The organism is Microbacterium wangchenii, from assembly GCF_004564355.1.
Taxonomy (GTDB): Bacteria; Actinomycetota; Actinomycetes; order Actinomycetales; family Microbacteriaceae; genus Microbacterium; species Microbacterium wangchenii.
This window is the reverse complement of sequence record NZ_CP038266.1, coordinates 2030193-2086733: the sequence shown is the minus strand read 5'-3', so window position 1 is coordinate 2086733 and position 56541 is coordinate 2030193. Positions and strand designations below refer to the sequence as shown.

The 56541-nt window shown below is 70.9% G+C and carries 53 protein-coding genes and 2 tRNA genes (2 of these 55 running past the window's edge); 40 read left to right on the top strand and 15 right to left on the bottom strand.

Annotated features, from left to right (window positions below; genetic code table 11):
* Window positions 1-62: the 5' portion of a membrane protein YczE gene (gene yczE, locus E4K62_RS10000; protein WP_240742654.1), read on the bottom strand. It extends 580 nt beyond the left edge of the window; only the first 62 of its 642 coding nucleotides appear in the window; its start codon is at window positions 60-62; its stop codon lies off the left edge, out of view.
* A gap of 62 nt (window positions 63-124) precedes the next feature.
* On the opposite strand from yczE, the gene yczR reads away from it, so the two are divergent.
* The gene (gene yczR, locus E4K62_RS09995; protein WP_135066965.1) at window positions 125-1543 is read left to right on the top strand and encodes a MocR-like transcription factor YczR; all 1419 of its coding nucleotides are present in this window, start codon (window positions 125-127) and stop codon (window positions 1541-1543) included.
* 1 nt (window position 1544) lies between these two features.
* Here the strand turns inward: yczR and E4K62_RS09990 are convergent, their stop codons facing one another.
* Window positions 1545-1790: a hypothetical protein gene (locus E4K62_RS09990; protein WP_135066962.1), complete on the bottom strand. Its 246-nt coding sequence runs from the start codon at window positions 1788-1790 to the stop codon at window positions 1545-1547.
* 98 nt (window positions 1791-1888) lie between these two features.
* Here E4K62_RS09990 and msrA point away from each other — a divergent pair, with 98 nt between their 5' ends.
* The 5 genes from msrA to E4K62_RS09965 all read left to right on the top strand — a co-directional run bounded on the left by msrA (window position 1889) and on the right by E4K62_RS09965 (window position 5814).
* The gene (msrA, locus tag E4K62_RS09985; protein ID WP_135066959.1) at window positions 1889-2416 is read left to right on the top strand and encodes a peptide-methionine (S)-S-oxide reductase MsrA; all 528 of its coding nucleotides are present in this window, start codon (window positions 1889-1891) and stop codon (window positions 2414-2416) included.
* Between the two features lie 147 nt (window positions 2417-2563).
* The gene (locus tag E4K62_RS09980; RefSeq protein WP_135066956.1) at window positions 2564-3085 is read left to right on the top strand and encodes a single-stranded DNA-binding protein; all 522 of its coding nucleotides are present in this window, start codon (window positions 2564-2566) and stop codon (window positions 3083-3085) included.
* A gap of 19 nt (window positions 3086-3104) precedes the next feature.
* A complete protein-coding gene (locus E4K62_RS18890; RefSeq protein WP_240742653.1) occupies window positions 3105-3605 on the top strand; it encodes a DUF6993 domain-containing protein in 501 nt (166 codons plus the stop codon).
* 39 nt (window positions 3606-3644) lie between these two features.
* Window positions 3645-5324 carry an energy-dependent translational throttle protein EttA gene (ettA, locus tag E4K62_RS09970; RefSeq protein ID WP_135066953.1) on the top strand — a complete coding sequence of 560 codons (1680 nt, stop codon included), beginning with the start codon at window positions 3645-3647 and terminating at the stop codon, window positions 5322-5324.
* Complete coding sequence (locus E4K62_RS09965; protein ID WP_135066950.1) at window positions 5317-5814, top strand: acyl-CoA thioesterase; 498 nt, start codon at window positions 5317-5319, stop codon at window positions 5812-5814. Before ettA ends, E4K62_RS09965 begins: the two co-directional genes overlap by 8 nt.
* Here E4K62_RS09965 and E4K62_RS09960 read toward each other — a convergent pair.
* Complete coding sequence (locus E4K62_RS09960) at window positions 5805-6677, bottom strand: acyl-CoA thioesterase (protein WP_240742652.1); 873 nt, start codon at window positions 6675-6677, stop codon at window positions 5805-5807. The two genes, E4K62_RS09965 and E4K62_RS09960, sit on opposite strands and share 10 nt — an antisense overlap.
* A 49-nt stretch (window positions 6678-6726) precedes the next feature.
* Here E4K62_RS09960 and E4K62_RS09955 point away from each other — a divergent pair, with 49 nt between their 5' ends.
* Entirely contained in the window at window positions 6727-7398 is a 672-nt protein-coding gene (locus tag E4K62_RS09955; protein ID WP_135066947.1) for a DUF8185 domain-containing protein, read from the top strand.
* Between the two features lie 13 nt (window positions 7399-7411).
* Here E4K62_RS09955 and E4K62_RS09950 read toward each other — a convergent pair whose 3' ends face one another.
* The 4 genes from E4K62_RS09950 to pepN all read right to left on the bottom strand — a co-directional run bounded on the left by E4K62_RS09950 (window position 7412) and on the right by pepN (window position 13335).
* Window positions 7412-9076, bottom strand: coding sequence for an FAD-binding dehydrogenase (locus E4K62_RS09950; RefSeq protein WP_135066944.1), 1665 nt, complete (start codon window positions 9074-9076; stop codon window positions 7412-7414).
* Window positions 9077-9101: 25 nt separating this feature from the next.
* Window positions 9102-9542 (bottom strand): globin, encoded by a 441-nt coding sequence (locus tag E4K62_RS09945; protein ID WP_135066941.1) that lies wholly within the window; start codon window positions 9540-9542, stop codon window positions 9102-9104.
* Window positions 9539-10723, bottom strand: coding sequence for a mechanosensitive ion channel family protein (locus E4K62_RS09940; RefSeq protein WP_187270377.1), 1185 nt, complete (start codon window positions 10721-10723; stop codon window positions 9539-9541). Before E4K62_RS09940 ends, E4K62_RS09945 begins: the two co-directional genes overlap by 4 nt.
* Window positions 10724-10791: 68 nt before the next feature.
* Complete coding sequence (gene pepN / locus E4K62_RS09935; RefSeq protein ID WP_135066935.1) at window positions 10792-13335, bottom strand: aminopeptidase N; 2544 nt, start codon at window positions 13333-13335, stop codon at window positions 10792-10794.
* Window positions 13336-13464: 129 nt separating this feature from the next.
* Between pepN and E4K62_RS09930 the strand changes: the two genes are divergently transcribed.
* From E4K62_RS09930 to E4K62_RS09905, 6 genes are all read left to right on the top strand, one after another.
* Entirely contained in the window at window positions 13465-14655 is a 1191-nt protein-coding gene (locus E4K62_RS09930) for a ferrochelatase (RefSeq protein ID WP_135066932.1), read from the top strand.
* A 10-nt stretch (window positions 14656-14665) separates the two neighbouring features.
* Window positions 14666-15208, top strand: coding sequence for a ribose-5-phosphate isomerase (locus E4K62_RS09925; RefSeq protein WP_135066929.1), 543 nt, complete (start codon window positions 14666-14668; stop codon window positions 15206-15208).
* Window positions 15208-16206, top strand: coding sequence for an Fpg/Nei family DNA glycosylase (locus E4K62_RS09920; RefSeq protein ID WP_135066926.1), 999 nt, complete (start codon window positions 15208-15210; stop codon window positions 16204-16206). The genes E4K62_RS09925 and E4K62_RS09920 overlap by 1 nt, the downstream gene beginning before the upstream one ends.
* A 79-nt stretch (window positions 16207-16285) precedes the next feature.
* On the top strand, window positions 16286-17161 hold the full coding sequence (locus tag E4K62_RS09915) for a hypothetical protein (RefSeq protein ID WP_135066923.1): 876 nt from the start codon (window positions 16286-16288) through the stop codon (window positions 17159-17161).
* Between the two features lie 42 nt (window positions 17162-17203).
* On the top strand, window positions 17204-17839 hold the full coding sequence (locus E4K62_RS09910) for an FMN-binding negative transcriptional regulator (RefSeq protein ID WP_135066920.1): 636 nt from the start codon (window positions 17204-17206) through the stop codon (window positions 17837-17839).
* A complete protein-coding gene (locus E4K62_RS09905) occupies window positions 17836-19323 on the top strand; it encodes an amidohydrolase family protein (protein WP_135066917.1) in 1488 nt (495 codons plus the stop codon). Before E4K62_RS09910 ends, E4K62_RS09905 begins: the two co-directional genes overlap by 4 nt.
* 45 nt (window positions 19324-19368) lie before the next feature.
* Here E4K62_RS09905 and E4K62_RS09900 read toward each other — a convergent pair whose 3' ends face one another.
* Window positions 19369-19851: a Dps family protein gene (locus E4K62_RS09900; protein WP_135066914.1), complete on the bottom strand. Its 483-nt coding sequence runs from the start codon at window positions 19849-19851 to the stop codon at window positions 19369-19371.
* A 150-nt stretch (window positions 19852-20001) separates the two neighbouring features.
* On the opposite strand from E4K62_RS09900, the gene E4K62_RS09895 reads away from it, so the two are divergent.
* Both E4K62_RS09895 and E4K62_RS09890 read left to right on the top strand, forming a co-directional pair.
* A complete protein-coding gene (locus E4K62_RS09895) occupies window positions 20002-22143 on the top strand; it encodes an acyltransferase family protein (RefSeq protein ID WP_135066911.1) in 2142 nt (713 codons plus the stop codon).
* A 9-nt stretch (window positions 22144-22152) separates the two neighbouring features.
* Entirely contained in the window at window positions 22153-22683 is a 531-nt protein-coding gene (locus E4K62_RS09890; RefSeq protein WP_135066908.1) for a gamma carbonic anhydrase family protein, read from the top strand.
* 537 nt (window positions 22684-23220) lie between these two features.
* Here E4K62_RS09890 and E4K62_RS09885 read toward each other — a convergent pair.
* Window positions 23221-23294 (bottom strand) — tRNA-Gly (locus E4K62_RS09885).
* A 248-nt stretch (window positions 23295-23542) separates the two neighbouring features.
* On the opposite strand from E4K62_RS09885, the gene E4K62_RS09880 reads away from it, so the two are divergent.
* From E4K62_RS09880 to E4K62_RS09850, 7 genes are all read left to right on the top strand, one after another.
* Window positions 23543-23616, top strand: a tRNA-Pro gene (locus E4K62_RS09880).
* A 74-nt stretch (window positions 23617-23690) separates the two neighbouring features.
* Window positions 23691-25283 carry a trigger factor gene (gene tig, locus E4K62_RS09875; protein WP_135066905.1) on the top strand — a complete coding sequence of 531 codons (1593 nt, stop codon included), beginning with the start codon at window positions 23691-23693 and terminating at the stop codon, window positions 25281-25283.
* A gap of 65 nt (window positions 25284-25348) precedes the next feature.
* Window positions 25349-25840, top strand: a complete 492-nt coding sequence (locus E4K62_RS09870) for a tetratricopeptide repeat protein (RefSeq protein ID WP_135066902.1) — start codon at window positions 25349-25351, stop codon at window positions 25838-25840.
* A gap of 81 nt (window positions 25841-25921) precedes the next feature.
* Window positions 25922-26521 (top strand): ATP-dependent Clp protease proteolytic subunit, encoded by a 600-nt coding sequence (locus E4K62_RS09865; RefSeq protein ID WP_135066899.1) that lies wholly within the window; start codon window positions 25922-25924, stop codon window positions 26519-26521.
* A gap of 32 nt (window positions 26522-26553) precedes the next feature.
* Entirely contained in the window at window positions 26554-27228 is a 675-nt protein-coding gene (locus tag E4K62_RS09860; protein WP_135066896.1) for an ATP-dependent Clp protease proteolytic subunit, read from the top strand.
* A gap of 153 nt (window positions 27229-27381) precedes the next feature.
* Window positions 27382-28650 carry an ATP-dependent Clp protease ATP-binding subunit ClpX gene (gene clpX / locus E4K62_RS09855; RefSeq protein WP_135066893.1) on the top strand — a complete coding sequence of 423 codons (1269 nt, stop codon included), beginning with the start codon at window positions 27382-27384 and terminating at the stop codon, window positions 28648-28650.
* A gap of 37 nt (window positions 28651-28687) precedes the next feature.
* Window positions 28688-29803 (top strand): epoxide hydrolase family protein, encoded by a 1116-nt coding sequence (locus tag E4K62_RS09850; protein WP_135066890.1) that lies wholly within the window; start codon window positions 28688-28690, stop codon window positions 29801-29803.
* A gap of 7 nt (window positions 29804-29810) precedes the next feature.
* Here the strand turns inward: E4K62_RS09850 and E4K62_RS09845 are convergent, their stop codons facing one another.
* On the bottom strand, window positions 29811-31862 hold the full coding sequence (locus tag E4K62_RS09845) for a M3 family metallopeptidase (protein WP_135066887.1): 2052 nt from the start codon (window positions 31860-31862) through the stop codon (window positions 29811-29813).
* A gap of 90 nt (window positions 31863-31952) precedes the next feature.
* Between E4K62_RS09845 and E4K62_RS09840 the strand changes: the two genes are divergently transcribed.
* The 3 genes from E4K62_RS09840 to E4K62_RS09830 are packed head-to-tail and all read left to right on the top strand — an operon-like array spanning window position 31953 to window position 34051.
* Complete coding sequence (locus E4K62_RS09840) at window positions 31953-32561, top strand: winged helix-turn-helix domain-containing protein (RefSeq protein ID WP_135066884.1); 609 nt, start codon at window positions 31953-31955, stop codon at window positions 32559-32561.
* A 1-nt stretch (window position 32562) separates the two neighbouring features.
* Window positions 32563-32778 carry a hypothetical protein gene (locus E4K62_RS09835; RefSeq protein ID WP_135066881.1) on the top strand — a complete coding sequence of 72 codons (216 nt, stop codon included), beginning with the start codon at window positions 32563-32565 and terminating at the stop codon, window positions 32776-32778.
* 4 nt (window positions 32779-32782) lie between these two features.
* Window positions 32783-34051, top strand: a complete 1269-nt coding sequence (locus E4K62_RS09830) for an MFS transporter (protein WP_135066878.1) — start codon at window positions 32783-32785, stop codon at window positions 34049-34051.
* Here the strand turns inward: E4K62_RS09830 and E4K62_RS09825 are convergent.
* Together E4K62_RS09825 and valS are read right to left on the bottom strand one after the other, a co-directional pair.
* Entirely contained in the window at window positions 34048-34299 is a 252-nt protein-coding gene (locus E4K62_RS09825; RefSeq protein ID WP_135066875.1) for a hypothetical protein, read from the bottom strand. The two genes, E4K62_RS09830 and E4K62_RS09825, sit on opposite strands and share 4 nt — an antisense overlap.
* A complete protein-coding gene (gene valS / locus E4K62_RS09820) occupies window positions 34299-36869 on the bottom strand; it encodes a valine--tRNA ligase (RefSeq protein WP_135066872.1) in 2571 nt (856 codons plus the stop codon). The genes E4K62_RS09825 and valS overlap by 1 nt, the downstream gene beginning before the upstream one ends.
* 185 nt (window positions 36870-37054) lie before the next feature.
* On the opposite strand from valS, the gene E4K62_RS09815 reads away from it, so the two are divergent.
* From E4K62_RS09815 to ndk, 8 genes are all read left to right on the top strand, one after another.
* Window positions 37055-38665, top strand: a complete 1611-nt coding sequence (locus E4K62_RS09815) for an ABC transporter substrate-binding protein (protein ID WP_135066870.1) — start codon at window positions 37055-37057, stop codon at window positions 38663-38665.
* Window positions 38666-38707: 42 nt separating this feature from the next.
* Window positions 38708-39682, top strand: coding sequence for an ABC transporter permease (locus E4K62_RS09810; RefSeq protein WP_135066867.1), 975 nt, complete (start codon window positions 38708-38710; stop codon window positions 39680-39682).
* The gene (locus E4K62_RS09805; RefSeq protein WP_135066864.1) at window positions 39679-40491 is read left to right on the top strand and encodes an ABC transporter permease; all 813 of its coding nucleotides are present in this window, start codon (window positions 39679-39681) and stop codon (window positions 40489-40491) included. Before E4K62_RS09810 ends, E4K62_RS09805 begins: the two co-directional genes overlap by 4 nt.
* Entirely contained in the window at window positions 40488-42008 is a 1521-nt protein-coding gene (locus tag E4K62_RS09800; RefSeq protein WP_135066861.1) for a dipeptide ABC transporter ATP-binding protein, read from the top strand. Before E4K62_RS09805 ends, E4K62_RS09800 begins: the two co-directional genes overlap by 4 nt.
* 226 nt (window positions 42009-42234) lie before the next feature.
* Entirely contained in the window at window positions 42235-45666 is a 3432-nt protein-coding gene (gene ileS, locus E4K62_RS09795; RefSeq protein ID WP_135066859.1) for an isoleucine--tRNA ligase, read from the top strand.
* On the top strand, window positions 45663-47015 hold the full coding sequence (locus E4K62_RS09790; RefSeq protein WP_135066857.1) for a bifunctional folylpolyglutamate synthase/dihydrofolate synthase: 1353 nt from the start codon (window positions 45663-45665) through the stop codon (window positions 47013-47015). Before ileS ends, E4K62_RS09790 begins: the two co-directional genes overlap by 4 nt.
* Complete coding sequence (locus E4K62_RS09785) at window positions 47012-47398, top strand: DUF4233 domain-containing protein (RefSeq protein WP_205805744.1); 387 nt, start codon at window positions 47012-47014, stop codon at window positions 47396-47398. Before E4K62_RS09790 ends, E4K62_RS09785 begins: the two co-directional genes overlap by 4 nt.
* Window positions 47399-47400: 2 nt before the next feature.
* Window positions 47401-47817, top strand: a complete 417-nt coding sequence (gene ndk, locus E4K62_RS09780) for a nucleoside-diphosphate kinase (protein ID WP_135066853.1) — start codon at window positions 47401-47403, stop codon at window positions 47815-47817.
* A 13-nt stretch (window positions 47818-47830) separates the two neighbouring features.
* Here the strand turns inward: ndk and E4K62_RS09775 are convergent, their stop codons facing one another.
* Both E4K62_RS09775 and E4K62_RS09770 read right to left on the bottom strand, forming a co-directional pair.
* Window positions 47831-48247, bottom strand: a complete 417-nt coding sequence (locus tag E4K62_RS09775; protein WP_205805742.1) for a hypothetical protein — start codon at window positions 48245-48247, stop codon at window positions 47831-47833.
* Window positions 48244-48843, bottom strand: coding sequence for a vitamin K epoxide reductase family protein (locus E4K62_RS09770; RefSeq protein ID WP_135066849.1), 600 nt, complete (start codon window positions 48841-48843; stop codon window positions 48244-48246). The genes E4K62_RS09775 and E4K62_RS09770 overlap by 4 nt, the downstream gene beginning before the upstream one ends.
* Window positions 48844-49128: 285 nt before the next feature.
* On the opposite strand from E4K62_RS09770, the gene E4K62_RS09765 reads away from it, so the two are divergent.
* Window positions 49129-51624: an Rne/Rng family ribonuclease gene (locus tag E4K62_RS09765; RefSeq protein WP_135066847.1), complete on the top strand. Its 2496-nt coding sequence runs from the start codon at window positions 49129-49131 to the stop codon at window positions 51622-51624.
* 4 nt (window positions 51625-51628) lie between these two features.
* Here the strand turns inward: E4K62_RS09765 and E4K62_RS09760 are convergent, their stop codons facing one another.
* Window positions 51629-51904: a DUF4031 domain-containing protein gene (locus tag E4K62_RS09760; protein WP_135066845.1), complete on the bottom strand. Its 276-nt coding sequence runs from the start codon at window positions 51902-51904 to the stop codon at window positions 51629-51631.
* Between the two features lie 228 nt (window positions 51905-52132).
* On the opposite strand from E4K62_RS09760, the gene rplU reads away from it, so the two are divergent.
* The 6 genes from rplU to E4K62_RS09730 all read left to right on the top strand — a co-directional run.
* A complete protein-coding gene (gene rplU, locus E4K62_RS09755; RefSeq protein WP_135066842.1) occupies window positions 52133-52441 on the top strand; it encodes a 50S ribosomal protein L21 in 309 nt (102 codons plus the stop codon).
* A gap of 17 nt (window positions 52442-52458) precedes the next feature.
* Window positions 52459-52716 (top strand): 50S ribosomal protein L27, encoded by a 258-nt coding sequence (gene rpmA, locus E4K62_RS09750; RefSeq protein WP_135066839.1) that lies wholly within the window; start codon window positions 52459-52461, stop codon window positions 52714-52716.
* A 118-nt stretch (window positions 52717-52834) separates the two neighbouring features.
* A complete protein-coding gene (obgE, locus tag E4K62_RS09745) occupies window positions 52835-54334 on the top strand; it encodes a GTPase ObgE (RefSeq protein ID WP_135066836.1) in 1500 nt (499 codons plus the stop codon).
* Window positions 54331-55167 carry a glutamate 5-kinase gene (gene proB / locus E4K62_RS09740; RefSeq protein ID WP_135066833.1) on the top strand — a complete coding sequence of 279 codons (837 nt, stop codon included), beginning with the start codon at window positions 54331-54333 and terminating at the stop codon, window positions 55165-55167. Before obgE ends, proB begins: the two co-directional genes overlap by 4 nt.
* A gap of 9 nt (window positions 55168-55176) precedes the next feature.
* Window positions 55177-56436 carry a glutamate-5-semialdehyde dehydrogenase gene (locus tag E4K62_RS09735; protein ID WP_135066830.1) on the top strand — a complete coding sequence of 420 codons (1260 nt, stop codon included), beginning with the start codon at window positions 55177-55179 and terminating at the stop codon, window positions 56434-56436.
* 49 nt (window positions 56437-56485) lie between these two features.
* Window positions 56486-56541: the 5' end (the start) of a hypothetical protein gene (locus tag E4K62_RS09730; protein WP_135066827.1), read on the top strand. Its footprint extends 166 nt past the window's final position; only the first 56 of its 222 coding nucleotides appear in the window; it begins with the start codon at window positions 56486-56488; its stop codon lies beyond the right edge, outside the window.

Sequence of the window (56541 nt, the reverse complement as noted above, 5' to 3'; positions counted from 1 at the left end):
AAGGCGCAGCCGAACCCGTACAGCGCGAGACCGATGAGCAGTTGAAGGATCCGGCGAGGCACGGAACCATCCCATCACCGGATTGGCCCTCGACGTACGGTCCAATACGGCTACGGTGGCATGCATGGATTCGCGGATCTCCGCTCGGGCGCTGGCCACCGGTCTCGGCGGGTGGCGCAGCAGTGATCCGGCCTACGAGGCGCTGGCCGATGCCGTGCGCCTGCTGTGCCTGGACAACCGCCTCGCGGCGCACACGGCGCTGCCCGCCGAGCGGGAGCTCGCGTCGGCACTCGGTGTGAGCCGGACCACGGTGGCCGCCGCATACCGCAGCCTCCGTGACTCCGGCCATATCCGGAGCCTCCGCGGATCGGGGAGCGTGACCCTCCCGCTCGTCCGCACCGACCCCGGCGTCCGCCCGGGCGTGTCCGACGCGCTCGATCTGCAGCAGGCCTCGCCTTCGGCGTGGCCCGGACTCGCGGGCGTGATCGCCGAGGTCGCCACGGGGGCGACGACGCTCGTGGCGCGCTCGGGGTACGACGTCGTGGGGCACCCGGTCCTGCGGGAGCAGATCGCCCGGCGCTACCGCGACCGGGGCATCCCCACGGGGGCGGACGAGGTGCTGGTCACCTCCGGTGCGCAGAGCGCCATCCATCTCATCGCCGCCGTACTGCTCGGCCGTGCCGACCGGGTCCTCATCGAGACGCCGACCTACCCGCATGCCGCCGATGCCTTCCGCCGGGCGGGGGCGCGGATGGTCGCGGTGCCGGTGACCACGGGGGAGGGATGGGATCTGGACCGCGCCGAGCAGGCCTTCGCGCGCACCCTGCCGGTGCTGGCCTACCTGATGCCCTCCTTCCAGAACCCGACGGGCCGCACGATGACGCCCGGCGAGGTCGGCTCGCTGTCTGCGGCGGCCGACAGGGTCGGGACTCTCCTCGTCGTCGACGAGACGATCGCCGACCTCGCCATCGACGACGACGGCGGACCCGAGCCGTTCGCCGGCGACACCCGCGTGGTCCGGATCGGCTCGCTCGGCAAGACGGTGTGGGGCGGTCTGCGGGTCGGGTGGGTGCGGGCATCGGCCGACATCATCCGTCGTCTCGCAGCGGCGCGGCCGGTGCACGACCTCGGCACCCCCGAGTTCGAGCAGGCCGTCGCCGCCGCGCTGCTGCCCCGCATGGCCGAGATCATCACCCAGCGCTCCGCGGGTCTGCGCGCTGGTCGTGACGCGCTGAGCGCGGCGCTGGCCGCGCTGCTGCCGGAATGGGAGGTGCCGCAGGTGCGGGGCGGGGTGTCGCTGTGGGTCGAGCTGGATGCCCCGCTGAGCTCGCCCCTCGTGATCGCGGCACGGTCGCGCGGGCTGTACCTGTCGGCCGGCGCGCGGTTCGCCGTCGAGGGCGGTCACGACCGGCACCTGCGCGTTCCGTTCACCTCACCGCCGGACGAGCTCGTGCGGGCGGCCGGGATCCTCGCCGAGACGTGGCCCGGGGTGATCGCGGGTGCGCCGCTGGGCCGCGCCGAGCGCTTCGACGCCGTGGTGTGAGTCAGCGCTGATACCTGAGGCACTCGAGTGCCTCATCCGGCGTCCAGAATTCGCCCAGCCGGCGGAACGACCGCGACGCGAGGTGGAAGCGCTCGGCGGCGTACCGCCAGCCCCGATCGGTGGCGACGCGGTGCACGTGCCCGAGAACGCGTCCGGAGCGGTCGGTCACCCGCCACCGGCCCCGGCCGACGACCTGCACGCGCGCCCAGGCCAGTGCCGGCAGCTCGGGCGTGTCGATCGTGATCATGGTGTCCACGGTAGGCACCCCCTCCGACATCGCTGCGCCGCCGGGCGGGCAGGGGAAGCGCGTAGCGTGGAGGCGAGGGCCGGACCAGAGGAGGACTCATGACCACGTTCGTGCTGGCAGGCGGCTGCTTCTGGTGCCTGGATGCGGCGTATCGCGTGCTGCGCGGCGTGACCTCTGTGGTCTCCGGCTACACCGGGGGTGAGATGCCCGCCCCGACCTACGAGCAGGTGTGCACGGGACGCACCGGGCACGCCGAAGCGGTCGCGGTCTCCTTCGACTCCGACGTCATCCCGCCCGAGGTGATCCTCGACGCGTACTTCACGATGCACGACCCTCGGCAGCTGAACCGGCAGGGCAACGACATCGGGACGCAGTACCGCAGCGCGATGTTCTTCGCCGACGACGGGCAGCGCCGGCTGTTCGAGGCAGCACGCGACCGCGCATCGCAGTGGTGGGACGGCGGGGTCGTCACCACCATCGAACCGCTCGGGGAGTTCTTCCCGGCCGAGGACGAGCACCAGGACTTCTTCGCGAATAATCCCACGCAGGGGTACTGCCTGGCCGTGGCCGTCCCGAAGGTGAGCAAGGTGCGAGCCCGCTTCGCCGATTACATCCTGGCCGGCTGAGTCTCCTCCCCAGGCCGCGTGCAGCGCGGCCTGTCCCCAGCCCAGGTGCGTGGCCGTCCAGGGCCCGCATCCGCTCGCGACGATGGTGACAGCTCCGGTGCCCGACGGGCACGCGGTCACCGGAGCATCCGACCGAGAGGATGCGACATGACCGAGATCATCACCGTCACCGGCAATATCGCCACCGAGCCCGAGCAGCGCACGATCGCCGAAGGCGTGCGGGTCACCTCGTTCCGCGTGGCATCCCCGCACCGCCGGTTCGACCGCGGGAGCGGGAAGTGGGTCGAGCAGTACACGAACTGGTTCACGGTGTCCGCCTTCCGCGGGCTGGGTGAGCACGCCTACGCGTCGCTGCATCAGGGCGACCGGGTGGTCGTCACCGGACGACTGCGGCTGCGCGACTGGGACACCGGGAGCAAACGCGGCACGACGGCCGAGATCGACGCCGACTCCGTCGGCCACGACCTGCTGTGGGGCACCACGTCCTACCAGCGCGCGGACGGCGGGGACGCCGACCGGGGAGCGGGGGAGCAGGCCCGTACGGGCGAGCAGGCCGCCGCCGGCGCCACCGATGCGAGCGGCTGGACCATCCCGGCCGGGGATCTGGTGGGTGCCGGGGCGGACAGGGTCTCCGCGGCCTCGGGGGGCCCGGACGAGACGCCGTTCTGAGGCGGCATAGACTGCCCTCGTGGCCCGAACGCTCCTGACCCGGCGTCTTGCCGCCCTCCTGCTCGCCGGAGCGCTGACCGCAACGGCCACGGCGTGCACCCCCGCATCCGAGCCTGCTCCCACGCAGACGGCCGCGTCACCGGCGCCCACGCCGTCCGACGCTCCGCCGACGCCGGCCGCGCCGGCGCTGGTGCCCGACGGCACCGCCGAGGACAACCTGCCCTTCTTCACCGGCATCGTCCAGGCGGTGTGGGCCGGACCTGACCCGGACCGAGTGGCGGGGCGTGCCTATATCGACGCTCTCACCGCGGCCGGATTCGATCGGACGGCGATGCAGGTCACCGCCGACGAGTCGACGGTGGGCAACCCCGCCGAAAGCATCCAATTCTCCGTGCGGTGGGGCGAGGAGTGCCTCATCGGGCAGGTGGGACCCGCCACCGGCGACCCGGTGACCGCCGTGATGCCCGGGCTCGAGTCCGGCGGTTGCCTCGTCGGCAACACCCGTCCGATCGACTGGTGACGGCGGCGTCCAGGCGGCGGACCGTAGACTGGACAGGTTATGGCGGAATATATCTACTCGATGGTGCGCGCCCGTAAGGCCGTGGGCGACAAGCTGATCCTCGACGACGTCACGATGGCGTTCCTTCCCGGTGCCAAGATCGGCATGGTCGGTCCGAACGGTGCGGGTAAGTCGACGATCCTGAAGATCATGGCAGGGATGGACACTCCCTCCAACGGTGAGGCCAAGCTCAGCCCGGGCTTCACCGTGGGCATCCTCATGCAGGAGCCGGAGCTGGACGAATCCAAGACCGTGCTGGAGAACATCCAGGACGGCATCGCGATCAAGGCGAAGGTCGACCGCTTCAACGAGATCTCCGGTCTCATGGCCGACCCCGACGCCGATTTCGATGCGCTGCTGGCGGAGATGGGCACGCTGCAGGAGGAGATCGACGCCGCGGACGCGTGGGACCTCGACTCGCAGCTCGAGCAGGCGATGGACGCGCTGCGCACGCCTCCCGGCGACGCCGAGATCGCGCCGCTGTCCGGTGGTGAGAAGCGCCGCGTCGCGCTGACCAAGCTGCTGCTGCAGAAGCCCGACCTCCTCCTGCTGGACGAGCCGACCAACCACCTGGACGCCGAGAGCGTGCTGTGGCTGGAGCAGCACCTGCAGAAATACCCCGGCGCCGTCATCGCCGTCACGCACGACCGGTACTTCCTCGACAACGTCGCCGAATGGATCGCCGAGGTCGACCGCGGCCGCCTCATCGGCTACGAGGGCAACTACTCCACGTACCTGGAGAAGAAGCGCGAGCGCCTGGAGGTCCAGGGCAAGAAGGACGCCAAGCTGGCCAAGCGGCTCGCCGACGAACTGGACTGGGTCCGCTCGAACACCAAGGGACGCCAGGCCAAGTCCAAGGCGCGCCTGGCGCGCTACGAGGAGATGGCCGCCGAAGCCGACCGCACGCGCAAGCTCGACTTCGAGGAGATCCAGATCCCGCCGGGGCCGCGTCTGGGCAGTGTCGTGATCGAGGCGAAGAATCTGCAGAAGCGCTTCGGCGACCGCTCGCTCATCGACGGACTGAGCTTCAGCCTGCCGCCGAACGGCATCGTCGGCGTCATCGGCCCCAACGGCGTGGGCAAGACGACGCTGTTCAAGACGATCGTGGGCCTGGAGCCGCTGGACGGCGGCCAGCTCAAGATCGGCGAGACGGTCAAGATCAGCTACGTCGACCAGTCGCGCGCCAACATCGACCCGAACAAGTCGCTGTGGGAGGTCGTCTCCGACGGGCTGGACATCATCACGGTCGGCAAGGTGGAGATCCCTTCGCGCGCCTACGTGTCGAAGTTCGGCTTCAAGGGACCCGACCAGCAGAAGAAGGCCGGCGTGCTCTCCGGTGGTGAGCGCAACCGCCTGAACCTCGCGCTCACGCTCAAGGAGGGCGGCAACCTGCTGCTGCTGGACGAGCCGACCAACGACCTCGACGTCGAGACCCTGGGGTCGCTGGAGAACGCCCTCCTGGAATTCCCCGGCTGCGCGGTGGTCATCACGCACGACCGGTGGTTCCTGGACCGCATCGCCACGCACATCCTGGCGTACGAGGGCACCGAGGAGCAGCCCGACAAGTGGTACTGGTTCGAGGGCAACTTCGAAGCCTACGAGCAGAACAAGATCGAGCGCCTCGGCCCGGATGCCGCCAACCCGCACCGCTCCACCTACCGCAAGCTCACGCGTGACTGACCGGCCGCGCCTGCACATCCCCATCCACCTGCGCTGGGGCGACCTGGACGCGCTCGGTCACGTCAACAACACCTCGATGCTGAAGCTGCTCGAAGAGGCCCGGCTGCGGGCTTTCTGGCGCGGCGACGGCACCGCGGAGCCGCTTCCCACGGCCGTGTTCGACATGGACGTGCTGGAGAACGGCGGCGCCCGTGCGACCCTCATCGCCCGCCAGGAGATCGAGTACTACCGGCCGGTGCCGTACGGGCAGCGGCCGCTGGACGTGCAGCTGTGGATCGGGCGCATCGGCGGTTCCAGCGCGGACGTGTGCTTCGAGGTGTACAGCCCGCTCGGCGACGAGGAGCAGGTGCTGTACGCGCGGGCCACGGCCGTGGTCGTGATCGTCGACACCGCCACCGGCCGCCCCCAGCGCTGGAGCGCCGAGGAGCGCGCCGCGTGGACGCCGTTCCTCGACGAGCCGATCGATTACCGGCGGCGCCGTCAGTCCTGAGGGATGCGCACCATGATCTCCTGCGCCACGCTGGCGGCCAGGACGCCCTCGCGGGTGTAGATCCGCCCGGTGGCAAGCCCCCGTCCGCCGCGGGCGCTGGGGGACTCCTGCACGTAGAGCAGCCAGTCGTCCACCCGCGCGTCCCGGTGCCACCACATGGCGTGATCCAGGCTCGCCACGCGCAGTCCCGGATACGACCACGGGATGCCGTGGGCGCGCAGGATCGGTTCCTGGATCGTCAGGTCGCTCAGATAGCCGAGAGCGGCGCGGTGCAGCAGCCGGTCGTCGGGGAGGCGCCGCCGTGCGCGCATCCACACCGCCTGGCGCGGCGCGGGGTCGCCGGTGACCTCGAAGTAGATCGAAGAGGGCACGTGGCGCAGGTCGACGGGCCGCGCATTGAAGAGCCGCCGCGTCATGGGATGCTGCGCCTCGGGGCCGAGCGCCGGATCGGCCAGGTCGTCGGGATCGGGGACGTCGGGCATCGGCTCCTGGTGGTCCACGCCGGGGTCCTCGTCCTGGAACGAGGCGATCATCGAGAAGATCGGCACGCCCGCCTGGTACGCCTGGGTTCGCCGGGTGGAGAACGAACGGCCGTCGTGGATGCGATCGACGGAGAAGGTGATGCCGTCCTCGACATCGCCGGGGCGCAGGAAGTACCCGTGCATGGAGTGGATCATGCGATCGGACGGCAGCGTGCGCGCGGCGGCGACCACCGATTGCGACAGCACCTGACCCCCGTACACGCGCCCCGTGGGCATCGGCTGGGACGTGCCGGTGAAGATGTCCTCGGTGGTGCGTGCGCCGGCATCCTTCAGATCCAGCACATCCAGCAGCGCCTGCACCGGGTCGACCGCGTCCGACACTCGTCCTCCTACCGGCGGGTGTCCACCGCCCCTTGATAGTTTAGGCCGGGTGTCCCCGCGCCTGATCTTCCCCGACGCGCTGGCCGCGGCCGATCTGCTCACCTTCGCCTCCCGCGCCTCGCGGCTCGGGGACGGCGCGGTGCGGCTGCGCGCGGCGGCGGGGACGCTCGTGGTGACGTGCGCGCCGCTGGCCCCGCGCGGCCTGGGCGACAGCACGCCCACGATCCTGGGGATGCGCGCGATGGGCGTGGATCCCGAGCTGGAATGCGACCTCGTCGTCGCCGCCGACGCGCTCACGACGGCGCTGGATGACTCGGCGGCCGTGGCGCTGCCGGCCACGGCGCTCTCGGCGAGCTGGGCCGGTGTGTCGCCGCCGCGCGGCGGATGGGCCGCGGCGGGCGAGCTGACCGCATCCGTCCTGGCCGCGCGCGCGCAGTGGGGGATCGCCGCCGTCGCCGACCGGGTGCCGGTCGACGCCGGAGAGGACGCCGTCCGTGCCGTCCGCGCCCAGGTGTGGGGGCCGCCCGACGACGCCCTGGGCGGCCTGCCGCTGGGGGTGGCGTTCGCGGCCTTCGCCCTCGGCTTCATCGCCGGTGAGGAGACGGCGAGCATGCGCTCCGCCGGCCCGTGGACGCGGATCTCGCTCCGGCGCGGACACGTGCTGGTGCGCGGGCCCGTGCGCGCCGGGCTGACGCCCGTGCGCCGCACCGGCCCGGAGTGAGGGCCGACCGGGGTTACTGGGCCGCGGCCGCGGCGCGTCCGGCCGCGCGGCCGGAGAACAGGCAGCCGCCCAGGAACGTCCCCTCCAGCGCCCGGTAGCCGTGCATCCCGCCGCCGCCGAACCCGCTGCTCTCACCGGCGGCGTACAGGCCCGGTACCGGTGCGCCGGTGTCGCCGAGCACCTGGCCGCCCAGGTCGGTCTCCAGGCCGCCCAGCGACTTTCGCGTGAGGACGTGCAGCTTCACCGCGATCAGCGGGCCGGCGGCGGGGTCGAGGATGCGGTGGGGTGCGGCCGTGCGGATGATGCGGTCGCCGCGGAAGGCGCGCGCGGAGCGGAGCATCGCGATCTGCGCGTCCTTGGTGAAGTCGTTCGCCATCTCGCGGTCGCGGGCCTCCACCTCCGCGCGCACACAGGCGGCGTCCAGCGCCTCCCCGCCGGGCAGGGCCCGCATCCCGGCGATGAGTCCGTCGAGGTCCTCGCGCACGACGAAATCCTCCCCGTGGTCCAGGAAGGCCTGCACCGGACCTGCCGCGCCCTTGCCCAGGCGGGAACGGACGAGCAGGCCCAGGTCCTTGCCGGTCAGGTCGGGGTTCTGCTCGCTGCCGGAGAGGGTGAACTCCTTCTCCACGATGCGCGAGGACAGGACGAACCACGAGTGGTCGTAGCCGGTGGCGCGCAGGTGGGCGAGAGTCCCCAGCGTGTCGAAGCCGGGGAACAGGGGAGCGGGCAGCCGACGGCCCGTGGCATCCAGCCACAGCGAGGAGGGGCCGGGCAGGATGCGGACGCCGTGCGAGGGCCATACCGGGTCCCAATTGCGGATGCCCTCGACGTAATGCCACATGCGGTCGCCGTTGATGAGCCGGCCCCCCGCCTCGCCGGCGATGTCCAGCATGGACCCGTCCACGTAGGCCGGCACGCCGGTGACCATGGACCGCGGCGGCTCTCCCAGGCGGGCGGGCCACTGCGCGCGGACGAGGTCCTGGTTTCCGCCGATGCCGCCGGCCGAGACCACGGTGGCCGCCGCGTTCACCTCGAAGCCGCCGATGCTCTCGCGCGAGGATGCCGCGCCCCGGGGCGCGCCCGTGGGTGCCAGTACGTCGCCGGCCGCGCCGACGACGACGCCTCCGGCGGTGCGCAGCTGCGTCACCCGATGGCGCGGCAGGACGACGGCGCGCCCGTCGCGTTCTGCCTCTTCGAGTGCGGCCTGGAACGGCGCCACGATGCCGGGGCCCGTGCCCCACGCGATGTGGAAGCGGGGTACCGAGTTGCCAGGGCCCAGTGCCGTGTACCCGCCGCGTTCGGCCCACCCGACGATGGGGAAGAACCCGATGCCGAGTTCTTTCAGCCACGCGCGCTTCTCGCCGGCGGCGAAGGCGAGGTAGGCCTCGGCCCACTCCCGCGGCCGCGCGTCCTCCGGCCGATCGAAACCGGCCGTGCCGAACCAGTCCTGACGGGCCAGGTCGAGCGAGTCGGTGATCCCGAGTCTCCGCTGCTCGGGGGAGTCGATGAAGAACAGGCCGCCGAAGGACCACCACGCCTGACCCCCGAGGTTCGTGCGCGATTCCTGATCGACCACGACGATCCGCTTCCCCGCGCGCAGGGCCTCGCGTGCGGCGACCAGGCCCGCCAGGCCCCACCCGATGATGAGCACGTCGGTGTCGTGCGTCCGGACGGTCATGGCGACTCCTTCGTCGTCCCGGCGGTCAGCGGCGGTCGTCTCCCGCCAGTGGCAGCGATGACCGGGCTCCCCGGTCGCCCGTCGCGTCCATCGTGTTCACCATGGCATAGGCCGCGCGGGAGAGGTAGTCCCACAGGGTGGCCTCGTGCAGGGGAGGCAGTTCGAGCTCGTCGACGGCGGTGCGCATGCAGCGCAGCCACCGGTCGCGCGCATCCGCGTCCACGACGTACGGCATGTGCCGCATCCGCAGGCGCGGGTGACCGCGGCCCTGGCTGTAGGTGGTGGGTCCGCCCCAGTACTGCATGAGGAAGAGGGTCAGGCGCTCCTGCGCCGGCCCCAGGTCCTCTTCCGGATACATCGGCTTGAGCACGTCGTCCAGGGCCACCTCGCGGTAGAAGACCTCGACCAGGCGGCGGAACACCGCCTCGCCGCCGACCTCGTCGAAGAAGCTCAACGGTTCGCTCATGCGCCCGGCTCCTCGGTGCTGCCCGGCGCGGGCTTCCCGGTGGCGCGCTCGGCCGGTGGCGTCCTGGGCGCGAGGGGAGTCTTCGGCGCCGTCGCGGAGGTGCCGGTGTCCTTCGCGCCGGTGTCCTTGCCGCCGGCGTCCTCCGCGCCCGCGCGCTTGCGGCGCGGCTTCCACACGGGGCGCTCCGGTGTCACCGGGTTCGGACGCGTCCTGGGCGGGTTGGCCCCCCGCACGCGCTGCGCCCCCTCGGGGCCGGAGAGGACGATGGAGTTCAGCTGAGGGATCTTCAGCCCCAGCTCTTCGATCGCGCGCTTGAGCCGCATCCGCAGCTCCCGGGCGACGTCGTCCTTCGCGTTCGCGCGGGTCTTCAAGACGATGCGGATGACGAGGGCGTCGCCGCTGACGGACTCCAGGCCCCAGATCTCGGGCTGCTCGATGATGCGCGTGCGCCACTTCGCATCCTTCGTGAGGGTCTGGGCGGCCCCGAGCATCGCAGACTCGACCTCGCCGACGTCGGCGTCCGCCGGCACGGCCAGGTCGACGATGACGCGCGACCAGCCCTGCGACATGTTGCCGATGCGCGTGATCTCGCCGTTGCGGACGTACCACAGCGTGCCGTTGACGTCGCGGACGTGCGTGATCCGGACGCTGACGTACTCCACCACGCCGGTGGCGAGGCCGACATCGACGACGTCGCCGATGCCGATCTGATCCTCGGCGACGATGAAGATGCCGTTGAGCACGTCCTTGACGATGTTCTGCGCGCCGAAACCCAGGCCCGCGCCGATCGCGGCGGTCAGCAGGGTCAGCGAGGCGAGGATGTCGGGGGCCACGATGCCGGCGATGAGGACGAGGGCGATCACCACGACGGCCACGTTGACGATGTTCTGCAGGATGGAGCCGAGCGTGCGCGTGCGCTGCACGAGTCGCACCGCGCTCAGGGGCGAGCGCTCCAGCGCCTGCGTGTCGTCGACGTTCGCCTTGCTCTTGGCACCGTTGACGATGCGCCCCACGACGCGGCGGATCACGAACCGGAGGAGCCACGCGAGCAGCACGCTCACCGCGATCACGACGACGACGTTGAGGGCCTTGAGGCCGACATCGAGGGCGACCTCCCCGACACGCACCCAGAAATCCGGGTTCGTCACGTCGGTCTCGGGCGGGGGAGTGGGAGCGGACATCCCTCCCATGCTAACGACGGATGCCTCGGCGCCGGCTGGGCGTCGAGGCATCCGTGCGGCGTGCCGCGCTACTCCGCGTCGCGCTCCTGCACCGCGAGGGCGCGCTCGACGCCCGCGAGGTTCTCGTGAACGAGGCGGCGGAGGGCCGGCGGGGCGTCGGGGTGCTCCGCCAGCCACGCGCGCGTGGCATCGCGCAGTGCGACGTCGGCGAGGGGCGCGGGGTACAGGCCCACGATCAGATACTGCGCGATCTGGTAGGTCCGCGACTCCCAGATGGGCAGCAGCATGTCGAAGTAGGGCGCCACGAACTGCCGGAGTGCGTCGACCGTCGCGGGGTGGACGAAGCCCGCGGCCGCCGCCCGCACGATCGTGTTGGGCGCCTCGTCGTTGGCGACGAGCGCGTCCCAGGCCGCGGCTTTCGCCGCCGCATCCGGCAGCGCAGCCTTCGCCTGCGCGGCGAACTCCCCGCCCTTCGCGGTGTTGTCTGCCTCGAGGGCGGCGTCGATCTCGGCGACCCCGACACGTCCGCCGGCGGCGAGGGAGACCAGCAGCTGCCACGACAGGTCGGTGTCGATCTCGAGGCCTTCCAGCCGCGTCTGCCCGTCGCGGAGCGCGCGCACCTGGTCCCACTGGTCGGCGGTCGCCGCGGCCGAGGCGAACGCGGTGACGAACTGCAGCTGGCTGTCGCTGCCGGGCTCGGCGGCCTGCGCCAGCTCCCAGAGGCCTGCCGCGACCCGCTCGCGCGTGGCGTCGCGGGTCTCCGGGGCGACGTAGGAATTGGCCGCGAGCTGCAGCTGCGCAAGGGTCGTGCGGACGGTGGTGGACTCGGTCTCGGCGCCGATATTGCGCAGCACGAGGTCGACGTAGTCGCTCGCGGAGGCCTCGGCATCCCGCGTCTGGTCCCAGGCCGCGCCCCACACCAGCGAGCGGGCGAGGGGGTCGCTGATGTCCTTCAGGTGCGCGATGGCGGTGCGCAGCGACCGCTCGTCCAGCCGGATCTTGGCGTAGGCGAGGTCGCTGTCGTTCAGCAGCACGAGGTCGGGGCGGCGGTGGCCGGTCAGCTCGGGCACGTCGGTGCGGTCGCCGTCCACGTCCAGCTCCAGGTAGTGCGTGCGCTCGAGGGCGCCGTCGGTGAGGTCGTAGAACCCCACGCCCAGGCGATGCGGACGGATCGTCGGGTAGTCCGCAGGCGCGGTCTGCACGATCCCGAAGCGGGAGATCGTGCCGTCGGAGGATTCATCGATGAGCGGCGAGAGCGTGTTCACGCCCGCCGTCTCCAGCCACTTCTTCGACCAGCCGGCGAGGTCGCGGCCGCTCGTGGCCTTGAGCTCGGACAGCAGGTCGGGCAGCTCGGTGTTGGACCACTCGTGCTTGGCGAAGTACGCCGCGACGCCGGCGAAGAACTGCTCGATGCCGACCCAGGCGGCCAGCTGCTTGAGCACCGAACCGCCCTTGGCGTAGGTGATGCCGTCGAAGTTGACCTGCACGTCTTCGAGGTCGTTGATCTCGGCGACCACAGGGTGCGTGGAGGGGAGCTGGTCCTGCCGGTAGGCCCAGGTCTTCTCCATGGCGTTGAACGTCGTCCACGCGTGCGTCCACTCGGTGGCCTCGGCGGTGGCGATCGTGGACGCCCACTCGGCGAACGACTCGTTCAGCCACAGGTCGTTCCACCACTTCATGGTCACGAGGTCGCCGAACCACATGTGCGCGAGCTCATGCAGGATCGTGACGACGCGACGCTCCTTGATGGCGTCGGTGACCTTGCTGCGGAACACGTACGACTCGGTGAAGGTGACCGCTCCGGCGTTCTCCATCGCACCGGCGTTGAACTCCGGCACGAACAGCTGGTCGTACTTGGCGAACGGGTACGGGTAGGCGAACTTCTCCTCGTAGTAGGCGAAGCCCTCGCGCGTCTTGTCGAAGACGTAGTCGGCGTCCAGGTACTGCCACAGGCTCTTGCGCGCGTAGACGCCCAGCGGGATGACACGGCCGGAGGAACTGGTCAGCTCCGAGAACGTCGACTCGTAGGGGCCGGCGATGAGCGCGGTGATGTACGACGAGATCCGCGGCGTGGGCTCGAACGTCCACGTGGCCGTCCCGTCGCCGTGGCGCTGCGGCTCGGGCGTGGGGGAGTTGGAGACCACCGCCCACTGCTCGGGGGCGGTGACGGTGAACTGGAAGGCGGCCTTCAGATCCGGCTGCTCGAAGACGGCGTACATCCGCCGTGAGTCGGGAACCTCGAACTGCGAGTACAGGTAGACCTCTTCGTCGACCGGGTCGACGAAGCGGTGCAGCCCCTCACCGGTGTTGGTGTACAGGCAGTCCGCGTCCACGACGAGTTCGTTCTCGGCGGCCAAGCCGCTCAGCGCGATGCGCGAGTCGGAGAAGGCGGCCAGGTCGACCGGACGGCCGTTGAGGGTGATCTCGCGCACTTCGCGCGCGATCAGGTCGACGAAGGTGTCTGCGCCCTCGGCGGCGGCGAAGCGGATGACCGTCCGCGACCCGAACACCTCCGCGCCCCGCGTGAGGTCGAGGGCGACCTCGTACGAGTGGGTGTCGACGACGGCGCGGCGCTCCTGCGCCTCGATGCGGGTGAGGTTCTCTCCAGGCACGTGCATGCTCCCAGGGGTAAGAGGCGGGATGTCGCGAGGCGCTGCTGGCGCCGGCGGCAACCGTAACAGCCTAGCGCCGGGCTCCCCGGGAACGGAGAGCGGGCGCGGGGACGGTGAGAAGATGGAGAGGTGCCGCCACAAGCTCCCCAGCCCCCCGCCACCGAGCCCGTTCCCTACGCCAGCCCCGCCGCGCGTTCGGGTCTGCCGTGGATCGAAGAGCCCGTCGCCTACGACGCCATCCTCCTGGCCGGCTTCGGCGGGCCCGAGGGGCAGGAGGACGTCATCCCCTTCCTGCGCAACGTCACCCGCGGACGCGGCATCCCCGACGAGCGCCTGGAGGAGGTCGCGCACCACTACCGCCACTTCGACGGCGTCAGCCCGATCAACGCGCAGAACCGTGCGCTGAAGGCCGCGCTGGAAGCCGAGATCGAGCGCCGGGGCCTCGGGCTGCCGGTGTACTGGGGAAACCGCAACTGGGCCCCCTACCTGGAAGAGGCGGTGCAGGATGCCGCGGCCGCGGGCGATACGACGCTGCTGGCCATCGCCACCAGCGCCTACAGCTCCTTCTCCAGCTGCCGCCAGTATCGGGAGGATTTCGCCCGGGTGCTGGAGTCCACCGGGCTGGGTGAGACGGTCACGATCGACAAGGTGCGGCAGTTCTTCGACCACCCCGGCTTCGTCGCGACGTTCATCGAGGGCGTGCGCACGGCTGTGCGGAACTTCCTCGCCGACGGCATCGCGCCCGAGGCGATCCGCGTGCTGTTCTCCACCCACTCGATCCCGATCGCCGATGCCGAGCGCTCCGGACCGCGCGACCTGGACCTGGGGGAGGGTGGCGCCTACGCGGCCCAGCACCGCGCCGTCGCCGAACTGGTGATGGCCGAACTGGCCGAATCCGTCGCCGAGGTCGCGTGGGATCTGGTCTACCAGTCGAGGTCGGGACCGCCGCAGCAGCCGTGGCTGGAACCCGACGTCAACGACGTGATCGCGGGACTTCCCGCCGAGGGCGTCGAGGCGGTCGCGATCGTGCCGCTGGGGTTCGTCAGCGACCACATGGAGGTTCTGTGGGACCTCGACACCGAGGCCATGGAGGCTGCCGCCGAGGCGGGCCTGCGGGCCGTCCGCACGCCGACGCCCGGCGTGGACCCGGCGTACGTGTCGGGCCTGGTCGACCTCATCGAGGAGCGGCTGCGGGGGACCCCCGCCGCCGAACGTCCGCACGCGACCGCGCTGGGCCCGTGGTTCGATGTCTGCCGCCCCGGCTGCTGCGAGAACGTGCGGGCGGGGTTCAAGCCGGCCGCCGCCGGCGTGGCTCCTTAGGATGACAGTCATGCGCATCCACATCGCCACCGACCACGCGGGTATGGACTTCTCGACGCAACTGCAGCACCACCTCGGCGCGCAGGGACACGACGTCATCGACCACGGTCCGCTCGAGTACGACGCGCTGGATGACTACCCGGCCTTCTGCATCCGCGCCGCGCAGGCGGTCGTCCGCGATCAGGAGGACGGCATCGAGGCGCTCGGCGTCGTGTTCGGCGGCTCCGGCAACGGCGAGCAGATCGCGGCGAACAAGGTGCGCGGCGTGCGGGCAGCCCTGGTGTGGAGCATCGCCACCGCGGAACTGGCCCGTGAGCACAACGACGCCAACGTGATCGCGATCGGCGCCCGTCAGCACACCTTCGACGAAGCATCCGCCTTCATCGACCGGTTCGTCGCGACGCCGTTCTCCGGAGACGAGCGGCACTCCCGCCGCATCGCCCAGATCGCGGCGTTCGAACTCGACGGCGCGCTGCTGCCCGACCCGAGGGCCGCCGTCACGCAGCCGGACGTGCTCGCCGACGGCGACGGGTTCGACCCCGAGGCAGGCTGATGCCCGAGGGGCATTCCGTCCACCGCATCGCCCGCCAGTTCGACCGCAACTTCGTAGGACGCGTGGTCGCCGCGTCCAGCCCGCAGGGGCGGTTCGCCGAGGGCGCCGAGGTGATCTCCGGGCGCGCGGCGACGTCTGTGCGCGCGGTGGGCAAGCAGATGTTCCTCGAGTTCGAGGACGACCTGTGGCTGCGGGTGCATCTGGGGTTGTACGGCGCGTGGGACTTCGCCGGGGAGATCCTCGTCGATCCCACCATCGCCTCGGCCAACGGCCGCATGGGGCAGACCAACCAGCGCGGCACCGACGTCGGCGACGATCCGATCCTGGATGCCGCGGGCGAGAACTCGCTGTCCTCCATCGGTGCCCCGCGCAGGGCGCGCGGGCGCGTGCGCATGTCCGAGCAGACCACGGGGCTCCAGGAGGAGCTCGAATGGCCGCCGCCGGTGGTAGGACAGGTGCGGCTGCGCCTGCTCACCGACGTCACGTGCGCCGACCTGCGCGGTCCGACCGCGTGCGTGCTGCAGACTCCGGACGAGGTCGCCGCGACGGTCGCCAAACTCGGCCCCGACCCGCTCGTGGACGGTGCCGACGCCGGCGAGGAGCGCTTCGTGGGCGCAGTGCGGCGACGGGCGACGGCGATCGGCCTGCTCCTGATGGATCAGTCCGTCGTCAGCGGCATCGGCAACGTCTACCGGGCCGAACTGCTGTTCCGCGCGCGCCTGAACCCGCACACCCCGGGGCGGGATGTTCCCGAAGAGCTCGTCCGCGGACTGTGGCGGGACTGGGCGCGGCTCCTGACGATCGGCGTCGACACGGGCCAGATGATGACGATGGACGACCTCGATCCCGACGCGTACCGGCGTGCGATGGCGAGCCGGGACGACCGCCACTGGGTGTACCACCGTGCGGGCCTGCCCTGCCGCGTGTGCGGGACGGAGATCGTCGTCGAGGAGGCGGCGGGCCGGAACCTATACTGGTGCCCTTCCTGCCAGCGGTGATCACGGTCCGCCCAGAGCTGCACCGGCACCACCTGTCCCTCCCGCTGTGACGGGCTCGGGCCGTCCCGAGGGGAACCCCATGGCCCGCGCCACCCGCACGGCATCATCCAAGAAGAAAAAGAAAAAGGGGTCGCGCGGTGCCCCCGCGCCGCGTCAGGGCGGCTCCGCCCCTCGGCGGGGGAGCATCGTCGCCGTGGCCGGCAACCTCGTCGGCGTCGCGGCGCTGGCCGTCGCCGCCGGAGCCGTGGCGTGGCTGCTCGCGCTCACGGCGGGCGGAGACTCCGTCGCCACGGTGTTCGAGGACGACGTCGCCGGCACCACCACGATCGCATTCCCGACCCTCATGCTCCTGCTGTCGATGGTGGCCTTCTTCTTCGGGCAGTACGCGTGGCGCGGCCGGTGGAGCGTGACACCGGGCTCGCGGTCAGGGGGCAGCTTCTCCGTCGACCTGCGCCCGCTCGGCGTCGGTGCACACGCCGTCCTCCTGGCGCTGCCGCTGGCCGCCTGGCTCCTCGTAATGGTGATGCCCGTCGTCCGAGACGCGCAGGGCGCCTTCCATATCCCGGATGGATCCTCCGCCGCCGAGCAGTTCTGGCTGACCGTGTCGGTCTACGGCGTGATCAGCGGTGTCCTGACAGCCATGGTCGCCGTGTCGCTGCTGAAGAAATTGACGTTCAATCGGGCGCTGACACGCCATGCCGCCGCGATCCGGGAAGGATCGCGATCGCAGCTGTGGTGGCGCGCGTTCTCGCACATCTGGCGCGCCGAGCTCGCGGTCGCGGGGTTCGCGGGTGCCGCGCTGGGACTGAGCCCGCTCGGGGTGCACCTGCACAGCCCCGGATTCGGATGGAGCGCCGTCGGCATCGGACTGGGCCTGATCGCCGTGGCGGTCGCGCTGGCCCTGAACGCGTGGCGCTCTGGCCTGCCCGTCGAGCGCGTGGAGTCCTACACGTGACGGCGGATGACGAGCCCCGCCGTCGCAAATAGGCTGGCAGCCATGCGACAGAACCCGAGCTTCGCGGTCACCGACGTGGGCGAACTGCGGCGATTGGTGGAGGAGAACCCGTGGGTCACGCTCGTCAGTGCGACGGCGGACGGCATGGTCGCCTCCCACTACGCCGTGATGCTGGATGAGGACCGCGACGACCTCACCATCGTCGGGCACGTGGGCAAGCCCGACGACCTCATCCACGGGCTCGGCGACCGCGAGCTGCTCGTCGTCGTCCAAGGTCCGCACGGGTACATCTCACCGGGCTGGTACGGCGACGTGGCATCCGTGCCGACCTGGAACTTCGTCTCCGCCCACCTGACGGGGATCCCGGAGCTGCTCACGCCCGAGGAGAACCTGCAGGTGCTCGATCGCCTCGTCGCGCGCTTCGAGAGCGCACTGCCCCAACCTCGCCCCCTGTGGGAGCGGCCGAACGACGCCGCGTTCGTGGAGCGGCTGGAGAAGGGCACCGTCGGCTTCCGCCTGACGCCCTCGCGTGTGGTGGCCAAGCGCAAGCTGAGTCAGAACAAGGAGCCCGGCGTCGTGGAGACCATCATCGCCGAGCTCTCCGGCGACGGTCCGTACGCGCAGCCGCGGCTGGCCGCCGAGATGCAGCGGGCAGCCGACGCGCGGACGCGCGCGTGATCGGCGCGCACGTCGGCACCATCCGAGCGGCGCGCATCGCAGGCCCGGGTGGCGAGCTGCTTCCCGACGACGATCCCGTCGACATCGTCCTGGCGGGCGGTCGCATCGCCGACATCGCTCCGACGGGTGTGCTGCGCGCGGTCGGAGAGGTGCTCGACGTCGACGGCGCCTGGATCGTGCCGGGGTTGTGGGACCATCACGTCCACGTGCTGCAGGCGGCCCTCGCCGGGGAGCGGGCGCCCCTCGGACATGCCGCATCCGCGGCTGAAGCGGCGGCGGTGATGGGCTCGGTGACACCCGAGGACGGCCGGCGCGTGGGCACCGGCTTCCGCGACGCGTTCTGGCCGGACGCGCCGAGCCTGGACGTGCTGGACCGGGCCACGGGTGAGGTGCCCACCTACCTCATCAACGCCGACGTGCACAGCGTGTGGCTGAACTCCGCGGCGCTGCGCCGCGAGCGGTTCCCCGCCCCCGCCGACGGCGTGCTGCGGGAGGCGGATGCGTTCGAGATCTCCCGCCGGCTCAACGCCGTGGACGCACCCGCCGGCGACCGGCGGGTGAGCGCCTTCGCCCGCGCGGCGGCCGCGCGCGGGGTGGTCGGCATCGTCGACCTGGACATGGCATGGAACCACGACGCGTGGCAGCGCCGCGCCGCCGACGGCTTCGACGGGCTGCGCATCCGGTACGGGATCTACCCCGAGCACCTCGACCTCGCGATCTCCGCCGGCCTGCGCACGGACGACCCCGTCGACGGCGACCCCGAAGGCCTCGTCCGCGTCGGCGGGCTCAAGGTCATCACCGACGGATCGCTGGGCACCCGCACGGCGGCGTGCTCGCACGCGTACGCGGAGGGCGGGCACGGTGTGCTGACCGTCGACCGCGAGACGTTGCTCGAGCTCATGACCCGCGCGACGGCGGCGGGCCTGGAGTGCGCCGTGCATGCGATCGGCGACGTCGCGAACACCGCGGCCCTCGACGCGTTCGCCGCGACGGGGGCGAGCGGATCCATCGAGCACGCCCAGCTCGTGCGACACACCGACATCCCGCGCTTCGCGCGTCTGGGGGTCTCGGCGAGCGTGCAACCCGAGCACGCCCTGGACGACCGCGATCTCGTCGACACCGTGTGGGCCGCGCAGACGGCCCAGCCGTACCCGCTCAGGTCGCTGGCCGATGCGGGGGCGAACCTCCTCCTGGGCTCGGATGCTCCGGTCACGCCGCTGGACCCGTGGGCGGCGATGGCCGGCGCGGTGTTCCGCACCCGGGACGGGCGAGACCCGTGGCTGCCGCACGAGCGGCTTCCGTTCGCCACCGCGCTGGCAGCATCCACTGCCGGCGGCTCACGCGCGCCTGCGAGGATCGAACCGGGGGCGGTCGCCGACCTCGCCGTATGCGCAACCGATCCGCGCGTCGCCGGCGAGGCCGGACTGCGGAGCATGGAGGTGCGGACCACGCTCGTGGCCGGGCGGGTCACCCACGCCCGATGACACGACGAAGCCCCCGGCAGCGCCGGGGGCTTGGTCGAAGCGTGCTTACTCCGCGAGGTGCGCGAAGAGGAACCAGCGGTCCTTCTCCAGCCCCTCCTTGATCGCGATCGCGACGTCCTGACTGGTTAGGTCGATCTCATCGAGCCCCTCGATCGCGGCCTGCAGGTCGGTGAGGACGCCGTCGATGTCGGAGATGACGGTGCGGACCATGTCCTCCCACGGCGTGAAGCCCGCCGGAACGGCCGACGTCGTCTTCTCCGCGGTCGTGGACAGGCGTCCGTCCACCGGCAGGCCGAGGGCGACGATCCGCTCCGCGGCGTCGTCGGCCCACTCGCGGGCGTGGTCCACGACGGTGTCGAGGAGCTCATGGATCGCGATGAAGTTGGATCCGCGCACGTTCCAGTGCGCCTGCTTGCCGTTGACCGACAGGGCGGTCAGACCAGCCACGACCGGGCTGAGGAACTGGGCAGCGGCTGCGGCGACGGTGGGGTCGGCCGCGGTGGCCGGGGTGGTGTGCGTGTCAGTCATGTCTTCTCGCCTCCGTACTGGGCACGGGATGCCCGAGGAAGACAACGCTACTCAGCGCGAGGCATTCCGCAAGGAAGCGAAGGCTGGGCTTACACCGCGTCGAGGGGCGAAATCCCAGGCCGCCGGCTCTGCGTCGACTACCGTCGAGTGGTGCCTTCCGCCGACCCGCTCCCCGCTCCGCAGAACCTCGGCGATCCGGCGCAGCTGCGTCGCCGGATCCCTGCCGACCGCTCTCCCGAGCACGCGGAGCCGGCGCGCTTCCTGCCGCACGTGCAGGGCCTGCGCGCGATCGCCGTGCTTCTGGTCGTGCTCTACCACTTCTGGCCCGGCCGGCTGCCCGGCGGGTACGTCGGCGTCGACGTCTTCTTCGTGATCTCCGGCTTCCTCATCACCGGGCACCTCATGCGCGAACTGACCGCGACCGGCACCGTGCGCCTCGCGCAGTTCTGGGCACGTCGGGCGCGTCGGCTGCTGCCCGCGTCGCTGCTGGTGCTGCTGTTCTGCGCGCTCGTGGCGATGTCCCCGTACCTCACCCCGACCTCGGCTCTGCCGAACGAGGTGCAGGAGATCGTCGCATCCACCTTCTACGTGGAGAACTGGTTCCTCGCCCTCACCTCGGCCGACTACCTCGGCCACGGCGGGGAGCCCACGACGGTGCAGCACTACTGGTCGCTGTCGCTGGAGGAGCAGTTCTACGTCATGTGGCCGCTGCTCATGCTGCTGGCGGCATGGATCGGCGTGAAGTGGTTCCGCGGGTCCACCCGCCGCGCGGTCCTCGTCGTGCTCGGGCTCGTGTCGGCGGCGTCGTTCGTGTTCTGCGTCGTGTTCACCCTCACCGACCCCGCCCCCGCCTACTTCGTCACCTTCGGGCGCATGTGGCAGTTCGGAGTGGGGGCGATGATCGCTCTCGTGCCGTTGCTGCGGGTGCAGCATCCGGTGGTCAGCTTCGTGCTCGGATGGGGCGGCATCCTCACACTCGTCTTCGTCGCGTTCCGCTTCGACGGGCAGACGCCCTTCCCCGGCTACGCCGCAGCCCTCCCCACCCTCGGTGCGGCAGCGGTCATCGCGGCGTCGAACACCGCGCGGTGGTGGTATCCCACGCGGATCCTGTCGCTGCGGCCGGCGCAGTTCGTCGGCGACATCTCGTATTCGCTGTACCTGTGGCACTGGCCGCTCATCGTGATCGCGCCGTCGGTGCCCTTCTGGGGCCTGACGATCTACCACCGCGTCGCGCTGTTGGCCCTGTGCTTCGTCCTGGCGTGGCTGACCAAGCGCTTCGTGGAGGATCCCACCCGCTCCTGGCGGGCGCTGACCTCCCGCCGGGCGCGCGTGACGCTGTGGTCATCGCTCGCGGCGATGCTGCTGGTGGGCGGCACGGCGGGCGCGGCATGGGCCGTGAACGCCCCCGCCTACCGCGACGGGGTGCAGGCCCTCGAGCAGCTGCGCGAGGATCCGCCCGACTGCTTCGGCGCGGCCGCGGTCCTGTCGGAGGAGTGCGGCGGGACCGAATGGGACGACACCGTGCTGCCTGCTCCCGGCTTCGCGGGCGTGGACCGTCCGGCCGACGAGCAGTGCTTCGTACAGCTGAACAACGCGGAGGTCGTCTCGTGCGAGTTCGGCTCGGAGGCCGCCGACGCCCCTACGGTCGCGCTGGTGGGGGACAGCCACGCCTACCAGCTGCTGCCCACCTTCCAGCGGATCGCCGACGAGGAGGGGTGGCGTCTGGTCACGTTCTTCAAGGGCGCGTGCCCGTGGAACGCCACACCGCTGTCCACGCCCGGAGCATTCGGAGAGGCGTGCACCCAGTGGCGCGCGGGGGTGGCCGATGAGCTGGCCGCCTCCGACACGGATGCCGTCTTCACGGCGGCCATCGCCACCACGCCGTACTCCGCGGACGGGTTCGACTCGTCCTTCGATGCCGCGGTGGCCGGCTACCGGGAAGCGTGGGCCACGATGACCGACCGCGGCGTTCCGGTGATCACGGTGGTGGACAACCCGGTGTGGGAGACCGATCCCAACAAATGCCTCCGCATCCGCGACGCCGCCGAGTGCGACGCGCCGCGGTCGGAGGTGCTGGTGGGGGAGGATCCCGTCCGCGCGGCGGCCGAGGGCGCCGACGGCGTCACGCTCCTGGACTTCACCGACGTGTACTGCGCGGGGGACATCTGCTCACCGGTGGTCGGCGGAGCCAACGTGTACCGCGACCAGGACCACCTCACCGTCACCTTCGCCGACACCCTCGCGCCGTGGCTGGCGACCGCCGTCGGCGAGGCGATGGCGCGGCCTGAGTAGGCTCGCGGCATGACGATCGCCGCCGACGCCACCGTTCTCGCCCTTCCCGACGCCACCCCGTCGATCGATCCGTCGGCGTTCGTCGCGCCCGGAGCCCGGGTCGTGGGTGCCGTGAGCCTCGCCCCGGAGGCGAGCGTCTGGTACAACGCCGTGCTGCGCGCCGACAGCGCCCCCATCACGGTCGGGGCAGGCAGCAACCTCCAGGACAACGTCTCGGTGCACGTGGATGCGGACTCGCCCGTGCAGATCGGCGAGAACGTCTCGGTCGGGCACAACGCCGTCGTCCACGGCTGCACGATCGGCGACGGGTCTCTCATCGGCATGGGCAGCGTCATCCTCTCCGGCGCCGTCATCGGCGCGGGGTGCCTGATCGCCGGGGGAGCGGTCGTGCTGGAGGGCACCGTCATCCCGGACGGCTCCCTCGTCGCCGGTGTGCCCGCCAAGGTGCGCCGCCAGCTCACCGACGACGAGCGCGCGCGCCTCCGCCGCAACGCCGACGTCTACCGCGACCACCTCCGCACCCACGCCGCCGCCCTCTGACGCGCCGGCCTCGGCGTCCCCCCACGCAGGCACGTCGGAGGATCGCAGTGAGGTCGGAGGATCGCACTGAGGTCGGAGGATACGCACGGGATGCTCCGACGTGGATGCGATTTTCCGTCGCGGGTGGCCGGCGTCCAGCCGGCGTGTCCAGCGCGGAGCAGAGCGCCGCGCCCACCATAGGGCCCTGGCGCGCCGGCCGCAGTCCCGCCGTTCGGTGCGACCGGTCCCGAACTCCTCACATCCGCGCGCGCATGCGGTGGAAATGGGCCCAGCCGCAGTCTGGGGCGGTGTGCTTGAGGAGTTCGGGCGCGGCGTGGTCGGAGGCGGAACGGGAGTGGAGGGCCGGGAGTGGAGGGCCGGGAGTGGAGGCACAGCGCGTCCCCGCGGCGCGACCGGTTCCTGCGCGCCCGGTCAGCGCGGGTGGAGCCGAACTCCTCAAATCTCCGCGCAGGAGGCGGCGAAAACCCGTCTGGCCGCTCAGGAACGCGCGGATTTGAGGAGTTCGGGCACGGCCGCAGCGGGCCCGAGGCAAGGAAGTGGAGGGGATGACGGGAATCGAACCCGCACCATCAGTTTGGAAGACTGAGGCTCTACCATTGAGCTACATCCCCGCAGCGGCTCACGCCGCAGCATCCCGAGTCTAACCGAACGTCGGCGCCTCTCCCGACGAGCGCCACGCGGGGCCTCGGGTCCGCGCCACTTCGGTGCATCCGCCACGTAAAGAAATGGCGCGGATGCGCCGAACTGGCGCGGTCGTGGGGCCGGGCCGCGGGCCCCGGCGTGGGCGGCACAGGTTGAGCGTGGACGGATCGACTAGACTTTGCGGGGCCGTTCGTCGTGCGCGCACGAGCGCATCGCCCGGGGCGTAGCTCAGCTTGGTAGAGCGCCCGCTTTGGGAGCGGGAGGCCGCAGGTTCAAATCCTGTCGCCCCGACGTACGAAACCCCACGAACCGGACCTACGACCGCCCGCGTATGCGCGCGGAACACACGAGGAGAACGAACAGGCATGGTCAACAGCACCGTCGAGAAGCTCAACCCCACGCGGGTCAAGCTGCACATCACGGTCTCGCCCGACGAGCTCAAGCCGAGCATCGCTCACGCATACGAGCACATCGCGCAGGACGTGCAGATCCCCGGGTTCCGGAAGGGCAAGGTGCCGGCTCCGATCATCGACCAGCGCATCGGCCGCGGCGCGGTCCTCGAGCACGCCGTCAACGAAGGCCTGGACAGCTTCTACCGCCAGGCCGTCGAAGCCCAGGGCGTGCGCGTCATCGGCCGCCCCAGCGCCGAGGTCGTGTCGCTGCCCGAGCTGAAGGACTTCTCCGGCGACCTCGTCGTCGAGGTCGAGGTGGACGTGCGTCCGGAGTTCGACCTGCCCGCCTACGAGGGCATCACCATCACGGTGGATGCTGCGGAGGTCGACGACGCCGCGATCGATGAGGAGCTCGACCGCCTGCGCGGCCGCTTCGGCACGCTCGTCACCGTCGACCGCCCCGCCACCACGGGCGACTTCGTCGAGCTCAACCTGGTCGCCACGATCGACGGCGCCGAGATCGACCGCGCCGAGGGCGTGTCGTACGAGGTCGGCTCCGGCGAGCTGCTCGAGGGCATCGACGAGGCGATCGAGTCGCTCACCGCGGGCGAGGAGACGACCTTCCGCTCCAAGCTCGTCGGCGGCGACCACGCCGGCGAAGAGGCCGAGGTGGCCGTCACGATCGTCGCCGTCAAGGAGCGCGAGCTCCCCGAGGCCGATGACGACTTCGCCCAGATCGCGAGCGAGTTCGACACGATCGGCGAGCTGCGCGACAGCCTCAAGGAGCGCGTCGCTCAGCAGTCCACGTTCGCCCAGGGCTCGGCCGCGCGGGACAAGCTCGTCGAAGAGCTGCTCGCGCAGGTGGAGATCCCCGTGCCGCCGCAGCTCATCGAGGACGAGGTGCACACCCACCTCGAGAACGAGAACCGTCTCGAGGACGACGCGCACCGCGCCGAGGTCACCGAGGCCAGCGAGAAGCAGTTCCGCACGCAGATGCTGCTGGACAAGGTCGCCGAGCAGGCCAACGTCCAGGTCTCGCAGGACGAGCTGACCCAGTACCTCATCCAGTCCGCCGCCCAGTACGGGATGGCGCCGCAGGAGTTCGTCGACGCGCTGCAGCAGGGCAACCAGCTGCCGGCCCTCGTCGGTGAGGTCGCGCGCAACAAGGCCCTCGCCGTGGCGCTGAGCAAGGTCACCGTCGTCGACACCGACGGCAAGCCGGTCGACCTGACCGGTTTCGTCGCCGTCGAGGACGAGGCCGCCGCCGAGGAAGAGGTCGTGGAGGAGGCGCAGGAGATCGCCGACGCCGCTGCGGACGCCGACGAGATCATCGAGGCCGAGGAGGCCCCGAAGAAGGCCGCCAAGAAGGCGCCCGCGAAGAAGGCCGCCAAGAAGGCTGACGACGAGGCACCGGCCGCCGACAAGGCTCCCGCCAAGAAGGCCCCCGCCAAGAAGGCCGCCGCGAAGGATGCTGCGGCCGACGAGGCGCCGGCCGAGAAGGCTCCCGCCAAGAAGGCAGCGGCGAAGAAGGCCCCGGCCAAGAAGAAGACCGACGCCGCGGAGTGACCGACGGTTCGTGAGAAGGGGGTGGGAGCCACGGCGCCCACCCCCTTCTTCGCGGGAGGATGAGCATGACCGACGAATGGGCCACGCGCGTCGAGGCGGTGTGGGCGGACGCCGCCCTCAGCGACCTGGAGCGGATCGCCGCGATCGACGCACTGGCCGCGCAGCGGGATGCCGACGATCCCCGCGCCCTGTACGAGCGCGCCGGTGCGCGGGACTCCGCGGGCATGGAGGAGGACGCCGAGCCGCTGTATCGGGCGGCCCTGCGCGGCCCGCTCGCCCCGGACGTGCGTACGCAGGCCGTGATCCAGCTGGCCAGCACCCTGCGCAATCTCGGTCGCGTGGACGAGGCGCTCGGACTGCTGGAGGCGGAGTACGCCCACACCGAGGGCACGGCGTTGCACGACGCGGTCGCGGCGTTCCTCGCCCTCGCGCTCGTCTCCGCCGGTGAGTCCGAGCGCGCGGCGGCCGTGGCGCTGCAGGCGCTCGCTCCCCACCTGCCCCGGTACACGCGATCGGTGACCGGGTACGCGCGGGAGATCGCGGACCGACGCGCCTGATCTGCCGACGGCGAACACGCGTACCCCACCCGGGGAGCGCCGGTAGATTCAATGCCAGATCGAACGGAAATTGGAGCACACATGCCCGAACCCCTGGTCGCAACAAGCGTCTTCGACCGGCTGCTGAAGGACCGCATCATCTGGCTCGGCTCGGAGGTGCGCGACGACAACGCGAACGAGATCTGCGCCAAGATCCTGCTGCTGGCGGCGGAAGACTCCGAGAAGGACATCTACCTCTACATCAACTCGCCCGGCGGCTCCATCACGGCCGGCATGGCGATCTACGACACCATGCAGTTCGTGCCCAACGACATCGTCACCGTCGGCATCGGCATGGCCGCATCCATGGGTCAGCTGCTGCTGACCAGCGGCACGAAGGGCAAGCGCTACATCACGCCCAACGCGCGCGTGCTCCTGCACCAGCCGCACGGCGGCTTCGGCGGCACGGCCAGCGACATCCAGACCCAGGCGCAGCTGATCCTGGACATGAAGAAGCGCCTCGCCGAGATCACCGCAGCCCAGACCGGAAAGCCCGTCGAGCAGATCAACGCCGACGGCGACCGCGACCGCTGGTTCAGTGCCCAGGAGGCACTGGAGTACGGCTTCGTCGACCACATCCGCGAATCCGCCACCGACGTCATCGGCGGCGGCGGCACCGCCGACAACGGCGCGGACGCCTGAGACCCGCGTCGAAAGAGAAGGACATTCCCGATATGCAGACACCCACTTTCGGTGGCGCGGCGCCCCAGGCGCTGCAGATGCCCGGCAGCCGCTACGTCCTCCCGCAGTTCGAGGAGCGCACGGCCTACGGATACAAGCGCCAGGACCCCTACAACAAGCTGTTCGAAGACCGCGTGATCTTCCTCGGCGTTCAGGTCGACGACGCATCCGCCGACGACGTGATGGCGCAGCTGCTGGTCCTGGAGAGCCAGGATCCCGACCGCGACATCATCATGTACATCAATTCGCCCGGCGGATCCTTCACCGCCATGACGGCGATCTACGACACGATGCAGTACGTGTCGCCGCAGATCCAGACCGTCGTGCTCGGCCAGGCCGCGTCGGCGGCGGCCGTGCTGCTGGCAGCGGGAGCGCCGGGCAAGCGCCTGGCGCTGCCGAACGCGCGCATCCTGATCCACCAGCCTGCGATGGGCGAGGCCGGCCACGGCCAGGCGTCGGACATCGAGATCCAGGCGCAGGAGATCATGCGGATGCGCACGTGGCTGGAGGCGACCCTCGCCAAGCACTCGAACAAGACGGCCGAAGAGGTCAACAAGGACATCGATCGCGACAAGATCCTCTCCGCGGAGGAGGCCGTCGTGTACGGCCTCGTCGACCAGGTGCTCACGACCCGCAAGCGCACGCCCACGGCGGCGCTCACGCGCTGACGCCTATGCCGAAGCCCCCGTCGCATCGCGGCGGGGGCTTCGGCGTTGCCCACACGTTGCCGGAACGGCGTCGCAATACGCTCCGATGTCGGTTGCAGAGGTTAGGCTCGATACACCCTGGACCAAGGTCCTGCACGCGACGAGGAGGAGCGCATGGCACGCATCGGTGAGAGCGCCGACCTGTTCAAGTGCTCCTTCTGCGGGAAGAGCCAGAAGCAGGTCCAGCAGCTGATCGCCGGTCCCGGCGTCTACATCTGCGACGAGTGCGTCGAGCTGTGCAACGAGATCATCGAGGAGCGGATGGCGGAGTCGTCCTCCGGCGTGGTCTCCGACTTCGATCTGCCCAAGCCGCGCGAGATCTTCTCGTTCCTCGAGGAGTACGTCGTCGGCCAGGATCCCGCCAAGCGGGCGCTGTCGGTGGCGGTGTACAACCACTACAAGCGCATCCGCGCGCACGGCACGCTTCAGCCCGCCGAACAGCGTGCCGAAGACGTCGACATCGCCAAGAGCAACATCCTCCTCCTCGGTCCCACCGGCTGCGGCAAGACCTACCTGGCCCAGACGCTCGCCAAGCGCCTGAACGTGCCGTTCGCCGTCGCCGACGCCACCGCGCTCACCGAGGCCGGCTACGTGGGTGAAGACGTCGAGAACATCCTCCTCAAGCTCCTGCAGGCAGCCGACTTCGACACCAAGCGCGCCGAGACCGGCATCATCTACATCGACGAGGTCGACAAGATCGCCCGCAAGGCCGAGAACCCCTCCATCACGCGCGACGTGTCGGGTGAGGGCGTGCAGCAGGCGCTGCTGAAGATCCTGGAGGGGACCGTCGCGTCGGTGCCGCCCCAGGGTGGGCGCAAGCACCCGCACCAGGAGTTCATCCAGATCGACACGACGAACGTCCTGTTCATCGTCGCCGGTGCCTTCGCCGGCTTGGAGGACATCATCTCCTCGCGCGTGGGCAAGCACGGCGTCGGCTTCGGCGCCCCGCTGCACGACAAGGGCGGCGACCTCAACCTCTTCAGCGAAGTGCTGCCCGAAGACCTGCACAAGTTCGGTCTGATCCCCGAGTTCATCGGCCGGCTTCCCGTCGTCGCCTCGGTGTCGCCGCTGGATCAGGACGCCCTCATGGAGATCCTCACCGGCCCCAAGAACGCGCTGGTGAAGCAGTACCAGCGCATGTTCGAGCTCGACGGCGTGCAGCTGGAGTTCGAGGAGGAGGCCCTGCGCGCGATCGCGGATCTCGCGGTGGGGCGCAAGACCGGTGCACGCGGACTGCGCGCGATCCTTGAGGACGTGCTCGGCCCGATCATGTTCGACATCCCTTCGGCCGATGACGTCGCCAAGGTGATCATCACGCGTGCCGCCGTCGAAGAGCGCGCCGCTCCCACCCTCGTGCTGCACCAGAAGCGCAAGAGCGCCTGACCGCTGCGGTGTCGGCGACCACCTCTAGCGTGGACGCATGATCCTGGTCGCACCGTTCCGCATCGCCGTCCCCGACGAGGTCCTCGCCGACCTCCGCGAACGGCTGGGGCGCACCCGGTTCCTCGACGACTCGCCCCGTCGGATGCCTTCGGGCATGACGGCGGCCTACCTGCGCGACCTCGTGGCGGCGTGGATCGACTTCGACTGGCGTGCGCGGGAGGCCCAGCTCAACGCGTATCCGCAGTTCACCGCGGAGATCGACGGTGCCCGAATCCATCTCGTCCACCTGCGTGCCCCCGACCCCGATGCGCCCGCCCTCCTGGTGATGCACGGGTGGCCGCACACCTTCGCGCTGCAGCTGGAGTTCGCCGAGCGGTTGCGCGACTTCCACGTCGTCGTGCCCAGCTTCCCCGGGTTCGCCTTCTCCTCGCCGTATCGCGACGCGCCGATGACCGAGGAGCGTCTGGCGCACACGATGCACACGCTCATGACCGACGCGCTCGGGTACGACCGGTACGTCACGTACGGGGAGGACGTGTCGGCGAACGTCAACGACCTGCTCGCCTCCACCCATCCCGACGCGGTACGCGGGATCGTCGCGACGCACGCGCACTTCGGCACGCAGTCCGAGCGCGACGCGGCCACCGAACCGGAGGTGCGGGCGTTCTTCGCGCGCCTGGCCGCCGACCACGGCCTCCACGGTGCGTACGGGCACGTCCAGGCGACCCGTCCGGACACCCTGGCGACCGCCCTCAACGACTCGCCGGCGGGGCTGCTGGCGTGGATCGTGGAGAAGATCGTCGAGTGGGCCGACGTTCCCGCAGACGACCCGCGGGCCATCGAGACCCGCATCGGGCGTGACCGGCTCCTGACCGAGGCGATGATCTACTGGGTGACGCAGTCCGTCGGCACCTCATTCCGCCCGTACTACGAGGGCGCCGACCAGCCGGCGGCCATGTCGCCGACGGATGTGCCCGCGGCCGTCTTCATCCAGCGGCACGAGCACGACTACCCCGAAGTGCTCGCGCGCCGGTTCTACCGCGACCTGCGGGTGTTCGAGCGGCTCTCCGCCGGAGGCCACTTCACCGCGGCGGAGATCCCCGACGAACTGGCCGCGCGTGTGCGATCGTTCGTCGGAGACCTCGCACGGTAACGCGCCGTCAGCCGGCCAGGCCGCGGCGCTTCAGCAGGGGCCCGATCTCGGCATCCCGGCCGCGGAAGTCGCGGTAGGCCTCGAGCGGATCCTTCGCGCCTCCGACACCGAGCAGACGGCGGCGGAACCGGTCGCCGTTCTCGCGGCGCAGCCCCCCGTTCTCGCGGAACCACTCCACCGTGTCGGCGTCGAGCACCTCGCTCCAGATGTAGGAGTAGTACCCGGCGCTGTAGTCGCCGGAGAAGATGTGGGCGAAGTACGTCGAGGCGTACCGCGGCAAGACGGCCGGGTTGTCCAGCCCGATGTCGGCGAGAGCCGCGGCTTCGAACGCGGCGACGTCGATGCTCTCCGCGGCAGCGGTGGCCGACAGGGAGTGCCACGCCTGGTCGAGCCAGGATGCGGCGAGGTACTCGCTCGTGGCGAAGCCCTGGTTGAACGCCTCCGACGCATGCAGCCGGTCCACGACGTCCTGCGCCAGCGGCTCGTCGGTGTCGATGTGGCGCGCATAGTTGGTCAGCACCTCCGGCCACAGCATCCACATCTCATTGACCTGGCTCGGGAACTCCACGAAGTCACGGAAGACGGCAGTGCCGGCGAAGTGGGGATACGCCACGCGCGCGAACAGCCCGTGCAGGGCGTGACCGAACTCGTGGAAGAGCGTCGTGACCTCGTCGAGGGTCAGGAGCGTGGGAGTACCCGGCGCGGGCTTGGCGACGTTGAGGTTGTTGACGACCACGGGTGTCGTGCCGAAGAGCTCCGACTGCGCGACGATCGAGTTCATCCACGCGCCGCCGCGCTTGGTGTCGCGCGTGTAGAGGTCCAGGACGAACAGGCCGAGGGAGGAGCCGTCCGGCTCGAACACCTCGAACACGCGCGCGTCCGGATGGTAGGCGTGCAGGTCGTCGCGCTCACGGAACGTGATGCCGTAGAGCTTCTCGGCGGCGAAGAACACGCCGTCGTGCAGCACTCGCTCGGCCTCGAACCACGGCCGCAGCGCCGCGGTGTCGAGGTCGTACTCTACGGCGCGCACCTTTTCGGTGTAGTAGGCCCAGTCGTGCGCCTCGAGCGCGAACGGCTCGGCCTCGCCGTCGACGATCGCCTGGAGCTTCTCCTGCTCGTGAGCGGCATTGCGGGCCGCCGGGGCGGCCAACCGCCGGAGCATCGCATGCACGGCCTCGGGCGAGCCGGCGGTCTCGTCGGCGGTGACGTACGCGGCGTGGTCGGGGTAGCCGAGCAGCTGTGCCCGCTCGGCACGCAGCAGCACGATCTCGCGCAGCACATCGCGGTTGTCGTGTGCGTTCCCCCGAGCCCCCCGCATGCGGGAGGCGGCGAGGATGCGGCGACGGCTCTCGCGCACCGTCAGAGAGGACAGATAAGGGTGAACGGTGGAGAGCGTCAGCGACACGACGTGCGCGCCGGGGAGCCCACGATCGGCGGCGGCCTGCGCCGTCGCCGAAAGTTCCCCCTCCGTCAGACCGTCGAGCTCGGCCGCATCCTCGAAGACGACGGCCAGCTCGTTCGTGTCGGCGAGGAGGTTCTTCTCGAACGTCGTCGTGAGCACCGACAGTCGCTGGTTCAGGGCGATCAAGCGCTCCTTCGCGGCATCGTCGAGCCCTGCCCCCGCCCGTGACATCTCCCGGAACCAGCGCTGCACGAGATAGCGCTCTTCCTCCGTCCCCGCACTGTCGTCGAGTGCCTCGTGCAGCGTGCTGATCCGGGCGTACAGACCCGCGTCCAGGACGATGGCGTCCTGGTGCGCCGACAGAAGGGGCGCGAGCGCCTCCTCGATCTCCTGGATCTCCGCCGTGGCGTCGGCCGAGGCCACGGTGTAGAAGGTGTGGGCGGCGCGCTCGAGCAGCTCCCCGCTGAGCTCGAGTGCGCGCACGGTGTTCTCGAACGTGGGGGAGTCGTCCTGAGAGGTGACGCGGCTCACGGCAGCCCGTTGTGCGGCGAACGCCTCCTGGAAGGCGGGAAGGTAGTCCTCCGGCCGGATCGCGGAGTAATCGGGCAGGCCGTGGGGAAGTGAGCTTTCGGCGAGGACGGGGTTGGTGCGCTCCATTCCGCCAGCGTAGCGACGAGGCGCCGGACACGAAGCGTCTATGCAAAGAAGCCCTTGCAAAAGTCAGCTTGCAAAGATAGCTTTGCAAGTATGGACGACGGGACGAGTGGCCGGGCATCACGGGAGCCCGCCACGCGGGTGCTGGATGCGGGAGCCCTGCGTGCGCTGGCTCATCCGCTGCGCGTTCAGATCTACGACATCCTCAGCCAGTACGGTCCGCAGACCTCCAGTTCACTCGCGGCGCTGACGGGGGAGTCCTCCGGCGCGACGAGCTACCACCTGCGCGCGCTGGCGCGCCAGGACCTGATCCGGGAGGTGCCCGGACGCGGCACCGCGCGGGAGCGGTGGTGGGAGCGCCCCATCGGCGGCGTTGAGCTCTCCGCCCCAGAAGCCGCACGCACGCCGGCGGGTCGCGCAGCCATGCAGGTGGTCATGACCGAGACCCTCAACCGGCGCCATCAGCAGCTCATGGCATGGGTCGCCACCGCGATGGACACCGAGCCGGAGCAGTGGCGCGAGGGTTCGATCATCTCCTCGGGCACGGCGCGGCTGACCGCGGCACAGCTGGCAGACCTCACCCGCCGCATCCAGACCATCATCGACGAGACCGTCGACACCTATCGCGATCAGCAGGGCGAAGACGTGCGGCCCGTGACCATTCGATCCGACGTCTTCCCGCTGCCCCCGGAAGGAGCCTGAGATGACCTCCCTCGCATCGACCACCCCTCGCTCGCTCGCGCCGTCGTCCGCCGATCGGCTGCTCCTGTGGCTCGCCCGCGAACTGGAGCGCGTCGCTCAGGCCCGCATCCACGCTCGAGCCGAGCGCTCCGCCGCGACTGCCCACCCGGGTGCGGGCCGGATGCCGCGCATGCACGAGCACGCCGCCGCGGTGCACATGGGACTTCTTCCGAGGTGACCGTGTGACCGTGTCGGCCGGTGCCGGGCGTCGAAAGCCGCTGGGACGCGACTTCGGGAAGCTGTGGACGGCTGCCGCCTTCAGCAACCTCGCGGACGGCATCGGCCGCATCGCCGTCCCACTGGTGGCCACGACGCTCACCGGCGACCCGCTGCTGATCGCGCTGCTGTCGGCGGTGTCCTTCCTCCCGTGGCTGGTGTTCGGGCTTCCCGCCGGCATGGTCGTCGACCGATTCGATCGACGCGTCGTGATGGCCGTCGCCAACGGGCTGCGCGCGGCCGTGGCGCTGTGGCTCTCGCTGTGCGCGGTGTGGGGCACCCTCGACATCACGGCCCTGCTGATCGGCACACTGCTGTTCGGCGTGGGGGAGACGCTGTTCGACAACGCCACCAACGCCGTGGTGCCCGGCGTGGTGCGCCGGGATCAGCTCGACCGCGCGAACGGACGCATCCAGACCGCTCAGGTGACGATCGACAGCTTCGTGGCCGCACCGGTGGGCGGCGTGCTGTTCGGCGTGGCCATCGCTGTGCCGCTGTGGGCCGGCGCCGTGGGATTCGTCGTGCCGGTGCTGCTCGCCCTGCTGCTGCCGGCCACCGCTGCGCGGCCGCTGCGTGGACCCGACCCGGGCGAGGCCGTCCCTGCCGCGGTGCCCGCGCGCGAGGCGCTCCGCTACCTGTGGCGGCACCGTTATCTGCGCGCCATGGTGGTGTTCACCTCGGTCATCGGCTCCGCGCTGACGTTCGCGCAGGCCACCATGGTGCTGTACTTCCTCGACGAGCAGCACGTGCCCCCGGCGGCGATCGGCTTCGTCACGGCGGGGATCGGCGTCGGAGCCGTGCTCGGCGCCCTCGTCGCATCGCGACTGGTCGAGCGATTCGGACGAGGAGCGGTGATGTTCAGTGCGAACCTCGTGTGCGCCGTGGGCCTGGCGTGCACGTGGCTGGCGCCGGGTCCCCTGCCGGCGGCGGCGTCGTACGCGGTGTTCGCCTTCGCCGTCTCCATCTGGAACGTGCCGTGGGGCGCGCTTCGCCAGCAGATCGTGCCGGGACACCTGTTCGGACGCGTGCTGGGAGTGAATCGCATGCTGACGTGGGGACTGTTCCCCATCGCGACGGTGATCGGCGGATGGGTGGCCCGGTTCGATCTGCGCCTGCCGTTCGCCATCGCCGCCGGCGTCGTCCTGGTCGCCGCGCTCGTGAGCGCGCGCCTGCTCATCCGCGGCACCCGGGAAGCCGGCGCCGAGGCCGACGCCGCATCCGTGGGTGAGGGCTAAGAGATCCCGGTGTCGTCGTCCTTGCGGACGACGACCTCCCCGTCAGGACTCAGCGTGACGATCACGCCGGTGTCCAACTCCGCGACGGGCCGGTGCTCGAGCCACGTCAGCGTCCATCGCGGCGTGGGCTGGTGGGCCAGCTGGTCGGCCGGGATCAGGCGCTCCACAGCAGCGATCTGAGCGTGCAACGCCTCCGGCACCGCTGCCGGGGGCCGCTCACCCATGCTCCAACGTGTTCCCAGCTGCATCAGTCCTCCTGCGGGCTCAGCGTGATGGCGACGACGGCCGTCGCCTCCCCGTCGATGATCTCGAGCTGCTCGATGCGACCGACCGCCCGCAGATCGCCCTCCGCCAGTCGCAGGGCGTCCGCGCGCGGCGAGGCGATCGTGATCGAGGCGACCGCGGTCTTCTGCGACACCTTGGCCTCGGTCTTGGCGCGGCGGATGCCGATGAGGGCCTCGCCGACGGCGGACAGGACCGCAGGGTCGCCGTCGATGCCGAGCTGCTCAGGCCAGGTCGCGGTGTGCACCGATCCTTCGTTGAACCACGACCACGTCTCCTCCGCGGCGAAGGCGAGCACCGGGGCGAACAGGCGGACGAGAGTGGACAGCGCCGTGCGCAGCGCGAGGGCTGCGGACGCCTGACCCGCATCCGTGCGGTCGTACGCGCGCTCCTTCACCAGTTCGAGATAGTCGTCGCAGAACGTCCAGAAGAACGCCTCGGTCACTTCCAGAGCGCGCGCGTGGTCGTACGCGTCGAACGCCTTGGTCGCATCCCGGACGACCCGGTCGAGCGCGGCGAGCATCGACGCATCCAGTGCGTGCGTGACCTCCGCCCCTTCGGGCACGGGGAAGGACAGGACGAACTTGGCGGCGTTGAGCAGCTTGATCGCGAGGCGACGCCCGATCTTGACCTGCGTCGGGTTCTGCGGGTCGAACGCCGCGTCGGCGCCGAGGCGGCTGGATGCGGCCCAGTAGCGCACCGCGTCGGTTCCGTGCGCGTCGAGGATGTCGGCGGGCGTCACCACGTTGCCCTTGGACTTGGACATCTTCTTGCGGTCGGGGTCGACGATGAAGCCGGAGATGGCCGCATCCGTCCACGGTGCGCGGTGGTCCTCCAGGACGCTGCGCACCATCGTGGAGAACAGCCACGTGCGGATGATGTCCTGCCCCTGCGGGCGCAGGTCGAACGGGGCGACGAGGTTCCACAGCTCCTCGTCGCGCTGCCATCCGCCGGCCAGCTGCGGCGTGAGGGAGGACGTCGCCCACGTGTCGAAGATGTCCTTCTCGCCCTCGAACCCTCCGGGCACGCCGCGCTGATCCTCGGTGTAGCCGTCGGGTGCGTCCGTGGTCGGGTCGACCGGGAGACGCGCCGGGTCGGGCGTCAGGACGCGGTCGTAGTCGCGCTCACCGTTCTCGTCGAGGGCGTACCAGACCGGGATAGGCACGCCGAAGAAGCGCTGGCGCGAGACGAGCCAGTCGCCGGTGAGGCCGTTCGTCCAGTTCTCGTATCGGACGCGCATGAAGTCGGGGTGCCAGCCCATGCCGCGGCCCATCTCGATGAGGGTCTCGCGCAGCTGGGGGTCACGGGCGCCGTTGCGCAGGTACCACTGCCGGGTGGAGACGATCTCCAGCGGACGGTCGCCCTTCTCGTAGAACTTCACCGGGTGGGTGAAGGGCTTGGAGACCTCGAGCAGCTCACCGGATTCCTGCAGGAGTTCCACGACGCGCTTCTTGGCGCTGAAGACGGTCTTGCCCGCGAGTTCCGCGTACGCCGCCTTCGCCGCATCCGTGACGATCACGTCGGGAGCCTCGGGGAGTACGCGGCCGTCCTTGCCCAGCATCGTGCGGTTGGGCAGATCCAGTTCGCGCCACCAGATGATGTCGGTGACGTCGCCGAAGGTGCAGATCATGGCGATGCCGGTGCCCTTGTCCTTCTGCGCGAGCGGGTGCGCGAGCACGGGGACCTCGACGTCGAACAGGGGCGTGCGCACGGTCTGGCCGAAGTAGGGCTGGTAGCGCTCGTCGTCCGGGTTGGCCACGAGGGCCACGCATGCGGGGAGGAGTTCGGGACGCGTCGTCTCGATGAGGATGTCGCCGGATCCGTCGGTCTTGTGGAATGCGACGCGGTGGTAGGACGCCTGCTGGTCGCGGTCTTCCAGTTCGGCCTGGGCGATGGCGGAGCGGAAGTCGATGTCCCACAGCGTCGGGGCCATCGACTGATACGCCTCACCGCGCTCGAGATTGCGCAGGAAGGCGAGCTGGCTGGTCCGGATGGTGTCGTCGGAGATCGTCCGGTAGGTCTGCGTCCAGTCCACCGAGAGCCCGAGCTGGCGGAAGAGATCCTCGAACTGCTTCTCGTCCTCGAGGGTCAGCTGCTCGCACAGCGCGATGAAGTTGCGGCGGCTGATCGGGATCTGATCGGCCGGCTTGAGGCTCTTGGCGTCGCCGCGGAACGGAGGAGTGAAGTCGGGGTCGAACGGCAGCGAGGTGTCGCACCGCACGCCGTAGTAGTTCTGCACGCGCCGCTCGGTGGGCAGGCCGTTGTCGTCCCAGCCCATCGGGTAGAACACGGTCTTGCCGCGCATGCGCTCGAAGCGCACCTTGACGTCGGTGTGGGTGTAGCTGAAGACGTGGCCGATGTGCAGGCTCCCCGACGCCGTGGGCGGCGGGGTGTCGACGGAGAAGACGCCGGTGCGACCGGCGTCGCGTGCGCGTGCGCGGTCGAACAGGTACGTGCCCTGCGCGGACCACGCCGCATCCCACTTCTGCTCGAGACCCTCCAGGGCGGGCTTGTCGGGAATGTGCGCGTCGGCCATCGGGTCTCCTGGATATGTGCGGCACTGTGTGAGCGTGCCTGAGTGTGGGATCCCGTCGATTCTATCGTTCGGCTACGGCCGCGTTCGGCCCGAGCGGGAATGCGGGGGCGTGCGACCGCGTTGATCGACTGCGTCCAGAAATTGGATACGGTTGGCTACACCCCTTCTTTGTCTCGAGGTCCACGATGCCTTCTCCCCGCTTCCGCCGGCTCCTCCCCGCCGCGCTCGCCGCGATCGCGGCACTGACTCTCAGCTCGTGCGCCGGCTCCGGTGGCGACGCCGACGGCGGCGGTGAGGTGGTCTGGGCGATCGAAGGGGCGAACCTGTCCGCCGGGCACATGGACCCGCAGACCAGCCAGCTGGATGTCTCGGCCATGATCCAGCGCGTGGTCCTGGACTCGCTCGTGCACCAGGAGCCGGACGGCTCGTTCTCGCCGTGGCTCGCGGAGGAGTGGGAGATCGAGGACGACGGCGCCGCCTACGTGTTCACGCTGCGCGAGGGCGTCACCTTCCACGACGGCGAGGTTTTCGACGCGGCCGCGGTGAAGGCCAACTTCGATCGCATCGCCGACCCGGAGACCGCATCGGCCCAGGCGGCGAGCATGCTCGGCGGCGAGTTCTACGCCGGAACCGAGGTCGTGGACGACAGCACCGTCCGCGTGAGCTTCACGCAGCCGTACGCGCCGTTCCTGCAGGCGGCGAGCACGGCGCTGCTCGGGTTCTACTCGCCGGCCGTGCTGGAGGAGTCCGCCGACCAGCTCAAGGCCGGCGGCCCCGGGATCACGGTGGGCACGGGCCCGTTCGAGCTGACGGAGTACACCCCCGACCAGGAGATCGTGTACACCCGCAACGACGACTACGCGTGGGGCCCGTCGGGCGGGGATGCTGCGCAGTTCGAGACCCTGCGCGTGGAGATCCTGCCGGAGGCGTCCGTTCGCGCCGGTGTCGTGGAGAGCGGCGAAGCCGACCTGGCCAGCAACATCCCCCCGAACCTGGCCGCCGAGCTGCCGGACTCCCTCACCGTGGACTCCGTGGAGTACCCCGGGCTGCCGTACTCCCTGTACCTCAACGAGGCGTACGGCGTGTTCGCCGATGAGCGCGTGCGCCAGGCGTTCGCACGCGCCATCGACATCGACACCGCGGTGACGGAGATCTTCCACGGGCAGTTCCCGCGCGCATGGAGCATCCTGGGATCCACGACGCCCGCGTACGACCCCTCGCTGGAGGGGACGTGGGAGTTCGACCCCGAGCGGGCAGGGCAGCTCCTGGATGAGGCCGGGTGGACCGAGCGCGACAGCGAGGGCTACCGAACGAAGGCTGGAGCGCGCCTGTCGGCTCGGTGGATCGCGTGGACCCCGGTGCCGGATGACCGCGTGGCCCTGGCCAATGCGATCCAGTCCGACCTCAAGGCGGTCGGATTCGAGATCGTGCGTGAAGTACTGGAACCCGGCGCCTACAACGAGCAGTACGAGCCGAAGACCTTCGACCTGACCGACTGGGGCTTCTCCGGCGTCGATCCGGATCTGCTGCGCAGCCACCTGCACAGCGACGGATTCCAGAACGCCTCGCAGGTCAGCGACCCCGCGGTGGACGGCCTGCTCGCGCAGGGCATCGCGACCACCGATCAGGACGCCCGCACCGACATCTACGCGCAGGTGCAGCAGTGGAACGCCCAGCACGTCGCGATCGTGCCGCTGTACAGCCCGTCGCTCATCACAGCCGTCGGTGAGACCGTCTCCGGGCTCGCCTACGATCTGTACGGGCGCCCGCTGTTCTACGACGTCACGCTGGACTGACGCCGGCGCGCACGGCGTCGGGCACCCGGTCCGGAGGAGACGATGACCCGCGACGGTGCTGCGCGCGTGCTGGCGCGCCTGGGGCGCATGGCCGTCTCCGTCGTCGTGGTGCTGTGGGGGGCTGCGACGCTCGCGTTCATCGCGTTCCGGCTGATCCCCGGAGATCCGGTCGACGTCATGCTCGGGCCGCAGGCGCAGGTGAGCGACGCCGTCAAAGACGGCATCCGCGCCGAGCTGGGCCTGGATCGACCGCCGTGGGAGCAGTACATCGCGTACCTCGGCGGTCTGCTGCGCGGAGACCTGGGGGAGTCGTATCAGCTGCGGATGCCGGTGGCCGAGGTGATCGGCCGGCAACTGGCGCCCACGCTGCAGCTGACGGCGACGGCGCTCCTTCTGGCCGCGGTGCTGGCGCTCGCCGTCGCGCTCCTGGCGCGGGGGCGCGTCGCGCGCGGCACGGTCGCGACCGTGGAGCTCATCATCCTGTCGTCCCCGGTCTTCTGGATCGGACTCGTGCTGCTGAGCGTCTTCGCGTTCGGGCTCGGATGGTTCCCGGTGTCCGGCACCCGCAACCCGGCGACTCTCGTGCTCCCCGCCGTGACCCTCGCCCTGCCGGTGGCCGCCCTCCTAGGGCAGGTGCTGCGGGACGGGATCGAAGCGGCCGAACGCCAGCCCTTCGCGACCACGGTGCGCGCACGGGGTGCCGGTACCGCGTGGCTCACGCTGCACCACACCCTGCGCCATGGCGCGACGGGGGCCGTCACCCTCGCGGCGTACTTCGTGGGATCGCTCCTGGGCGGGGCCGTGCTGGTGGAGACGGTCTTCGCGCGGCCGGGCCTGGGCAGGGTCACCCTGTCTGCCATCACCGATCGCGACCTGCCGGTGGTCACGGGGATCATCCTGCTGAGCGCGCTGGTCTTCGTGGTGGTCACGCTGGTCGTCGAGCTGCTGTACCCGATCCTCGATCCGCGCTTGCGCGATGCCGGCGCCACGGCCGCGCGGGTGCGGAGCGTGTCATGAGCGTCGGGGGGCGCGTGCGGCTCAGCGCCGCGGTGGCGGTGCTGGTCGTGGTGGCGCTGATGGCCGTCGCACCGCAGGTGTTCGCGACGGCCGACCCGCTGCAGACCGACGTCACGCAGGCGCTTCTTCCTCCCAGCGCCGAGCACTTCTTCGGCACCGACCAGAGCGGGCGCGACGTGTACTCCCGCGTCGTGTACGGCGCGTCGCGGTCCCTCGGGATCGGGCTGCTGGCGACGAGCCTCGCTCTCGCGATCGGCCTCGTGATCGGGGCGCTGTCGGGCGTCGCGCCTCGACTGGTGGATGCGGTGGCCATGCGTGCCACCGACGTGCTGCTGGCCTTCCCGGAGTTCCTGATCGCGCTCGTGGTCGTGGCCGTCCTCGGCCCCGGCAGCGCCAACGTCGCCATCGCCGTGACGATCGCCGCGATCCCCGTGTATGTGCGTCTGGCTCGTGCGCAGACCCGGACGCTGCGCACCGCAGAGCACGTCGAGGCCGCTCGGATCCTGGGTGTGCCGGCGCCGGCGGCATTCGCGCGGCACGTGCTTCCGGCCGTGCTGGGCGCCCTCAGCGTGCTCGCGACGATCGGCATCGGCTCCAGCATCCTGGCCGCGGCCGGCTTGAGCTTCCTGGGCCTGGGCCCGACCGAGCCCACCCCCGAGTGGGGGCTGATGCTCTCGGGCGGGCGGAACGTGCTGGGGCAGGCGTGGTGGGTCGCCGTCTTCCCCGGCGTCGCGATCACCCTCACGGTGGTGGCGGCGACGGTTGCGGGCCGCACCCTCCGAGCCCGCGCGGACGGGCGGACGCCATGACCGGGCTGCGGGTGCGGGGCCTGCGCGTCGCGTTCGGAGCATCCGCCGTCGTGGACGGGGTGGACCTCGACGTCGCGCCGGGGGAGTGCCTCGCGATCGTCGGGGAGTCCGGCGCGGGCAAGACGCTCGCGGCCCGCGCCCTGCTGGGGCTGACCCCCGCCAGCGCCGTCGTCACCGCCGACGAGCTCGAGGTCGACGGCGTCGACGCCCGGGCGCTGGGGGAGCCGGGCTGGCGCCGGCTGCGAGGAGCGCGCGTCGCTCTGGTGTCGCAGGACGCCCTGGTGTCGCTGGATCCGCTGCGGCGCATCGGCGCGGAGGTGGCCGAGCCGCTGCGGCTGCATGAGCCGCGGATGCGGCGCGCCGCGCGCCGCGCGCGTGTGCACGATCTCCTCGCCGACGTGGCTCTCCCGGACCCGCCGCGCCGTGCCCGCCAGTACCCGCACGAGCTGTCGGGCGGTCAGCGTCAACGCGCGCTGATCGCCTCCGCGCTGGCCGCCCGTCCGGCCATCCTCATCGCCGACGAGCCGACGACGGCGCTGGATGCCACCGTCCAGGCGCGCGTGCTCGATCTCCTCCGGAACATCGCCGACGGCGGCGTCGCGGTCGTCCTCATCAGTCACGACCTCGCCGCGGTGCGGCGCATCGCCGACCGCATCGCCGTCATGCGCGACGGCCGGTTCGTGGAGACCGGGACCGCGGCCGAGGTCCTGGGTGCGCCACGCCATGCGTACACGCGGGCGCTCGTGGATGCGGCGCGCCACGAGCCGCGTGCCGTGTCGGCCCCGGAGGGTCCGGCGGTGCTCACCGTGCGGCGCGTGACGAAGTCGTTCGACCGGCCCGCCGTGCGCGACGTCTCCCTGGACGTGGCGGCCGGGCGCACCCTGGCCGTGGTCGGCGAGTCGGGGTCGGGCAAGACGACGCTGGCCCGCATGATCGTCGGTGCCACGCGGCCGGACGCCGGCGAGGTGCGCATCGACGGCATGACGTGGGGCAGCGGACATGACGCGGCCCTGCGGCGCCGCGTGCAGTTCGTGCACCAGAACCCGCTGGGCGCCTTCGATCCGCGCTGGAGCGTCGGCCGGTCGCTGCGGGAGGCCCTGGCAGCGGGCGGCATGCCGCGTGCGGAACGTGACGCCGCGGTGGTGGCCTTGCTCGCGGAGGTCGACCTGGACCCCGCCCTCGCCCGCCGTCGCCCCGCGCAGCTGTCCGGCGGACAGCGCCAGCGCGCCGCCATCGCCCGGGCACTCGCGCCGGCCCCGGGCATCCTGGTGCTGGACGAGCCGGTGTCGGCTCTGGACCCCACCGTGCGCGAACGCGTGCTGGCCCTCCTCCACCGGCTCCAGCGGGAGCGGGGGCTGACCATGCTGTTCGTCTCGCACGACCTCGGCGTCGTGGCCTCCGTGGCCGACGAGGTCGTCGTCATGCAGGAGGGCGCCGTGGTGGAAGCGGGGCCGACGGCGGCGGTGTTCGCCGCGCCGCAGCATCCGTTCACCCAGGAGCTGCTCGCCGCGCGGTAGCCCGCGGGCGGGTACAATCGTGCACACGAGCATCGATCCGGCCATCACCGGGGAGCTCTCGGAAGAACAGGGCGATCGGCCCCCAGTAGAACCGAGCGGGTCAGGCCCGTCACAGCCGCAGTGAGAGAGGGCTCCGCTCGGCGCGAAACGCCGGGGAGTCACGCGGGGTGGTACCGCGGTCCGCAAGGGTCGTCCTCGCAGGTGAACACCGACCTGCTGGAGAGAGATGACCTACCCGAAGTCCGCGTTCGGACCCGCTGCCGATGCATCCACGAGCCCGGCGGCCGTCGTGCCCAGCCCACGGTTCCCGGCCATCGAGGCCGACACGCTCGCGTTCTGGCGCGACGACGACACCTTCCGCGCGTCGATCGCGCAGCGCGACGGCGCCGAGGAGTGGGTGTTCTACGACGGCCCGCCCTTCGCCAACGGACTGCCGCACTACGGCCACCTGCTCACCGGCTACGCCAAGGACGTCTTCCCGCGGTTCCAGACCATGCGCGGCCGCAAGGTCGACCGCGTGTTCGGCTGGGACACGCATGGCCTGCCCGCCGAGCTGGAGGCGATGAAGCAGCTCGGGATCACCGAGAAGGACGAGATCGAGCGGATGGGCGTGGCGACCTTCAACGCCAAGGCGCGCTCGTCGGTGCTGGAGTACACGCACGAGTGGCAGGACTACGTGACCCGCCAGGCGCGCTGGGTCGACTTCGACCGCGGCTACAAGACGCTGGACACGACGTACATGGAGTCGGTCCTGTGGGCCTTCCAGACCCTGTACGACAAGGGGCTCGCGTACGAGGGCTACCGCGTGCTGCCGTACTGCTGGCGCGACGAGACCCCCCTCTCCAGCCACGAACTGCGCATGGACGACGACGTCTACAAGACCCGGCAGGACCCGTCGGTCACCGTCACCTTCCCGCTCGTGGGGGCCAAGGCGGAAGTCCTCGGACTCACCGGCGTCCGCGCACTGGCGTGGACCACGACGCCGTGGACGCTCCCGACCAACCTCGCCCTCGCGGTGGGCCCCGGCATCCGCTACGTCGTGGTCCCGGGGGGTCCGGCCGGCGCCGCCGACGTGCACCGCACCCCCGGCGGAGAGGCCGACGACGCCATCGAGACCTCCGCGCACCGTTACCTGCTGGCCGAGGACCTGCTTCCCGGCTACGCGAAAGACCTCGGCTACGCCTCGGCGGAGGAGGCCGCGGCAGCCGTGGAGCAGACGGTCCTCGGTGCAGAACTCGTCGGCGTGGCCTACGACCGGCTCTTCGACTACTACGCCGACGCCGACCAGTGGGGCACGCAGGACGCGTGGCACATCCTCGCCGACGACTACGTCACCACCACTGACGGAACCGGCATCGTCCACCAGGCGCCCGCCTACGGTGAGGACGACAAGCGGCTCGCGGATGCCGCCGGTCTGCCGACGATCCTCTCCCTCGACGACGGCGGGCGGTTCCTGCCGGAGGTCGCGGACGTCGCCGGGATGCTGTGGATGGACGCCAACACGCCGCTCATCCGGCTGCTGCGCCAGAGCGGACGGCTCGTGCGCGAGGCGAGCTACGAGCACGCCTACCCGCACTGCTGGCGGTGCCGCAACCCGCTCATCTACAAGGCGGTGTCGAGCTGGTTCGTCCGGGTCACCGACATCAAGGACCGCCTGATCGAGAACAACGCGCAGATCACGTGGGTTCCCGAGAACGTCAAGGAGGGGCAGTTCGGGAAGTGGCTCGAAGGCGCCCGCGACTGGTCGATCAGCCGCAACCGGTACTGGGGCTCACCCATCCCGGTGTGGAAGAGCGATGACCCGGCCTACCCCCGCGTCGACGTGTACGGCTCGCTGGAGCAGATGGAAGCCGACTTCGGCCGCCTTCCCCGCAACCAGCAGGGCGAGGTCGACCTGCACCGCCCGTTCATCGACGAGCTCACGCGGCCGAACCCCGACGACCCCACCGGGCAGAGCACCATGCGGCGCATCGAGGACGTGCTCGATGTCTGGTTCGACTCGGGCTCGATGCCGTTCGCCCAGGTGCACTACCCGTTCGAGAACGCGCAGTGGTTCGACGAGCACGCACCGGCGGACTTCATCGTCGAGTACATCGGCCAGACGCGCGGCTGGTTCTACGTGATGCACGTGCTGTCCACCGCCCTGTTCGACCGGCCGGCGTTTCAGGCCGTCTCGGCGCACGGGATCGTGCTCGGAAGCGACGGGCAGAAGATGTCGAAGTCGCTGCGCAACTACCCCGACGTGCGGGAGGTGTTCGACCGCGACGGATCCGACGCGATGCGCTGGTTCCTGATGGGCAGCTCCGTGCTGCGCGGGGGCAACCTCGTCGTGACCGAGGAGGGCATCCGCGCCGGCGTGCGGGAGTTCCTCCTGCCGCTGTGGAACGCGTGGTACTTCTTCGCCACCTACGCCAACGTCGCCGGCCCTTCGACCGGCTCAGGGACCGGGGGGTACGAGGCGGTGTGGCGCACCGACTCCACCGACGTGCTCGACCGCTACATCCTCGCCCTCACCGGGGAGCTCGTCCGCGACGTCGCCGCCGACCTCGACGCACTGGACTCGACGACCGCGTGCGAGCGGCTGCGCGACTTCGGCGAGGTGCTGACCAACTGGTACATCCGGCGCTCGCGCGACCGGTTCTGGCTCGGAGTCAGCGAGGACGACCCGTCCTCGACCGAGGCGTTCGACACGCTCTACACGGTGCTCGAGACCCTCACGCGCGTCGCCGCCCCGCTGCTTCCCCTCGTGACCGAGCGGGTGTGGCAGGGCCTCACCGGCGGCCGCAGCGTCCACCTGGCCGACTGGCCGGATGCGGCCGCCTTCGCCGGCGCGGAAGACATCCGCGCGGCGATGGACGCGGTGCGCGAGGTCTCGCGGGTAGCCAACGCACTGCGCAAGAAGGAGGGCAAGCGGGTGCGTCTGCCGCTGCCGCGCCTGACGGTGGTGATGGACAACGCCCACGCCCTGCGGCAGTTCGAGGGCATCCTCCGCGACGAGCTCAACGTCAAGCGCGTGGATCTGGTGGAGCTGGAGCCGGAGACGGCCGCGGAATACGGCATCTCGCACCGCTTGACGGTGAACGCGCGTGCCGCAGGTCCGCGCCTGGGCAAGCTCGTGCAGCAGGCGATCAAGGCCGCGCGCTCGGGCGACTGGCACGAGGTCGACGGTGTCGTGACGGCCGGAGGGATCGCGCTGGAGCCCGGCGAGTACGAACTCCTCGTCGAGACGGCGGGACGCCCCGAGGGCGAGGCACTGGCCGTGCTGCCCACCGGCGGCTTCGTCGTCCTGGACACCACGACCAACGAGGCGCTGGAGGCCGAGGGCCTGGCGCGGGACGTCGTCCGCGCGGTGCAGGACACGCGGAAGGCCGCGGGCTTCGACGTGAGCGACCGCATCCGTCTCGTGCTCGCCTTCGACGACGACGCCGACGCGGCCGCGGTGACGACGGCCTTCGACGTCGCCGACATCGCGGGGGAGACCCTCGCCCGCGAAGCCTGCGTCGTCACCGGCGGTGCCACGGTGCTCGCCCGCGGAACGCTGCGCTCGACGCCGGACGCCGACGCCGAGCACACCGGCGAGTTCCCCGCGGGTGCCTTCGCCAACGCCGGCGCGTTCCGCGTCGGGGTGACCCGCCTGGGAACGGAGGAGGACGCATGAACGACCGCGCGCGAGCCGACGCGGTGTACACCGCGCTGTTGCAGCGACAGGGCGAGCAGTGGGTGCAGCCGCGCGTGGAGCGCACGCGGCGGGTGCTCGAGCTGCTCGACGATCCGCAGCGCACCTACCGCGTGATCCACATCACCGGCACCAACGGAAAGACGTCCACGAGCCGCATCATCGAGAGCCTCGTGCGCGCGCTGGGCCTTCGCACCGGCATGTTCACGAGCCCGCACCTGGAGCGCTTCACCGAGCGGATCCTGATCGACGGCGAGCCGGTCTCCGACGCCGCCGTGGCCGACGCGTGGGACGAGATCGCCCCCTTCGTCGACCTCGTCGACGCGGAGCTGGCCGGCGCCGGCGACGCTCCGCTGACGTTCTTCGAGCTGCTCACGGTGCTCGCCTTCGTCGTGGCCGCCGACGCCCCCGTCGATGTCCTCGTGCTGGAGGTGGGGATGGGCGGGGCGTGGGACTCCACGAACACCGCCGACGGCGACGTCGCCGTGATCACCCCCGTCGATCTGGATCACACCGATCGGCTGGGCTCGACGCTCGCCGAGATCGCGCGCGTGAAGTCCGGCATCATCAAGGACGGCGCGGCCGTGGTCTCGGCCCGTCAGGATGCGGCCGTCGCCCGCGTGCTGCGCGAGGCCGCAGCCGCCCGTGGGGCGACGATCGCCTTCGAGGGCGAGGACTTCGCCCTCGCGGAGCAGCGTCTGGCCGTGGGGGGACAGCAGATCTCGGTGCGCGGCCTCGCCGGCACCTATGCGGAGGAGTATCTGCCGCTGTACGGGGCGCACCAGGGCGCGAACGCCGCGCTGGCGATCGCCGCCGTGGAATCCCTCATCGGCGGCGCATCGCAGCCGCTGACGGCAGAGGTCGTCGGCGACGGTCTGGGTCAGGTGACCTCGCCCGGGCGTCTGCAGCTGGTCGGTGCCCATCCCACGGTGCTCGTGGACGCGGCCCACAACCCCCACGGTGCCCGGGCTCTCGTCACCGCCCTGCGCGAGTCGTTCGACGTGGACGAGTGGGGCGTCGTGCTCGGCGTGCTGGGCGACAAGGACGCGGCGGGGATCGTCGAGACCCTGGCTCCCGTCACCGCGCACCTGTTCGCCACCGCCCCCGACTCCGAGCGGGCGAGCGACCCCGACGCGCTGGCCGACCTGGCCGAGGCGTCCGGGCTGCCCGTGACGGTGCATCACGGGGTGGAGGACGCCGCGGATGCGGCGCGCGAGTGGGCCGCGGCATCCGATCGCCGCGCGGTCGTGATCGCCGGCTCGGTGGTGCTGGCCGGCGAGGCGCTGCGCGTCGCCGATGTCGAAGGCTGGAAGGACGGGTGGCAGCGATGAGTCCGCGCGTCCGGCGGCCACGGGGCGCGGCGGAGTCGCTGGGTGCCGTCGTCCTCGGTTTCGAGTCGATCGTGGTCTTCCTCGGCGGCCTCGTCGTGTTCGGCCTGAAGGAGGTGCCGCCCGGGATCGAGCCGTGGTGGGCAGTCGTGGCCGGCAGCGTCCTGGCGCTGCTCATGGTCATCACCGCGGGGCTCCTGCGGCACCGCTGGGCCATCGTCGTGGGGTGGGTGCTGCAGATCATCCTGGCCCTCGGCGGCCTGCTGCTGCCGGCCCTGGTGGTCGTGGCGCTCATTTTCGGCGGCATGTGGGCGTATGCGACGATCAAGGGGGCGGCCCTGGATCGACGCAACGCCGCCGTGCACGGACCCTCGAACGGAGAATGAACATGGCAACCGAAGAGACCCTCGTCCTGGTGAAGCCGGACGGCGTGGCCCGCGGGCTGACCGGGGCGATCCTCGCCCGCATCGAGGCCAAGGGCTACGCGCTCGTGGACATCCGGCTCGTCGAGCCCGACCGTGCGCGCCTGGAGCGCCATTACGCCGAGCACGAGGGAAAGCCGTTCTACGAGCCGCTCCTGGAGTTCATGATGTCGGGCCCGGCCGTGGCGATCCGCCTCGCCGGCAACCGGGTCATCGAGGGATTCCGGTCGCTGGCCGGCACCACCGATCCCACCACCGCGGCACCCGGCACGATCCGCGGCGATTTCGGGCGCGACTGGGGCGTGGCCGTGCAGCAGAACCTCGTCCATGGCAGCGACAGCCCCGAGTCCGCGGCCCGCGAGCTCGAGATCTGGTTCGGCTGAGTGATCGGCTGGGCTATTCGCGCACGTCGAACGTGACGGATGCGGCGGCGCAGCTCGCGCCGTCGGGGCACGTCGCCGACTCCCAGTAGTTCGCGATGTGCGCGATCGCCGGCCCCGGTCCGATCGTGGGCGGGACGGTGATGCGCACCGCGAACGATCCGTCCGCCTCGGGCGCCACGAACGCACGCGCCAGCGGAATGGTGGCGTCCTCGGGCTGGATGCGTATCTCCCAGCGCACCCCCTCGTCGGCTGCGACGGGGCATGCGCGCACGGTCTGGACCGTCACGATGCGTCCGGGGCGCGGGTCCTCGGGGGTGACGGCGAGTTCGGGAACGCACACCTGCTCGGGAGACGACGGCGCGCACGCGGCCATCGTCGCGCCGAGCAGAACGCTCAGTGTCACGGCGACCGCACTGCGTCGCACGTTCATAGCGAGGCGATCACATCCAGGCGCAGCTGCGCGATCACCGCGATGACGGCGAACGACAGCACGACCAGCAGCGGCAGCCAGCTCAGAAGGGTGCCGGCGGCGCGTCGCACCGCGGGGGAGGCGGGGATGATCCCCTCCCGCAGCACATGCAGCAGCACGGCGTAGAACGTGGGGATCGTCACGGCCCACGTCACCATGCACCAGGGGCACAGGGTCGACAGCGAGAAGATGCTCTGCGCGATGAGCCACACCACGAACGCGAAGGCGCCCGCCGTTCCCAGGGTGAACAGCCACCAGAACCAGCGTGCGAATCGCGCGCCGGCCAGCAGCGCCATGCCCACGACGACGGGGGCCATCCACCCGGTGAGCCCGAGGATCGGATTGGGGAAGCCGAAGACGCTGCCCTGCCACGAGTCGAGGTTCTTGCCGCATTGGATCAGGACGCTGAAGTCGCACGAGGCCGTGGATCCGGGGTCGGCGAGGAGCTGAAGACGCTCCATGGTGAGCGAGTACGCCGCCCACCATCCGATGACCCCGGCGATCACCAGCCATACCGCCAGAGCCTTCGGTCGAGCAGGTGAGGGCGCGGTGGTCATGGCGGGATTATGGCACCACGGCCTGGATTCGCAGGCCCGCGCGCGCCGGAGATAAGCCCGGGTTCGGTGAGTTGCCTGCGCGCAGCCCCCGGAAGTGCGATAATGGACGACGATGCACCGCGGCCGCGCCGCAACCGCATCACGACAGACTTCGGGCGATGGACGCCTTTCGCAGTACGAGCTTCGGGCCGGCTGCAGACCGAGAGAGTTCGTGGCACCGCCGGGTGCGGCGCCGCATGAGTTTCCGGGTGACGCGCGGTGTCGCCCTCGAGGAGTACGCCAGAGATGGCCGATGCAACAGAAAACCAGCCGGAACACACCGACGAGACCCTGAGCGCGCCGGATTCCTCCGTCGCCTCGCCCGCCACGACCGAGGCGGAAGCCGTGCTCGACGCGGTCGAGGCCGTGGAAGGCGACGAGGGCGCCCCCGCCGCGCTCACACTGCCCGAGCCGGACAGCTCGACGCCAGACGTGGCAGAGGTCCCCGCGCCGGAGGCCGCCACCGCGCCGGATGCGGTTGACGCCACGGCCCCGGATGCCGGGGACGCGGCTGCGGCGGACGCGGGGGAGACCACGGACCCGGAGGCGGCCGACGCCGCTGCCCCGGACACCGCGGCGCAGCCCGACGCAGCCGACGCTGCCGCCCCGGACACCGAAGCGCAGGCCGACGCGGCTGCGCCGGAGGCGCAGCCGGACCAGCCCGCCGCATCCGAGCCGCAGACGGCCGAGCCGGAGCAGCCCTCCGGACCGCCGACGGCGGTGTCGCTGGGCCTGCTGCCGGAGACCTTCGTGTCGTCGGTGAGCACCGCGCTGCACTTCTACGCTCCCGAGATCCCCGTCCTGCCGGCGCGCCCGGTCGAGGAGGAGCCGGCCGGGCCGGCCGGGGCGCGCCGCCGCAACCGCCGGCGCGGTTCCAGCGGCGCCGACGACGCGGGCGAGGCCGAACTGCCGCCGGCTCCCCGTCAGCGCGCCGTGGAGTACGTCACGGAGCCGCAGCGGATCAAGGGATCCACGCGTCTGGAGGCCAAGAAGCAGCGCCGTCGCGACGGCCGCGAGGCGGGGCGGCGTCGCCCCGTGGTGACCGAGGCGGAGTTCCTCGCCCGTCGTGAGGCCGTGGACCGCGTCATGGTCGTCCGCTCCAAGTACGGGCGCGTCCAGATCGCCGTGCTCGAGGACAACGTGCTCGTGGAGCACTACGTCGCCCGCAACCAGGACGCGTCCCTCATCGGCAACGTGTACGTCGGGCGCGTGCAGAACGTGCTGCCCAGCATGGAGGCGGCGTTCGTCGACATCGGGCGGGGCCGCAACGCGGTGCTGTACTCGGGCGAGGTCGACTGGGATGCCGTCGAGACCGGCAACCAGCCGCGCCGCATCGAACTCGCACTCAAGTCTGGTGACCGGGTGCTCGTGCAGGTCACCAAGGATCCCGTGGGCCACAAGGGCGCCCGCCTCACCAGCCAGATCTCCCTCCCCGGTCGCTACCTCGTGTACGTTCCCGGCGGCGCGATGAACGGCATCTCCCGCAAGCTCCCCGACACCGAGCGGGCACGGCTGAAGAAGATCCTCAAGGAGGTGCTCCCCGAATCCTCCGGCGTCATCGTGCGCACCGCGGCCGAAGGGGCCACCGAAGACCAGCTCACGCGCGACGTGCAGCGGCTCACCGCGCAGTGGGAGCACATCTCCAAGCAGGTCGAGTCGATCCAGGCGCCGGCGCTGCTGCACTCCGAGCCCGACCTGCTGGTGAAGATCGTGCGCGATGTCTTCAACGAGGACTTCACGAAGATGCTCATCCAGGGTGAGGACGCGCAGCAGACCATCTCGTCGTACCTCGCCGGCGTGGCCCCCGACCTGCTCGAGCGCGTCGAGACCTACGAGGGCGACGGCGACCCGTTCGACGACCTGCGGATCACCGAGCAGATCGAGAAGGCGCTGGACCGCAAGGTCTGGCTGCCCTCGGGTGGCTCGCTCGTGATCGACCGCACCGAGGCCATGACGGTCGTCGACGTCAACACGGGCAAGTTCGTCGGCTCAGGCGGCAACCTCGAGGAGACCGTCACCAAGAACAACCTCGAAGCGGCCGAGGAGATCGTCCGCCAGCTGCGCCTGCGCGACATCGGCGGCATCATCGTGGTCGACTTCATCGACATGGTGCTCGAATCCAACCGCGACCTCGTGCTCCGCCGTCTCGTGGAGTGCCTCAGCCGTGACCGCACCAAGCACCAGGTCGCCGAGGTCACCTCCCTCGGCCTCGTGCAGATGACGCGCAAGAAGCTGGGTCTGGGGCTGCTGGAGACCTTCAGCGAGCCGTGCGAGGTGTGCGCCGGTCGCGGCGTCATCGTGCATCACGACCCCGTCGTCAAGCATCGCTCGGGAAGCGCCGCGCCCTCCTCGGGGCGCAGGGGACGCGGCAACGGCAACGGCAACGCCGGCGGAAACGGCGGCTCCGGCGGGACGCACGTGATCACCGAGGGCGTGAAGTCGGCGCTCGCGCAGATCGCCGCCTCCACCATCGCGACCCCGGCGGCCGATGAAGACGGCCCGCAGGGCGCGCCTGATCCGGTCGAGCAGGTCGTCGAGGCGCCGGCTCCGGCGCGGAAGACCCGCAAGAAGCGTTCGGATGCGTCGAAGTCCGAGCGCACCGAGAAGGACCTGCTGCTGGATTCGGTGCTCAACGCCCTTCCCGAGCCCAAGGCGCCCGGCCAGGGGCGGTCGCGGCGGCGCGTGACCACGGCTGCCCTCAGCGGGACACCCGTGCAGGCCTCGCCCTCCGACCAGGACTGAGCCGTCAGCGGTTCCGGCGCCGATCGCGCGCCGGAACCCGCAGCCCCGAGGCGATGAGGCGGCGCGTCAGCTCCCGGCCGTCCACGTGCTCGGCGCCGCCGGCGACGAGGCGTGCGTGCGCCTCTTCGGGCACGTCGTAGTGGTCCAGATCGAAGCTGCGGCGGGGGATGCCGTGGGCCTGCGCGAAGGCGTGGAGCTCCCCGAGATCGGAGTCGCTGACCAGGTGCGCCCACAGGCGCCCGTGTGCCGGCCACATCGGCTGGTCGATCAGGATCGCCACGCAGAAGATCCTATGCGGGGCGCCCCGACACGCGGCTGGCGGTCGCCACTTTGCCAGGCGTTCGGCCATCGGGTAAACTCGACCCTTGGTGCGTTGCGTTCGCCCCTCCTATGACCGCGATGAGACGATTCGTCAGCGAATCGCGGGTGGTGAGACGGGGAACCGCACCAAGACTTTCCGTCATCAGACAAACCGGAGCCGTGCGCTCCCGAACGAAACAGGTGTGAAGTGGTTTACGCAGTTGTGCGCGCCGGCGGCCGGCAGGAGAAGGTCGAGGTCGGCTCGGTGGTCGTGCTCGACCGCCTCGCCGCATCGGTGGGCGACAAGGTGCAGCTTCCCGCGGTTCTCCTCGTCGACGGTGACGCTGTCACGACCGATGCCGAGAAGCTCGCGAAGGTGAGCGTCACCGCCGAGGTCCTCGGCGAGGAGCGCGGCCCGAAGATCGTGATCCAGAAGTTCAAGAACAAGACCGGTTACAAGAAGCGCCAGGGGCACCGCCAGGACCTCACGCGCGTCAAGATCACCGGCATCAAGTAAGCCAGGGAGACGTAGACATGGCACATAAGAAGGGCGCAAGCTCCACCCGTAACGGTCGCGACTCCAACGCCCAGCGACTGGGCGTGAAGCGCTTCGGCGGCCAGGTCGTCGGCGCCGGCGAGATCATCGTCCGCCAGCGCGGCACCCACTTCCACCCCGGCGCCAACGTCGGCCGTGGCGGAGACGACACGCTCTTCGCGCTGTCGGCCGGGGCTGTGGAGTTCGGCAGCAAGGGCGGCCGCAAGGTCGTCAACATCGTCGCCGCCGCGGAGTGATCCGCAGCACCGACACTGTTTACCGAGGGGGTGGGCGTACGCCCACCCCCTCGCTTCATCCCGCGGTGCGCCTGATGGCGCCGGCCGCATCCGTCCGCCAAGCACGAAGGGAACCCACATGGTCACGTTCGTAGACCAGGTGACGCTGCACCTGCGTGCCGGCAAGGGCGGCAACGGCTGCGTGTCGGTGCGTCGCGAGAAGTTCAAGCCGCTGGCCGGCCCCGACGGCGGCAACGGCGGGCACGGCGGCGACGTCGTGCTCATCGCCGACCCGCAGGTGACGACGCTGCTGTCCTACCACCACTCGCCGCACCGCTCGGCCGGCAACGGCGGCTTCGGCATGGGCGATCACCGTTCGGGCGCCGCCGGTGAGTCCCTCGAGCTTCCCGTGCCGGTGGGCACCGTCGTGAAATCGCCCGACGGCGAGACCCTCGTCGACATGATCACCCCGGGCATGCGCTTCGTCGCCGCTCCGGGCGGACAGGGCGGCCTCGGCAACGCCGCCCTCGCCTCACCCAAGCGCAAGGCTCCCGGCTTCGCCCTCCTGGGCACCCCCGGGTGGGAGGGCGACCTGGTCCTGGAGCTGAAGACCGTCGCCGACGTGGCGCTGGTGGGCTTCCCCTCGGCGGGCAAGTCGAGCCTGGTCGCGGCGGTCTCGGCCGCGCGCCCCAAGATCGCCGACTATCCGTTCACGACCCTGCACCCCAACCTCGGCGTCGTGCAGGCCGGCGATGTGCGTTACACCATCGCCGATGTCCCCGGCCTCATCGAAGGCGCGAGCGAGGGCCGCGGACTGGGCCTCGAGTTCCTCCGCCACGTCGAGCGGTGCACCGTCCTGGTGCACGTCCTGGACTGTGCGACGCTCGAGCCGGGCCGTGACCCGTTGAGCGACCTCGACGTCATCCTCGCGGAACTGGCCGCCTACCCCGTCCCTGAGGGGCAGGTGCCGCTGCTCGATCGGCCTCAGCTGATCGCCTTGAACAAGATCGACGTGCCGGAGGCGAAGGACCTCGCCGACCTCGTCCGCCCCGAGCTCGAAGCGCGCGGCCTCCGCGTGTTCGAGATCTCCACGGTGAGCCGAACGGGGCTGCGGGAGCTGACGTTCGCGCTCGGCGACCTGATCGCCCAGCACCGCACGGAGCAGGCCGCCGCACAGCCGGAGGAGCGCATCGTCATCCGGCCGAAGGGATCCGAGCGCGAGTTCAGCGTCCGCGTGGAGGGCGGGTCGTACGGGCCCCTCTACCGCATCATCGGCGACAAGCCGGTGCGCTGGGTGCAGCAGACCGACTTCCAGAACGACGAAGCGGTGGGTTACCTCGCCGACCGCCTGGAGCGTCTGGGCGTCGAGAACGAGCTGTTCCGCGTGGGCGCGACCCCGGGTGCGACCGTCGTCATCGGCGAGGGCGACGGAGTCGTCTTCGACTGGCAGCCCGCCCTGGCCTCGGCCGCCGAGCTCATGGTCGCCCCTCGAGGCAGCGACCCGCGCCTGGACGACAGCACCCGTCGCACGACGGCCCAGCGGCGCGAGCGCTACCACGAGCGCATGGACGCCAAGGCCGACGCGCGCGCCGAGCTCGAAGCGGAAAGGCGCGCGGGCCGAGACGGAGCGCAGGGATGACGGCACTCACGCGGGGAGCGATCCCTGCGGCCGACCGCGTCGTGGTGAAGGTGGGATCCTCCTCCATCAGCGGCGAGAACGCCCATCGCATCGACACGATCGTCGAGGCTCTGGCCGCCGCCCATGGCCGCGGCACGGAGATCGTGCTGGTCTCCTCCGGCGCGATCGCGACCGCGCTGCCCTTCCTCCAGCTGGAGGGGCGGCCCAACGATCTCGCCACGCAGCAGGCCGCCGCCGCGGTGGGACAGAACGTCCTGATGTGGCGGTACCAGACCTCCCTCGACCGGTTCGGCCTCCTCGCCGGGCAGGTGCTGCTCACCGCCGGCGACCTCGAGCACCCCACCCCGCGTTCCAACGCCCGCCGGGCCATGGAACGGCTGCTGGGTCTGCGGATCCTTCCGATCGTCAACGAGAACGACACCGTCGCGACACAGGAGATCCGCTTCGGCGACAACGACCGTCTCGCGGCACTCGTGGCCCAACTGATCGGGGCCGACGCGCTTGTCCTCCTCAGCGACATCGAGTGCCTCTACACCCGGCCTCCCGGGGAGCCGGGAGCGCGTCCCATCGACACGGTCGAAGCCGACGACGACATGCAGGGCTATGAGTTCGGAACCGTCGTGGTCAACAGCGTCGGCACCGGGGGAGCGGCCACCAAGGTGTCCGCGGCTCGTCTGGCCGCGGCATCGGGGGTCGGCGTGCTCGTGACCAGCGCCGACTTCGTCAGCGACGCTCTGGGCGGACGGGAGGTCGGCACGTGGTTCGTTCCGGCCGATGTCGCCCGCCCGCTGCCCACCGGTCCGGTCGGAACCGTGCCCGGACCCCGTCGATAGACTGACAGGATGACCACCGTCGCCACGTCCGCCCGTGAGCGGATGCTGCTCGCCCGTGACGCGTCGCGCTCGATCGGACTGCTGGACGACGCGACGAAGGAACAGTTGCTGCACGCGATCGCGGACCGGCTCGAGGCCGACACCGACGACATCGTCGCGGCCAACGCCGAAGACCTGACCCGAGGCCGCGAGCACGCCATCGGCGACGCGCTGCTGGACCGGCTGCGCCTGGACCGGCCGCGCGTGGCCGCGCTGGCCGATGCGGTGCGCGCCGTGGCCGCGTTGCCCGACCCGGTGGGCAGGGTGCTCGATGAGCGAGTGCTCCCCAACGGCTTGCGCCTGCAGAAGGTGGCGGTGCCGTTCGGAGTCGTCGGCACGATCTACGAGGCGCGCCCCAACGTCACCGTCGACATCGCCGCCCTCGCGCTTCGGTCGGGCAACGCCGTGGTGCTGCGTGGCGGCACGGCGGCGGAGCGGACGAACGCGGCGCTCGTGCGCAGCATGCGCGGTGCCCTCAGCGAGCACGGCTGCGACCCCGAGGCCGTCCAGACCGTGGACGAGTTCGGCCGCGACGGGGCGCGCGAACTCATGCAGGCGCGCGGGATCGTCGACGTGCTCGTGCCGCGCGGCAGTGCGCAGCTCATCGAGACCGTCGTCACCGAATCGCTCGTGCCCGTCATCGAGACCGGCGCCGGCGTCGTGCACATCGTCGTGGATGCCAGCGCACGTGCCGACTGGGCCCGGGACATCATCGTCAACGCCAAGGCGCAGCGTCCGAGCGTGTGCAACGCGGTGGAGACCGTGCTCGTGCACCGTGACGCCGCCGACCGCGTGCTCCCCGGCGTCCTGGCGGGGCTCACCGAAGCCGGTGTGACGGTGCACGGTGACGAGGCCGTGGTGCGGCTGCACCCCGACGCCGTCGCCGCCACCGAGGAGGACTGGGCCGCGGAGTACCTCAGCCTCGACATCGCCGTACGCGTCGTCGACGATCTCGACGAGGCGCTGGCCCACATCCGCCGGTATTCCACCCACCACACCGAGTCGATCATCACCGAAGACCCCGCGCGCGCCGAGCGGTTCCTCTCGGAGGTGGACTCCGCGGTGGTGATGGTGAACGCCTCCACACGCTTCACCGACGGCGGCGAGTTCGGCTTCGGCGCCGAGGTCGGGATATCGACCCAGAAACTACACGCCCGCGGACCCATGGGTCTGGCCGAGCTGACCAGTTCCAAGTGGCTGGCGCGCGGTGACGGGCAGATCCGCGCATGAGCGCACTAAAATGGCAGGGCGCGCCGCGCTCGACCCGAACGGAGACCGGATGACCACCGCCACGATGATCGCCTTCGCTGCTGCGGAAGCGGAGCACCACGGGAA

Excerpts from the sequence above, each read along its gene's own strand:
- yczR (WP_135066965.1), top strand. The coding sequence starts at position 125 with ATGGATTCGCGGATCTCCGCTCGGGCGCTGGCCACCGGTCTCGGCGGG.
- E4K62_RS09990 (WP_135066962.1), bottom strand. The coding sequence starts at position 1,790 with ATGATCACGATCGACACGCCCGAGCTGCCGGCACTGGCCTGGGCGCGC.
- msrA (WP_135066959.1), top strand. The coding sequence starts at position 1,889 with ATGACCACGTTCGTGCTGGCAGGCGGCTGCTTCTGGTGCCTGGATGCG.
- E4K62_RS09980 (WP_135066956.1), top strand. The coding sequence starts at position 2,564 with ATGACCGAGATCATCACCGTCACCGGCAATATCGCCACCGAGCCCGAG.
- ettA (WP_135066953.1), top strand. The coding sequence starts at position 3,645 with ATGGCGGAATATATCTACTCGATGGTGCGCGCCCGTAAGGCCGTGGGC.
- E4K62_RS09950 (WP_135066944.1), bottom strand. The coding sequence starts at position 9,076 with ATGACCGTCCGGACGCACGACACCGACGTGCTCATCATCGGGTGGGGC.
- E4K62_RS09945 (WP_135066941.1), bottom strand. The coding sequence starts at position 9,542 with ATGAGCGAACCGTTGAGCTTCTTCGACGAGGTCGGCGGCGAGGCGGTG.
- E4K62_RS09940 (WP_187270377.1), bottom strand. The coding sequence starts at position 10,723 with ATGTCCGCTCCCACTCCCCCGCCCGAGACCGACGTGACGAACCCGGAT.
- E4K62_RS09925 (WP_135066929.1), top strand. The coding sequence starts at position 14,666 with ATGCGCATCCACATCGCCACCGACCACGCGGGTATGGACTTCTCGACG.
- E4K62_RS09920 (WP_135066926.1), top strand. The coding sequence starts at position 15,208 with ATGCCCGAGGGGCATTCCGTCCACCGCATCGCCCGCCAGTTCGACCGC.
- E4K62_RS09915 (WP_135066923.1), top strand. The coding sequence starts at position 16,286 with ATGGCCCGCGCCACCCGCACGGCATCATCCAAGAAGAAAAAGAAAAAG.
- E4K62_RS09910 (WP_135066920.1), top strand. The coding sequence starts at position 17,204 with ATGCGACAGAACCCGAGCTTCGCGGTCACCGACGTGGGCGAACTGCGG.
- E4K62_RS09900 (WP_135066914.1), bottom strand. The coding sequence starts at position 19,851 with ATGACTGACACGCACACCACCCCGGCCACCGCGGCCGACCCCACCGTC.
- E4K62_RS09890 (WP_135066908.1), top strand. The coding sequence starts at position 22,153 with ATGACGATCGCCGCCGACGCCACCGTTCTCGCCCTTCCCGACGCCACC.
- tig (WP_135066905.1), top strand. The coding sequence starts at position 23,691 with ATGGTCAACAGCACCGTCGAGAAGCTCAACCCCACGCGGGTCAAGCTG.
- E4K62_RS09870 (WP_135066902.1), top strand. The coding sequence starts at position 25,349 with ATGACCGACGAATGGGCCACGCGCGTCGAGGCGGTGTGGGCGGACGCC.
- E4K62_RS09865 (WP_135066899.1), top strand. The coding sequence starts at position 25,922 with ATGCCCGAACCCCTGGTCGCAACAAGCGTCTTCGACCGGCTGCTGAAG.
- E4K62_RS09860 (WP_135066896.1), top strand. The coding sequence starts at position 26,554 with ATGCAGACACCCACTTTCGGTGGCGCGGCGCCCCAGGCGCTGCAGATG.
- clpX (WP_135066893.1), top strand. The coding sequence starts at position 27,382 with ATGGCACGCATCGGTGAGAGCGCCGACCTGTTCAAGTGCTCCTTCTGC.
- E4K62_RS09850 (WP_135066890.1), top strand. The coding sequence starts at position 28,688 with ATGATCCTGGTCGCACCGTTCCGCATCGCCGTCCCCGACGAGGTCCTC.
- E4K62_RS09845 (WP_135066887.1), bottom strand. The coding sequence starts at position 31,862 with ATGGAGCGCACCAACCCCGTCCTCGCCGAAAGCTCACTTCCCCACGGC.
- E4K62_RS09840 (WP_135066884.1), top strand. The coding sequence starts at position 31,953 with ATGGACGACGGGACGAGTGGCCGGGCATCACGGGAGCCCGCCACGCGG.
- E4K62_RS09835 (WP_135066881.1), top strand. The coding sequence starts at position 32,563 with ATGACCTCCCTCGCATCGACCACCCCTCGCTCGCTCGCGCCGTCGTCC.
- E4K62_RS09825 (WP_135066875.1), bottom strand. The coding sequence starts at position 34,299 with ATGCAGCTGGGAACACGTTGGAGCATGGGTGAGCGGCCCCCGGCAGCG.
- valS (WP_135066872.1), bottom strand. The coding sequence starts at position 36,869 with ATGGCCGACGCGCACATTCCCGACAAGCCCGCCCTGGAGGGTCTCGAG.
- E4K62_RS09815 (WP_135066870.1), top strand. The coding sequence starts at position 37,055 with ATGCCTTCTCCCCGCTTCCGCCGGCTCCTCCCCGCCGCGCTCGCCGCG.
- E4K62_RS09810 (WP_135066867.1), top strand. The coding sequence starts at position 38,708 with ATGACCCGCGACGGTGCTGCGCGCGTGCTGGCGCGCCTGGGGCGCATG.
- E4K62_RS09805 (WP_135066864.1), top strand. The coding sequence starts at position 39,679 with ATGAGCGTCGGGGGGCGCGTGCGGCTCAGCGCCGCGGTGGCGGTGCTG.
- E4K62_RS09800 (WP_135066861.1), top strand. The coding sequence starts at position 40,488 with ATGACCGGGCTGCGGGTGCGGGGCCTGCGCGTCGCGTTCGGAGCATCC.
- ileS (WP_135066859.1), top strand. The coding sequence starts at position 42,235 with ATGACCTACCCGAAGTCCGCGTTCGGACCCGCTGCCGATGCATCCACG.
- E4K62_RS09790 (WP_135066857.1), top strand. The coding sequence starts at position 45,663 with ATGAACGACCGCGCGCGAGCCGACGCGGTGTACACCGCGCTGTTGCAG.
- E4K62_RS09785 (WP_205805744.1), top strand. The coding sequence starts at position 47,012 with ATGAGTCCGCGCGTCCGGCGGCCACGGGGCGCGGCGGAGTCGCTGGGT.
- ndk (WP_135066853.1), top strand. The coding sequence starts at position 47,401 with ATGGCAACCGAAGAGACCCTCGTCCTGGTGAAGCCGGACGGCGTGGCC.
- E4K62_RS09775 (WP_205805742.1), bottom strand. The coding sequence starts at position 48,247 with ATGAACGTGCGACGCAGTGCGGTCGCCGTGACACTGAGCGTTCTGCTC.
- E4K62_RS09770 (WP_135066849.1), bottom strand. The coding sequence starts at position 48,843 with ATGACCACCGCGCCCTCACCTGCTCGACCGAAGGCTCTGGCGGTATGG.
- E4K62_RS09765 (WP_135066847.1), top strand. The coding sequence starts at position 49,129 with ATGGCCGATGCAACAGAAAACCAGCCGGAACACACCGACGAGACCCTG.
- rpmA (WP_135066839.1), top strand. The coding sequence starts at position 52,459 with ATGGCACATAAGAAGGGCGCAAGCTCCACCCGTAACGGTCGCGACTCC.
- obgE (WP_135066836.1), top strand. The coding sequence starts at position 52,835 with ATGGTCACGTTCGTAGACCAGGTGACGCTGCACCTGCGTGCCGGCAAG.
- proB (WP_135066833.1), top strand. The coding sequence starts at position 54,331 with ATGACGGCACTCACGCGGGGAGCGATCCCTGCGGCCGACCGCGTCGTG.
- E4K62_RS09735 (WP_135066830.1), top strand. The coding sequence starts at position 55,177 with ATGACCACCGTCGCCACGTCCGCCCGTGAGCGGATGCTGCTCGCCCGT.